55 protein-coding genes (1 of these 55 only partly in view) are annotated in these 56,400 nt (G+C 61.8%); 29 read left to right on the top strand and 26 right to left on the bottom strand.

Annotation, left to right across the window (positions count from 1 at the left end; all coding sequences use genetic code 11):
- Together AACO21_RS01660 and rsmB are read right to left on the bottom strand one after the other, a co-directional pair.
- On the bottom strand, nt 1-200 hold the beginning of the coding sequence (locus AACO21_RS01660) for a DUF4390 domain-containing protein (RefSeq protein WP_346190736.1). The gene continues 445 nt to the left of window position 1, outside the view; the window shows 200 of its 645 coding nt (coding positions 1-200); it begins with the start codon at nt 198-200; its stop codon lies beyond the left edge, outside the window.
- On the bottom strand, nt 163-1,422 hold the full coding sequence (gene rsmB / locus AACO21_RS01655) for a 16S rRNA (cytosine(967)-C(5))-methyltransferase RsmB (RefSeq protein ID WP_346190735.1): 1,260 nt from the start codon (nt 1,420-1,422) through the stop codon (nt 163-165). The genes AACO21_RS01660 and rsmB overlap by 38 nt, the downstream gene beginning before the upstream one ends.
- A gap of 34 nt (nt 1,423-1,456) precedes the next feature.
- Here rsmB and AACO21_RS01650 point away from each other — a divergent pair, with 34 nt between their 5' ends.
- A complete protein-coding gene (locus AACO21_RS01650; protein ID WP_346190734.1) occupies nt 1,457-2,404 on the top strand; it encodes a S1/P1 nuclease in 948 nt (315 codons plus the stop codon).
- A gap of 9 nt (nt 2,405-2,413) precedes the next feature.
- Complete coding sequence (speD, locus tag AACO21_RS01645) at nt 2,414-2,794, top strand: adenosylmethionine decarboxylase (RefSeq protein WP_346190733.1); 381 nt, start codon at nt 2,414-2,416, stop codon at nt 2,792-2,794.
- A gap of 17 nt (nt 2,795-2,811) precedes the next feature.
- On the opposite strand, the gene fmt is transcribed toward speD, so the two are convergent.
- Nucleotides 2,812-3,732: a methionyl-tRNA formyltransferase gene (fmt, locus tag AACO21_RS01640; protein WP_346190732.1), complete on the bottom strand. Its 921-nt coding sequence runs from the start codon at nt 3,730-3,732 to the stop codon at nt 2,812-2,814.
- Nucleotides 3,729-4,232, bottom strand: coding sequence for a peptide deformylase (gene def / locus AACO21_RS01635; protein WP_346190731.1), 504 nt, complete (start codon nt 4,230-4,232; stop codon nt 3,729-3,731). The genes fmt and def overlap by 4 nt, the downstream gene beginning before the upstream one ends.
- A 144-nt stretch (nt 4,233-4,376) precedes the next feature.
- Between def and AACO21_RS01630 the strand changes: the two genes are divergently transcribed.
- The 3 genes from AACO21_RS01630 (at nt 4,377) to AACO21_RS01620 (ending at nt 9,105) form a co-directional block, all read left to right on the top strand.
- Nucleotides 4,377-5,408, top strand: coding sequence for a LysM domain-containing protein (locus AACO21_RS01630; RefSeq protein ID WP_346190730.1), 1,032 nt, complete (start codon nt 4,377-4,379; stop codon nt 5,406-5,408).
- On the top strand, nt 5,405-6,493 hold the full coding sequence (gene dprA / locus AACO21_RS01625) for a DNA-processing protein DprA (RefSeq protein WP_346190729.1): 1,089 nt from the start codon (nt 5,405-5,407) through the stop codon (nt 6,491-6,493). Before AACO21_RS01630 ends, dprA begins: the two co-directional genes overlap by 4 nt.
- Nucleotides 6,494-6,573: 80 nt before the next feature.
- Entirely contained in the window at nt 6,574-9,105 is a 2,532-nt protein-coding gene (locus tag AACO21_RS01620) for a DNA topoisomerase III (RefSeq protein WP_346190728.1), read from the top strand.
- Between the two features lie 309 nt (nt 9,106-9,414).
- Here AACO21_RS01620 and AACO21_RS01615 read toward each other — a convergent pair whose 3' ends face one another.
- Together AACO21_RS01615 and AACO21_RS01610 are read right to left on the bottom strand one after the other, a co-directional pair.
- Nucleotides 9,415-10,329 carry a LysR substrate-binding domain-containing protein gene (locus AACO21_RS01615; protein ID WP_346190727.1) on the bottom strand — a complete coding sequence of 305 codons (915 nt, stop codon included), beginning with the start codon at nt 10,327-10,329 and terminating at the stop codon, nt 9,415-9,417.
- The gene (locus AACO21_RS01610) at nt 10,326-11,033 is read right to left on the bottom strand and encodes a 16S rRNA pseudouridine(516) synthase (protein WP_346190726.1); all 708 of its coding nucleotides are present in this window, start codon (nt 11,031-11,033) and stop codon (nt 10,326-10,328) included. Before AACO21_RS01610 ends, AACO21_RS01615 begins: the two co-directional genes overlap by 4 nt.
- Nucleotides 11,034-11,056: 23 nt before the next feature.
- On the opposite strand from AACO21_RS01610, the gene AACO21_RS01605 reads away from it, so the two are divergent.
- Nucleotides 11,057-11,527 (top strand): SRPBCC family protein, encoded by a 471-nt coding sequence (locus AACO21_RS01605; protein WP_346190725.1) that lies wholly within the window; start codon nt 11,057-11,059, stop codon nt 11,525-11,527.
- A gap of 30 nt (nt 11,528-11,557) precedes the next feature.
- Here AACO21_RS01605 and AACO21_RS01600 read toward each other — a convergent pair whose 3' ends face one another.
- The gene (locus AACO21_RS01600; protein WP_346190724.1) at nt 11,558-12,451 is read right to left on the bottom strand and encodes a LysR substrate-binding domain-containing protein; all 894 of its coding nucleotides are present in this window, start codon (nt 12,449-12,451) and stop codon (nt 11,558-11,560) included.
- 93 nt (nt 12,452-12,544) lie between these two features.
- Between AACO21_RS01600 and AACO21_RS01595 the strand changes: the two genes are divergently transcribed.
- Both AACO21_RS01595 and AACO21_RS01590 read left to right on the top strand, forming a co-directional pair.
- On the top strand, nt 12,545-13,300 hold the full coding sequence (locus tag AACO21_RS01595) for a sulfite exporter TauE/SafE family protein (RefSeq protein WP_346190723.1): 756 nt from the start codon (nt 12,545-12,547) through the stop codon (nt 13,298-13,300).
- A gap of 95 nt (nt 13,301-13,395) precedes the next feature.
- Nucleotides 13,396-13,737: a GlpM family protein gene (locus AACO21_RS01590; RefSeq protein ID WP_346190722.1), complete on the top strand. Its 342-nt coding sequence runs from the start codon at nt 13,396-13,398 to the stop codon at nt 13,735-13,737.
- Between the two features lie 85 nt (nt 13,738-13,822).
- Here the strand turns inward: AACO21_RS01590 and AACO21_RS01585 are convergent, their stop codons facing one another.
- Nucleotides 13,823-15,445, bottom strand: coding sequence for an ABC-F family ATPase (locus tag AACO21_RS01585; RefSeq protein ID WP_346190721.1), 1,623 nt, complete (start codon nt 15,443-15,445; stop codon nt 13,823-13,825).
- Nucleotides 15,446-15,591: 146 nt separating this feature from the next.
- Here AACO21_RS01585 and gshA point away from each other — a divergent pair, with 146 nt between their 5' ends.
- From gshA to AACO21_RS01565, 4 genes are read left to right on the top strand one after another with little or no spacing between them, the layout of a single operon-like run.
- Complete coding sequence (gshA, locus tag AACO21_RS01580; protein ID WP_346190720.1) at nt 15,592-16,878, top strand: glutamate--cysteine ligase; 1,287 nt, start codon at nt 15,592-15,594, stop codon at nt 16,876-16,878.
- A gap of 5 nt (nt 16,879-16,883) precedes the next feature.
- Nucleotides 16,884-17,903 (top strand): glutathione synthase, encoded by a 1,020-nt coding sequence (gshB, locus tag AACO21_RS01575; RefSeq protein ID WP_346190719.1) that lies wholly within the window; start codon nt 16,884-16,886, stop codon nt 17,901-17,903.
- The gene (locus tag AACO21_RS01570; protein ID WP_346190718.1) at nt 17,888-18,928 is read left to right on the top strand and encodes an FAD:protein FMN transferase; all 1,041 of its coding nucleotides are present in this window, start codon (nt 17,888-17,890) and stop codon (nt 18,926-18,928) included. Before gshB ends, AACO21_RS01570 begins: the two co-directional genes overlap by 16 nt.
- The gene (locus AACO21_RS01565; RefSeq protein WP_346190717.1) at nt 18,928-19,749 is read left to right on the top strand and encodes a Sir2 family NAD-dependent protein deacetylase; all 822 of its coding nucleotides are present in this window, start codon (nt 18,928-18,930) and stop codon (nt 19,747-19,749) included. Before AACO21_RS01570 ends, AACO21_RS01565 begins: the two co-directional genes overlap by 1 nt.
- Before the next feature lie 26 nt (nt 19,750-19,775).
- On the opposite strand, the gene dtd is transcribed toward AACO21_RS01565, so the two are convergent.
- Entirely contained in the window at nt 19,776-20,228 is a 453-nt protein-coding gene (dtd, locus tag AACO21_RS01560) for a D-aminoacyl-tRNA deacylase (RefSeq protein WP_346190716.1), read from the bottom strand.
- Between the two features lie 15 nt (nt 20,229-20,243).
- Nucleotides 20,244-22,271, bottom strand: coding sequence for a Cache 3/Cache 2 fusion domain-containing protein (locus AACO21_RS01555; RefSeq protein WP_346190715.1), 2,028 nt, complete (start codon nt 22,269-22,271; stop codon nt 20,244-20,246).
- 236 nt (nt 22,272-22,507) lie between these two features.
- Here AACO21_RS01555 and AACO21_RS01550 point away from each other — a divergent pair, with 236 nt between their 5' ends.
- The gene (locus AACO21_RS01550) at nt 22,508-23,731 is read left to right on the top strand and encodes an ABC transporter substrate-binding protein (RefSeq protein ID WP_346190714.1); all 1,224 of its coding nucleotides are present in this window, start codon (nt 22,508-22,510) and stop codon (nt 23,729-23,731) included.
- Nucleotides 23,732-23,855: 124 nt separating this feature from the next.
- On the opposite strand, the gene AACO21_RS01545 is transcribed toward AACO21_RS01550, so the two are convergent.
- From AACO21_RS01545 to dnaA, 4 genes are all read right to left on the bottom strand, one after another.
- Nucleotides 23,856-24,302, bottom strand: a complete 447-nt coding sequence (locus AACO21_RS01545; RefSeq protein WP_346190713.1) for a YaiI/YqxD family protein — start codon at nt 24,300-24,302, stop codon at nt 23,856-23,858.
- A gap of 108 nt (nt 24,303-24,410) precedes the next feature.
- Entirely contained in the window at nt 24,411-26,888 is a 2,478-nt protein-coding gene (gene gyrB, locus AACO21_RS01540; protein ID WP_346190712.1) for a DNA topoisomerase (ATP-hydrolyzing) subunit B, read from the bottom strand.
- A gap of 71 nt (nt 26,889-26,959) precedes the next feature.
- Complete coding sequence (gene dnaN, locus AACO21_RS01535) at nt 26,960-28,066, bottom strand: DNA polymerase III subunit beta (protein WP_346190711.1); 1,107 nt, start codon at nt 28,064-28,066, stop codon at nt 26,960-26,962.
- Nucleotides 28,067-28,571: 505 nt separating this feature from the next.
- A complete protein-coding gene (gene dnaA / locus AACO21_RS01530) occupies nt 28,572-29,984 on the bottom strand; it encodes a chromosomal replication initiator protein DnaA (RefSeq protein ID WP_346190710.1) in 1,413 nt (470 codons plus the stop codon).
- A 235-nt stretch (nt 29,985-30,219) separates the two neighbouring features.
- Between dnaA and rpmH the strand changes: the two genes are divergently transcribed.
- From rpmH to AACO21_RS01450, 16 genes are all read left to right on the top strand, one after another.
- Nucleotides 30,220-30,354: a 50S ribosomal protein L34 gene (gene rpmH / locus AACO21_RS01525; protein WP_027457001.1), complete on the top strand. Its 135-nt coding sequence runs from the start codon at nt 30,220-30,222 to the stop codon at nt 30,352-30,354.
- 16 nt (nt 30,355-30,370) lie between these two features.
- Nucleotides 30,371-30,742, top strand: coding sequence for a ribonuclease P protein component (gene rnpA, locus AACO21_RS01520; RefSeq protein ID WP_346190709.1), 372 nt, complete (start codon nt 30,371-30,373; stop codon nt 30,740-30,742).
- On the top strand, nt 30,739-30,948 hold the full coding sequence (gene yidD, locus AACO21_RS01515) for a membrane protein insertion efficiency factor YidD (RefSeq protein ID WP_346190708.1): 210 nt from the start codon (nt 30,739-30,741) through the stop codon (nt 30,946-30,948). Before rnpA ends, yidD begins: the two co-directional genes overlap by 4 nt.
- Nucleotides 30,949-30,971: 23 nt before the next feature.
- The gene (gene yidC / locus AACO21_RS01510) at nt 30,972-32,621 is read left to right on the top strand and encodes a membrane protein insertase YidC (RefSeq protein WP_346190707.1); all 1,650 of its coding nucleotides are present in this window, start codon (nt 30,972-30,974) and stop codon (nt 32,619-32,621) included.
- Nucleotides 32,618-33,976: a tRNA uridine-5-carboxymethylaminomethyl(34) synthesis GTPase MnmE gene (mnmE, locus tag AACO21_RS01505; protein WP_346190706.1), complete on the top strand. Its 1,359-nt coding sequence runs from the start codon at nt 32,618-32,620 to the stop codon at nt 33,974-33,976. The genes yidC and mnmE overlap by 4 nt, the downstream gene beginning before the upstream one ends.
- Before the next feature lie 346 nt (nt 33,977-34,322).
- Complete coding sequence (locus AACO21_RS01500; RefSeq protein WP_346190705.1) at nt 34,323-35,639, top strand: tyrosine-type recombinase/integrase; 1,317 nt, start codon at nt 34,323-34,325, stop codon at nt 35,637-35,639.
- Between the two features lie 122 nt (nt 35,640-35,761).
- Nucleotides 35,762-36,142, top strand: a complete 381-nt coding sequence (locus AACO21_RS01495) for a hypothetical protein (RefSeq protein WP_346190704.1) — start codon at nt 35,762-35,764, stop codon at nt 36,140-36,142.
- 2 nt (nt 36,143-36,144) lie between these two features.
- Nucleotides 36,145-36,663, top strand: a complete 519-nt coding sequence (locus AACO21_RS01490; protein WP_346190703.1) for a hypothetical protein — start codon at nt 36,145-36,147, stop codon at nt 36,661-36,663.
- Between the two features lie 69 nt (nt 36,664-36,732).
- The gene (locus tag AACO21_RS01485; RefSeq protein WP_346190702.1) at nt 36,733-36,972 is read left to right on the top strand and encodes an AlpA family transcriptional regulator; all 240 of its coding nucleotides are present in this window, start codon (nt 36,733-36,735) and stop codon (nt 36,970-36,972) included.
- A 10-nt stretch (nt 36,973-36,982) separates the two neighbouring features.
- Nucleotides 36,983-37,171: a hypothetical protein gene (locus AACO21_RS01480; protein ID WP_346190701.1), complete on the top strand. Its 189-nt coding sequence runs from the start codon at nt 36,983-36,985 to the stop codon at nt 37,169-37,171.
- Complete coding sequence (locus AACO21_RS01475; protein ID WP_346190700.1) at nt 37,164-39,866, top strand: DUF927 domain-containing protein; 2,703 nt, start codon at nt 37,164-37,166, stop codon at nt 39,864-39,866. Before AACO21_RS01480 ends, AACO21_RS01475 begins: the two co-directional genes overlap by 8 nt.
- A 281-nt stretch (nt 39,867-40,147) precedes the next feature.
- The gene (locus tag AACO21_RS01470) at nt 40,148-40,270 is read left to right on the top strand and encodes a hypothetical protein (protein ID WP_346190699.1); all 123 of its coding nucleotides are present in this window, start codon (nt 40,148-40,150) and stop codon (nt 40,268-40,270) included.
- Nucleotides 40,263-40,919, top strand: coding sequence for a hypothetical protein (locus AACO21_RS01465; RefSeq protein WP_346190698.1), 657 nt, complete (start codon nt 40,263-40,265; stop codon nt 40,917-40,919). Before AACO21_RS01470 ends, AACO21_RS01465 begins: the two co-directional genes overlap by 8 nt.
- Nucleotides 40,920-41,323: 404 nt before the next feature.
- Complete coding sequence (locus AACO21_RS01460) at nt 41,324-42,028, top strand: transporter substrate-binding domain-containing protein (protein ID WP_346190697.1); 705 nt, start codon at nt 41,324-41,326, stop codon at nt 42,026-42,028.
- Between the two features lie 55 nt (nt 42,029-42,083).
- Nucleotides 42,084-44,798, top strand: coding sequence for an ATP-binding protein (locus AACO21_RS01455; protein WP_346190696.1), 2,715 nt, complete (start codon nt 42,084-42,086; stop codon nt 44,796-44,798).
- Between the two features lie 562 nt (nt 44,799-45,360).
- Nucleotides 45,361-46,014: a hypothetical protein gene (locus tag AACO21_RS01450; RefSeq protein ID WP_346190695.1), complete on the top strand. Its 654-nt coding sequence runs from the start codon at nt 45,361-45,363 to the stop codon at nt 46,012-46,014.
- A 39-nt stretch (nt 46,015-46,053) separates the two neighbouring features.
- Here the strand turns inward: AACO21_RS01450 and AACO21_RS01445 are convergent, their stop codons facing one another.
- From AACO21_RS01445 to AACO21_RS01390, 12 genes are all read right to left on the bottom strand, one after another.
- Entirely contained in the window at nt 46,054-46,302 is a 249-nt protein-coding gene (locus AACO21_RS01445; RefSeq protein ID WP_346190694.1) for a hypothetical protein, read from the bottom strand.
- A 58-nt stretch (nt 46,303-46,360) separates the two neighbouring features.
- Nucleotides 46,361-47,041 carry a hypothetical protein gene (locus tag AACO21_RS01440; RefSeq protein ID WP_346190693.1) on the bottom strand — a complete coding sequence of 227 codons (681 nt, stop codon included), beginning with the start codon at nt 47,039-47,041 and terminating at the stop codon, nt 46,361-46,363.
- Nucleotides 47,042-47,043: 2 nt separating this feature from the next.
- Nucleotides 47,044-48,297 carry a DUF1615 domain-containing protein gene (locus AACO21_RS01435; protein WP_346190692.1) on the bottom strand — a complete coding sequence of 418 codons (1,254 nt, stop codon included), beginning with the start codon at nt 48,295-48,297 and terminating at the stop codon, nt 47,044-47,046.
- Nucleotides 48,297-50,081 (bottom strand): protein-disulfide reductase DsbD, encoded by a 1,785-nt coding sequence (gene dsbD, locus AACO21_RS01430; protein WP_346190691.1) that lies wholly within the window; start codon nt 50,079-50,081, stop codon nt 48,297-48,299. The genes AACO21_RS01435 and dsbD overlap by 1 nt, the downstream gene beginning before the upstream one ends.
- A complete protein-coding gene (gene cutA, locus AACO21_RS01425; RefSeq protein ID WP_346190690.1) occupies nt 50,078-50,395 on the bottom strand; it encodes a divalent-cation tolerance protein CutA in 318 nt (105 codons plus the stop codon). Before cutA ends, dsbD begins: the two co-directional genes overlap by 4 nt.
- A gap of 9 nt (nt 50,396-50,404) precedes the next feature.
- Complete coding sequence (locus AACO21_RS01420) at nt 50,405-51,193, bottom strand: ABC transporter permease (protein WP_346190689.1); 789 nt, start codon at nt 51,191-51,193, stop codon at nt 50,405-50,407.
- Nucleotides 51,190-51,840, bottom strand: a complete 651-nt coding sequence (locus tag AACO21_RS01415; RefSeq protein ID WP_346190688.1) for a hypothetical protein — start codon at nt 51,838-51,840, stop codon at nt 51,190-51,192. Before AACO21_RS01415 ends, AACO21_RS01420 begins: the two co-directional genes overlap by 4 nt.
- 2 nt (nt 51,841-51,842) lie before the next feature.
- Complete coding sequence (locus tag AACO21_RS01410) at nt 51,843-52,787, bottom strand: ATP-binding cassette domain-containing protein (protein ID WP_346190687.1); 945 nt, start codon at nt 52,785-52,787, stop codon at nt 51,843-51,845.
- On the bottom strand, nt 52,775-53,413 hold the full coding sequence (locus tag AACO21_RS01405; protein WP_346190686.1) for an alpha/beta fold hydrolase: 639 nt from the start codon (nt 53,411-53,413) through the stop codon (nt 52,775-52,777). The genes AACO21_RS01410 and AACO21_RS01405 overlap by 13 nt, the downstream gene beginning before the upstream one ends.
- A gap of 3 nt (nt 53,414-53,416) precedes the next feature.
- Nucleotides 53,417-53,725, bottom strand: coding sequence for an NAD(P)H-dependent oxidoreductase subunit E (locus AACO21_RS01400; protein WP_346190685.1), 309 nt, complete (start codon nt 53,723-53,725; stop codon nt 53,417-53,419).
- 76 nt (nt 53,726-53,801) lie between these two features.
- Nucleotides 53,802-54,857 carry a VanZ family protein gene (locus tag AACO21_RS01395; protein WP_346190684.1) on the bottom strand — a complete coding sequence of 352 codons (1,056 nt, stop codon included), beginning with the start codon at nt 54,855-54,857 and terminating at the stop codon, nt 53,802-53,804.
- Nucleotides 54,858-54,902: 45 nt separating this feature from the next.
- Nucleotides 54,903-56,393 (bottom strand): sodium:solute symporter family protein, encoded by a 1,491-nt coding sequence (locus tag AACO21_RS01390; protein ID WP_346190683.1) that lies wholly within the window; start codon nt 56,391-56,393, stop codon nt 54,903-54,905.
- Between the last annotated feature and the right edge of the window lie 7 nt (nt 56,394-56,400).

Genomic DNA, 56,400 nt, shown 5'->3' with positions numbered 1-56,400 from the left:
GTCACGGCCTCTTCGAGGCGGGCATTCAGGTCGAAGGCAAAATCGGCGTTCAGCACGTAGCCGTCGTCGCTGGCCAGCAATTGCGGATTATTGACCTCGATCTCCGCGGCCCAGGCGAGCAGCGGCAGCCAGAGCAGCAGGCATAACAGCCTGCGCCAGCGCTCAGCAATGCTTCTCGAGGAGGCAGTAGAAAAAGCCATCATGGTCGGCGGTGGGCAACAGTTGTTCTTCGTGAACGCGTTGAGCGGCGGGCGTACGGGTCAGGAACTGCTCGATCTGCTGGCTGTTTTCTGCCGGAAAAACCGAACAGGTTGCATAAAGCAGTTTACCGCCCGGGCGGACGACCTGCCACAAGGCATCCAGAATACGCGCCTGGGCTGACGCGAAACTGGCAATATCCTCCGGACGGCGCAACCACTTGGCATCCGGATTGCGGCGCACGACACCGCTCGCCGTACAGGGCACATCCGCCAGCACGGCATCGAAGGGCTGCCCGTCCCACCAGCGGGAAAGCTGGGCACAGTCGGCAGCCTGCACGCGGGCCTGCAAGCCCAGGCGCCCCAGGTTTTCCTCGATGCGGCGGCAACGGGCCGGCTTCAGATCCAGCGCGAGCAAATCGAGGTCCGCACACTCCAGCAAGTGCGCCGTTTTTCCACCGGGCGCTGCGCAGGCATCCAGCACCCGGCTACCCGCCATCGGCGCCAGCAGCGCTGCCGCCCGTTGCGCACCGGGGTCTTGTACGGACACTTCGCCTTGGGCAAAACCCGGCAGTTGTTCGACCGGCACCGGCCAGGCCAGTGCAATGGCCGCATCGGCCAGGGCATGCCCCTGAATCCCCGCCGCCGCCAGGCGTGCCAGATAGGCCGCCGGCTCGGCGCGCCGGACATTGACCCGCAGGCCCATCGGGGGCGGTGCATTACCGGCCTGAACGATGCTTTCCCAATGTTCCGGATACGCGGCCTGCAGTTCGGCCAGCCACCACGCGGGATGCCGGGTTTTGGCCACAGGATCGGTGTCGACCGCCGCCAACAGGGCCTCCTGCTGACGCAGAAAATTCCGCAGGACAGCATTGACCAGCCCCTTGAATTTCCCGCCCACGATCTCGCCGGCGGCCAACACAGCCTGATCGACCACGGTATGTGGCGCATCGGGCCAGGTTTCCAAGCGATACAGCGCGACCAGCAGCAGCGCCCGCACGTCCTCAACCGGCAAAGGACGGTCGAGCAGGCGGGAGAGGAAGAAATCACCCCGGCCATACTGGCGCAGGCTGCCATAGACGAGATCCTGCACAGCGGGACGGGCAACGGCGTCGACGCGGCCGATCAGGCCTTCGGCCAGGCTCTGGCCGGCAAAGACGGCGGCATCGATTCGGGCGGCCTGCAGCAGTGCATAGGCCAGGGAGGTGTAAGGCAGACGGGACATAGGCGTCGATTATCGCACGCGGCATAATGCGGCGATGCGCCTTTCTCTACGCCGCTTTCTCCACTTTCGCCGCTGTCTGACCACGCTGCTCGTACTGGGCCTCAGCCTGCCCGGCACCAGCATGGCCTGGAACGGCGCAGGCCATCGCCTGATTGCCGTGATGGCCTGGCAACACATGCAACCGGCCACGCGCGAGTGGGTCAGCAACCAGCTGGCCCGCCACCCGGATGTCGCACGCTGGCAGGAAAAAGGGCGCCAAAGTGGCCGCGAGAATGCTGCCGTCGATCTTTTTGCCGAAGCAGCCACCTGGCCGGATGACATCCGGCAGGACCCCCGCTTCCATGATGAAACCCGCGAGCGCGCGACACCACCTGTGCCCGGGCTACCCGAGACTGCCCGCCGCAAGCGCTGGCATTACGTCGATCTCGATGCGCAGGGTCGGGTTGTGGCGGGCGAACTCGATACGCGCATCCTCGATTTGACGGCCCGCCTGCGGTCGACCGCCGGAAACACCCCGGAATCCCTCATCCTGCCCTGGGCCCTGCCCTGGCTCGTGCATCTGGTCGGCGACGTGCATCAGCCCCTGCACGTGGGCAAGCACGGCGACGAGGGGGGAAATCTGTATGAAGTGGAATTCGACAATCGCCCACGCAAACCCTTTGGCAACCTCCACCAGTTCTGGGATGACCTGCCCGGACCCAGCGGCTTGCGCGGCCAGCGCCTGCATGAAAAAGCGGCCTGGCTGCTCGCGACCTATCCACGGCCTCGCCCTTCGGCGGCCGCCAGTTGGCGCGATGAGACCCATCAGCTGCTCGCACACGCCTACCCGACACGCCAAGGCAGTCTTTTGCCGTTGATCGACCCGGCCTTTACGGCCGCCAGCCGGCAATTGGCCGAACAGCAGCTGGTCAAGGCAGGCTGGCGCCTGGCGGCCCTGCTGGATCAGATCGTGCACGAGCGCGTTTCACGTGGAACACCTTAGAATATTGGCATGCACGGTCTCCACCTGATTGCCGACCTCCACGACTGCACCTGCCCTGCAGCGCATTTGCTTGACCGCGCGATGCTGGCGCACTTCTGCGCCGACGCCTGTCGCCGTCACGGACTGACGGTGGTCGGCGAACTGTTTCATGCCTTCACCTCGCCGGATGGCGAACCCGCCGGCGTCACCGGCACCGTGGTCCTCGCGGAGTCTCATCTGGCGGTGCATACCTGGCCCGAACTGCGCGCCGTGACCGTCGATCTCTATGTTTGCAACTACAGCGGCGATAACAGCACGGCAGCCCGCCGCCTGTTCGATACCGTCCTGGCCCATTTCGCCCCGGGCAGCGTAGACAAAAAAGAGGTGGCACGCGGCCACCTCCGTATCTGATTCAGCACACCCGTTGATCAGGCGAGGTCGAAGCGATCCCCAACCTTGAGCGGATGGCCGGCCAGAAATGACTGCACCGGCAAGCGCTTGCCCCCGGCCTTCTGCAATTCGCTGACCGCCAGCGCGCCATCACCGCAGGCCACGACGATCCGGTCACGGTCGACGCTCAAAATCGTGCCGATTTCACCCTGCCCGGCCACCGGTTTGGCGGCCCACAGCTTGACGGTCTGTCCGGCAAACCGCGCCTGCGCCCCCGGGAAGGGATTGAACGCGCGCAGGTGACGATCAAGTTCGGCAGCCGAACGCGACCAGTCAATCAGCGCCTCCGCCTTCTCGATCTTGTGGGCATACGTCACCCCCTCGGCCGGCTGGGAAACAGCCGGAAGCGGCAAGCGCGCCAAGGCATCCACGATCAGACGCGCACCGAGCGCCGCCAGCTTGTCATGCAGACTGGCCGTGGTGTCGTCTCCCTCAATCGGAAACGCATCCGAGAGCAGGACCGGGCCGGTATCCAGGCCGGCTTCCATCTGCATGATGCAGACACCGGTTTCCGCGTCGCCGGCCAGCAAGGCCCGCTGGATCGGTGCCGCCCCACGCCAGCGCGGCAGCAGGGAAGCATGGATGTTCAGGCACCCGAAGCGGGGCAGATCCAGCACCGCCTGCGGCAAAATCAAGCCATACGCCGCCACCACCATCACATCGGCCGCGAGGGCAGCCACCTTGGCGTGTGCCTCAGCATCCTTCAGGCTCAAAGGCTGGAACACCTCGATCCCGGCCGCCACGGCCCGCTGTTTCACCGGCGACGGCTGCAAAGCCATGCCACGCCCGGCCGGCCGGTCCGGCTGGGTCAACACCAGCGGTACCTCATGGCCTGCCGCAAGAATCGCATCCAGCGCCTGAGCGGCAAATTCCGGCGTCCCGGCGAAAATCACCTTCATGCCGTCACCCGAGCCTGCTTCGCCAGTTTGGTCTTGATGCGGCCCTGCTTCATTTGGGAGAGGTGGTCGACAAACACCTTGCCGTTCAGGTGATCCAGCTCATGCTGGATGCACACCGCCAGCAGGCCATCCGCCTTCAGCACCCGCTGCTGGCCATCGAGGTCCAGATAACGCACGGCCACCTGCTCGGCCCGCTCGACCTTGTCGTAGATGCCCGGGACGGACAAACAGCCTTCCTCGCCGATCGCCAGGCCATCCATCTCGGTGATTTCCGGGTTGATCAGCACCAGCAGATCATTCTTCTCTTCGGAGATATCGATGACCACCACACGCTGATGGACATCCACCTGGGTCGCCGCCAGGCCGATGCCGGGTGCCTCGTACATGGTCTCAGCCATGTCCGCCGCCAGCTTCTTGATGCCATTGTCAATTTTATTGACCGGGACCGCCACTTTTCTCAAGCGGGGGTCGGGAAAACGCAAAATGGGTAAAAGTGCCATGTTAAATCCGGTATGAAAGCTTGCCCGATCAGGCCATTACGTGCAGAATCCAAAGCAATTCTAGAGATATGGAACGCGTCGGGCCCGTTGTCATGAGACAACAACGACAGCCTTGCGTTCCAACCGGCACGTGAGGTTACGACTATGGTCCGCATTATATCCGCGCTCATCCTGGCCGTGACGGCCGCTTGCGCCAGCGCCGCCGAGCCCCTGCAGCTCGTCGACAATCCGCCGGACCGCCACATTGTCGTTCGCGGCGACACGCTCTGGGCCATCTCCGGCAAGTTCCTGCAACAACCCTGGCGCTGGCCGGAAGTCTGGCAGCTCAACAAGGACGAAATCAAGAACCCGCATCTGATCTATCCGGGCGACATCATCGTCCTCGACCGCTCGGGCGACACGCCACGACTGCGCATTGCCAAGCCGGTGGTCAGCCGTGATGAAAAACTGCAGCCCAAAGTGCACAGCCAGACCATCCGCGAGGCCCTGCCCAGCATTCCCCCCAATGTCATCGAGCCCTTCCTGTCCCGCCCGCTGGTCATTGAACCGGGCGAACACGATACGCTGCCGCGCATCATCGCCGCCCAGGAAGACCGCATGCTGATGGGTGCCGGCGATACCGCCTTTGTCACCAACATCCCTGATGCCACTGTTGAAAACTGGCAGATTTTCCGCCCCGGTAAGCCGCTCGTCGACCCGGAGACCAAACAGGTCATCGGTCATGAAGCCTACTTCCTCGGCAATGCCAAACTGATCCAGCCGGGTGCCCCCGCCGCGATCCGCCTGACCGTTGCCAAGGAAGAAATCGGACGCGGCGATCGCCTGCTGCCGGCGCCCCCCGCCAACATCATGGCCTACGCCCCGCACAAGCCGGAGCAGGCAATCGAAGCCAAGATCATGAGCATTTACGGTGGCCTGCGCGAAGGCGGCGCCGGGTCGGTCGTCAGCCTCAACCGCGGCAGCGACAATGGGCTGGAGGTCGGGCATGTGCTCGCCCTCTTCCGCAAGCGTGCTTCGATCTCCTTCGATGAAAACGTGCGTCGGGTCGAGACCCCGGTACCGGAAGAACGTTATGCCCTGGCCTTCGTCTTCCGCGTCTTTGACCGGGTGGCCTACGCCCTCGTGCTCGAATCCTCCAAGTCGGTCATTATCGGCGACGCTGTCCGCAACCCGTGAGCCACGATGCCGGGCTGGCCGCCTGGCTGCGGCTGACCCTGATCCCCGGCCTGGGCGGCGAATCGCAGCGCAAGCTGCTTGCCGCCTTTGGCCTGCCGGAGGCCATTTTCGAGGCTGATCCGGCAGCCTGTCGCAACCTCATCGGCAAACGCGCCGAACTGCTCACTACAGCCCCACCCACCGCGGCCATCGATGCCGCCCTGCGCTGGGCGGATTTGCCCGACCACCACATCCTGACGCTGGCGGATGCGGCGTATCCACAGGCCTTGCTGGAAATTCCGGACCCGCCCACCGTAGTCTATGCCAGAGGACGTCTGGACACACTCAATGTCCCCACATTGGGCATTGTCGGCAGCCGCAACGCCACCCCGATGGGCGAACGCACCGCCGAGCACTTTGCGCAGGCCCTCGCAGGCCAGGGTTGGTGCATCGCCAGCGGCCTGGCCCTGGGCATCGATGCCGCGGCACACCGGGGCGCACTGGCCGCAGCGGGCATGACCGTCGCGGTCATCGGCACCGGCATCGATCGCCTCTACCCGGCCAGAAACCGCGAGCTGGCCCTGCGCATCGCCGAAGAAGGCACCCTCCTCTCCGAATTCCCCTTGGGCACCCCGGTCCAGGCAGCCAACTTTCCCCGCCGCAACCGCATCATTGCCGGCCTGTCACGGGGGGTACTCGTGGTGGAAGCGGCGCCGGAGAGTGGCTCGCTGATCACCGCACGCCTGGCTGCGGACCAAGGGCGCGAGGTCTTTGCCATCCCCGGCTCCATCCATTCGCCGGTCGCCCGCGGCTGCCACCAGTTGATCAAGCAAGGCGCCAAACTGGTTGAAACGGCGGAAGACATTCTGGAAGAGCTGGCGGCTGATCCCCGACGGTCAACCCTACCCGAGGCCGGTAATTCCGGCGCGCCGCCCCTCGACGAGGGCCCCATCCTGACAGCGCTGGCCCACGGCCCGTTGCTGCTTGATGAGCTGGCCCAGTTGACCGGTCTTGGGGCAGATGAACTGCTGACAAACCTGCTGGATCTTGAACTCGCGGGACACGTCGCCCCCCTGCCCGGCAACCGCTACCAGCGCCTCGATTGAAGCCCGCCCTATAAGTAGACAGCTTGCCAAGCCGCGCAAGCCGCACTTATCATGCCCCGGCACCTCAACAGGCAAGACCCATGACCAAAAAGCTGATCATTGCTGAAAAACCCTCTGTCGCCGCCGACATCGCGAAGGCGCTGGGCGGGTTCACCAAGCACGACGATTATTTCGAAAGCGACGATTACGTCCTCTCGTCCGCCATCGGCCATCTGCTGGAACTGGCCTGCCCGGAAGAATTCGAGGTCAAGCGTGGCAAGTGGTCCTTTGCACACCTCCCGGTGATTCCGCCGCACTTTGCGCTGAAGCCGATCGAGAAGACCGAATCCCGCCTCAAGCTGCTCACCAAGCTGATCAAGCGCAAGGATGTCGAGGGCCTGATCAACGGCTGTGACGCGGGACGTGAAGGTGAATTGATCTTCAACTACATCGCCCAGAGCACCGCCACCAAAAAGCCGGTGCAGCGCCTCTGGCTGCAATCGATGACGCCGCAAGCGATCCGCGATGGCTTTGCCCATCTGCGTGCCGGTCACGAGATGCAGGGCCTGGCCGATGCCGCCGTCTGCCGTTCCGAATCCGACTGGCTGGTCGGCATCAACGGCACGCGCGCCATGACCGCCTTCAACTCGAAGACCGGTGGTTTCCACCTGACCACCGTCGGTCGCGTACAGACGCCGACGCTGGCCATCGTGGTCGAGCGCGAACGCAAGATCCGCGACTTCAAGGCCCGCAGCTACTGGGAAGTCGAAGCAAATTTCGCCGCCCGCGCCGGGGAATACGCCGGTAAGTGGTTCGACGAAAATTTCAAGAAGGACGATGACGAGCACGCCCGTGCCGACCGCCTCTGGGAAGAAAAGCGGGCCGAGGCCATCCGTGCCGCGACCAGCGGCAAGCCGGGGGTCGTGACCGAAGAGGCCAAGCCGGAAACCCGCCTGTCGCCCCTGCTCTTCGACCTGACCAGTCTGCAGCGCGAAGCCAACTCACGCTTCGGTTTCTCGGCCAAGACCACGCTCGGCCTGGCCCAGGCCCTGTATGAAAAGCACAAGGTCCTGACCTATCCGCGTACCGATTCCCGCTGCCTGCCCGAAGACTATCTGGCCACCGTCAAGCAGACGATGACCATGCTCACCGGCGAAGGCGCCGGCAAAGGCAGCGACGAAGTCCTGCTCGCCCGCTACGCCCCGTTCGCGCACCAGATCATTGCCCGCAACTGGGTCATGCCCAACAAGCGGATCTTCAACAACGCCAAGGTCAGCGATCACTTCGCGATCATTCCGACCACTCAGGCACCGAAGAACCTGAACGAGGCCGAGCAGAAACTCTACGACTTCGTCGTCAAGCGCTTCCTCTCCGTCTTCTTCCCGGCGGCCGAATACCTCGTGACCACACGCATCACCCGCGTTGAAGGCCATCCCTTCAAGACCGAAGGCAAGGTGCTGGTCAATCCGGGCTGGCTGGCCGTGCATGGCAAGGAAGGCCAGAGCGGCGACGAAGGCAATCTGGTTGCGGTCGACAAGGACGAAAAGGTCAAAACCGACGCGGTTACCGTCAAGGCCAACGAAACCAAGCCGCCCCCGCGCTACAGCGAAGCCACCCTGCTCTCCGCCATGGAAGGCGCCGGCAAGATGGTCGATGACGAAGAGCTCAAGGCGGCCATGGCCGGCCGAGGCCTCGGCACGCCAGCCACACGCGCCCAGATCATCGAAAACCTGATCGGCGAGCAGTACATGCTGCGCGAAGGTCGCGAACTGATCCCGACCGCCAAGGCCTTCTCGCTGATGACCCTGCTCACCGGCCTGGGCGTCAATGAACTGACCCAGCCCGAACTCACCGGCGATTGGGAATGGAAGCTCGGCCGCATTGAAAAGGGTGACTTCACCCGCGAAGAATTCATGCGCGAAATCGCCGAAATGACCCGCCACATGGTCGAACGTGCCAAGAGCTACGAAGCCGACACCATTCCGGGCGACTTTGGTGTGCTGGAAGCCCCCTGCCCCAAATGCGGCGGCCAGATCCGCGAGACCTACAAGAAATTCCAGTGCGGCGCCTGCGACTACGCGTTGTGGAAAATCGTCGCCGGCCGACAGTACGAACCAGCCGAAATCGAGGCCTTGCTCACCGAAGGCCAGGTCGGTCCGCTGACCGGTTTCCGCAACAAGATGGGCCGCAGCTTTGCCGCCGCCATCAAGCTCAACGCCGATCATCTGCCGGAGTTCGATTTCGGACAGGACAAAGCGGATGACGCGGATGCCGAACCGGTCGACTTTTCCGCCCAGACTGCCCTCGGCAAATGTCCGAAGTGCGCCTCAGGCGTGTTTGACCACGGCACCACCTATGTCTGCGAGAAATCGGTCGGACCGGGTAAATCCTGCGATTTCCGCTCGGGCAAGATCATCCTGCAACAACCGATCGAGCCTGCCCAGATGCAAAAGCTGCTGGCCGAAGGCAAGACCGAGTTGCTGAAGGAATTCGTCTCCAACCGTACGCGCCGGAAGTTCTCGGCCTATCTGGTGCTGGACAAGGGCAAGGTCGGCTTCGAATTCGAGAAGAAGGCCCCCGCTGCAAAGAAAACAGCAGCGAAAAAGAAAGCCGAACCGGAAGCCGCTGAATAAGCGACTGCCCCAAAACAAGAAAGCCGGGAAATTCCCGGCTTTCTTTTTAGTGGTAAGCGGACTTGGAAGCCAGCTTGGCGGCCATCAGGCAGGCCAGACCGATGATCAGGCCAGCAAAGACCAGACCCAGGGAGGACAGTTCGTCCATGGTCAACTCCGGATAATTTATAGTTGGTTGGAGCGCCTTCGACCATCTTCCGGGAAAAAGTTCCCGACAATCTCGCCGCCCGAATCGCAGCGAGATTCAATCCATTTCAATGACATACAGCGCATCCTGCCGGATACGCTGTTTCACGTGAAACTACCGGCTCAGCGGCGGGAGGCCGCACCTGGCAAATCGCAGGACAACAGCGCAGCACGCACCGCATCGATCGCCTGCGGACGCGGGAAGGTCACGCGCCAGACCAGACCGACTGTCCGCAGCGGGGAGGTCCCGGCAAAGGGCAGCACCTTCACCATCGGCTCACGCTCGGTCAGCGGATCGGCCGCCGTACTCGGCATCACGGCCACGCCGGCACCGCTCGCCACCATGTAGCGAATGGTCTCCAGCGAACTGCCTTCGAGCGAATTATCCAGCGCATCCGGTGCCGTCAGGCGTGGACAGGACTCCAGTACCTGATCGCGGAAACAGTTGCCCTGACCGAGCAGGAGCAGATTCTGTCCATCGAGTTCGTCGGCCGGCACCGCATCGCGGCTGGCCCAGGGATGCGCGGCCGGCACCACGACGCGGAAAGGCTCGTCATAGGCCGGCTGGGCGACCAGACCCGGCTCGCTGAATGGCAGGGCGATCACGATGACATCGAGTTCGCCGGCCTTGAGCGCGGGAATCAGGTTGCCGGTGAAGTCTTCCTTAAGGAACAGCGGCATGTTCGGCGCGGCGCGGTTGAGGGCCGGGATGAATTGCGGCAGCAGATAGGGCGCAATGGTGTAGATGATGCCGACGCGCAGCTGGCCGCTCATCGGATCCCCCACGCTGGATGCAATTTCCTCCAGCTTCACCGCCTCATCCAGAACCCGGCGCGCCTGCGCAACGATGCGCTCGCCAAGCGCCGTAATGCGCACATCGCTCACTGTCCGCTCGAACAACGGTGCACCGAGTTGCCCTTCGACTTTCTTGAGGGCCACGGAAAGCGTCGGCTGGCTGACATGACAGGATTCCGCCGCCTTGCCGAAATGACGCTCGCGGGCGAGCGCCACGATGTAGCGCATTTCGGTCAGGGTCATGCGGAGTTCACCAGCTGTTCGAGTTCGGCGGCGGTCAACCAGCGCCATTGGCCCGGTTTCAGGTCCGCCGGCACGCTGAGGCTGCCAATCGACTCGCGATGCAGCGCTTCGACGCGGTTACCGACTGCGGCCACCATGCGCTTCACCTGATGATACTTGCCCTCGGTCAGGGTCAGCCGGATCAGGCATTCATCGGCAATCTCGGCGGCGGCGGCGGCAATCGGCTCGGGCTCGTCGTTCAGGAGCACCCCGGCAAGCAGTTGATCGATCTGCGCCTGATCGACCGGATGCTTGGTCGTGGCGAGATAGACCTTGGGCACTTTACGCTTGCCGGAAGACAGGATGTGGTTGAGTTGGCCGTCGTCGGTGATCAGCAGGAGGCCGGTCGTGTCCTCGTCCAGGCGTCCGATCGGCTGCACGCCCCGCTCACGCAGCTGCGGCGGAATCAGTTCGAGCACGCCCAGGTGGTGCTGGGGCTTGCGCGAGCATTCATAGCCGGCCGGCTTGTTGAGCATCAGCGTGGCCTGCTCCAAATAAGGCCAATCCACACCGTCGACCGTCAGGACCAGGCCATCGGTGTCGATGTCGGCAAACGGGTCATCACACATCTCGCCATTGACCGCGACGCGCTCATGGCGAACCAATGCCCGGCAGCCTTTACGCGTGCCGAAGCCATGTTTCTGGAGAATACGTTCGAGTTGCATGGGCGGGATGCTAACATCGGCCCATGAATTTCGAACACCTCATCCAGATCAACGACCTCAGCAATCCGCTGGTTGAAACCCTGAGCCGCGACCAACTCTGGGCGGGCCTGTGCCATCGCATCGAAGACGCTACGCCCTTCCTGCCGGGCCTGGAGCGTTGCACCATCGTCGAACGTCACGCCGATCACCTGCTGCGCCGCCTTGATTTCGGCGCAGCCGTGATTCATGACCGCGTCACCCAGGCGGAACAACAGTGGGTCTGCTTTGAAGTGCTGCCGAGCGAACACCACGCCGGCGGCAGCCTGACCATCACCATCGAGGAACCGGAACCCGAGGTCCTCTTCCTGCGCTTTGCCTACACGACGACCTTTGCGGCGGCAGCCAATCCGGAAGAACAGGCGTACATCGAGTACATCAAGTCGGCCTACCAGCAGTCGGACCTCGACTGTGTCCGTGTCATCCGCACCCTGGCGGCTGAAGGCACGCTGCAATAAAACCGCCGACGGTCGACGGCTAAAACAAGGCTATTTTGTCCCGACCTCACTGAGCAGCACCTCGACAAAACGCCGGGCCAGCGGCGTGGCGGCTGCGGGCAGCACCACGGCCCGTTCGGCCATGGCGTCCGGATCGGTCAGCGGGCAACGGACGCAGGATGGCGCAGCCATCTCCGCCAGGCCCGCAGGCACAATGGCAATGCCCAATCCCGCTGCCACAAGGTCCAGCATGGCCGTCTTGCGGGAAATCACCGGCGCCAGCCTCGGCACGAAGCCGCGCTGCGCACACAGTTCGCTGACCCGCCGCGCCAAGCCACCGCGCTCGCGATGCACGGCTGACACAAAAGGCTCCTGGGCCAGCGCGGCCAGCGTCGTCCCCGCTTCCGCCGCGAGCCAATGCCCGGATGGCGCAATCACGTACAGCGCTTCCGCGGCCAGGGGAAAGACCTGCAGACTCGGCGCCCGCCGCAAGACGGGTAGCCTGATCAGGCCCAGATCGGCCTGCCCCGCCTCCAGGGCCGCCAGTTGCTGTTCCGAGGACAGGCGGTCCAGGTCGATGCGTAGTCGGGGTATCGCGGCCAACATGTGCTGCAGGGTCGGCAGAAAGGCCGGCACTGGGATCGAGCTCGAGTGCAGGAGGCGCAGCACCCCGCCCGCGCCCAGCGCCACATCCCGCCCCGCCTCGGCGGCGGCGTCGAGCTGATCGAGAATCGCCAACATGCGGGTTCGATAGAGCGCACCGCCCGGCGTCAGACGCACACCTCTCGGCAAGCGCTCGAACAGGGGAAAACCCAGCTCGGACTCCAATTGGGCAATCTGCCGGCTCAGCGCGGGCTGGGCGATGAACAAGGCATCAGCCGCCGGAGTAAAGCCCCCCAACTCGGCTACTTTCAGGAAATAACGAATCTGGCGCAGGCTTGACATACCTTTTATGTATGGCTGTGAGTCTTATTTGGCATTTTATGTATTGATCAGAATAAAGAACACTTCTTTCATCCTGACAAGCGGATGCATCCCATGCCCGACCTTTTGATTCACTTCGATCAACCCGAACACTTTGCCCTGGCGATCGCCGCCCTGATCTTCGCCTACACGGCATTTTCGCTGGTTGGCTTCGGCACGGCCCTGATTGCTTCGGGCCCCCTGGCCATGCTCATGCCGGTCGCCCGCGTCATTTCCCTGCTTGCCCTGCTGGATTGCATCGGCGCCAGCCAACGCGGCTGGCGGGCCTGCCACGCCATTGCCCTCCCCGAGTTGAAACGACTCCTTCCCGGCATGCTGCTCGGCCAAATACTGGGTGTCACCCTGCTCACGCATTTGCCTGCTGCCTGGATGGCCCTGCTGCTGGGCGGCTTCATCCTGAGCCAGGGGATCAAGGGGCTCCGCCAGCCCGCCGCACCGCAACCGGCGCCCAGCGCCATCCGCAATGCGCTGGTTGGCGGGGTGCTGGGCGGACTCTTTGGCAGTGGGGGCTTCATGTATGCAGCCTATCTCGAGCGTGCGCTGGCTGACCGCGATGCCTTCCGAGCCACCCAGGCCGTGCTGATTGCCCTCTCGACCGCCTGGCGCCTGCTTCTCTGCCTGCTGGCCGGCAGCCTCGACACGAGCGTTGCCCTGGCCGCCTTGTGCCTGCTCCCGACGCTGTTCATCGGCCAATGGCTGGGCCAGCATCTCGATCTGCGCCTGACGCGCCCCCAACTCACCCAGGTCCTCAACGCCTTGCTGCTACTTGCCGGGATCAGCTTGATCTGGCGTCACGTGGCCTGGTTTTGAACGCGCCGCCGCCCGGCCCGGGTAAAACGGCGAACCCTGCACCTCGGCAAAGGGCGTAGAGTGCGCCCCTTGTCGTCTTTCTTCCGCCGTTGTTCATGATGCTCTTCGCGAAAAGCCTGCTGGGTGCGCTGGCCGTGCTGGTCATTGCCGTGCTCGCGCGTAGCCGACACTTCTACATTGCCGGCCTGGTACCGCTGTTTCCAACCTTCGCCCTCATTGCGCACGCTCTGGTCGGCCAGGAACGCGGTGCGGCCGCACTCCGCGAAACGGCGCTATTCGGGCTGTTTGCCCTGCTGCCCTATGCGGCCTATCTGGTCGCCGTCTATCTGCTTGCCCCGCGCCTCAGCCTTTTTCAGACCCTGTTGGCGGCCACCCTGATCTGGCTGTTGGCAGCGGCACTCTTGCTGTTCGGCTGGCAACGCCTGCACGGGACGTAAAAAAGCCGAAGGACATGCCTTCGGCTTTCTGACGGTCAACGCCCTGTTGCGGGCGAAAACCGGGGGTGCGACGGGGGGTGCGGGATTACTCGACGCCCTGGGACGCCAGGTAATCTTCGTAGCCGCCCAGGTAATCGACGATGCTGCCGTCGCCGCGTACTTCCAGCACGCGGGTGGCGAGCGAGGAGACGAATTCGCGGTCGTGCGAGACAAAGATCAGGGTGCCCGGGAATTTCTCCAGGCCGCTGTTCAGGGCTTCGATCGATTCCATGTCCAGGTGGTTGGTCGGTTCGTCCATGACCAGCACGTTCGGCTTCTGCAGCATCAGCTTGCCGAACAGCATGCGGCCCTGTTCGCCCCCGGAAATCACATTGACCGGTTTCTTCTGTTCGTCGCCGGAGAAGAGCAGGCGGCCCAGCGTGCCGCGCACCAGGGTTTCCAGATCGCCGCCTTCTTCGACGGAGGCGCGGGCATAACCGATGATCCAGTCGGTCAGGCATTCGGTCCCGGCAAACTCGGCACTGTGATCCTGCGCGTAGTAACCCAGCTTGGCTTTTTCGGCCCACTTCAGAGTGCCGAACTGCGGTTGCAGCTCACCCATCAGCAGCTTCAGGAAGGTCGTCTTACCGACGCCGTTTTCACCGATCACGGCAATGCGCTCGCCGCCGTTGATGGTCAGGGTCAGGTTGTTGAAGATCTTGCGCTCGCTGCCTTCGTAGGCGAAGGAGAGGTTTTCGATCTCGACGGCCTGACGGTGCAGCTTCTGCTTGTCGTCATGCTCGAAGCGGATCCACGGGTACTGACGGGACGACGGCTTCACGTCTTCCGGCTTCAGCTTGTCGATCAGCTTCAGACGGCTGGTCGCCTGCTTGGCCTTGGAGGCGTTGGCCGAGAAGCGGCGGACGAAGGTCTGCAGTTCGGCGATGCGTTCCTTGGCCTTGGCATTGGCCTGCGACTGGCGCTCACGGGCCTGCTGCGCGGCTTCCATGAAGTCGTCGTAGTTGCCGGCGTAAGTGGTGATCTTGCCGTAGTCCAGGTCGGCCATGTGGGTGCAGACCTGGTTCAGGAAGTGACGGTCGTGCGAGATGATGATCATCGTGGAATCACGATTGTTCAGCACGTCTTCCAGCCAGCGGATGGTGTTGATGTCGAGGTTGTTGGTCGGTTCGTCGAGGAGCAGGATGTCCGGATTGGCGAACAGGGCCTGGCAGAGCAGCACGCGCAGCTTCCAGCCGGGGGCGACTTCGCTCATCGGGCCGTTGTGCTGCGAGGTCGGGATGCCGACGCCGAGCAGCAGTTCGCCGGCACGCGCTTCAGCGGTGTAGCCGTCGTATTCGCCGACCTTGCCTTCCAGTTCGGCGGCGCGCATGTAATCGTCTTCGGTCGCTTCCGGGTTGGCGTAGATCGCATCGCGTTCCTGGATCGCGGCCCACAGTTCCTCGTGGCCCATCATCACCACGTCGAGCACGCGCTGGTCTTCATAGGCGAACTGATCCTGGCGCAGGTAGGCCATGCGCTCATGCACATCCTTCGAGACATTGCCGGCAGACGCTTCCAGCGCCCCGCACAGAATCTTCATGAAGGTGGACTTGCCGGCGCCGTTGGCGCCGATCAGGCCGTAACGATAGCCTTCGCCGAACTTGACGTTGACGTTTTCAAACAGGGGCTTGGCCCCGAACTGCATGGTGATGTTGGCGGCGACGAGCACGACGTTTCCGATATCAAAGCAAAGGGCGGAATTTTACCTGTTTTCAAAGGGTTGACCGCATCCAATCCGAACATCACCTCCCCGAGGCTGCCCCCGGGGTGTAAGATTTGCGCCCACAACAACACCCCCGAGCGAAACGAGACAGCATGGTTCCTCACCTGACGACCGCCCTGACCGGCCCCCTCCTCGACCTTGAACGCGCTTTTCTGGAAAACAGCGCCAAGATCGAGCACTGGCTGCGCGGACAGTGGCTGGAACACACGCCGCCCTTCTATTCCTCCTGCGATCTGCGCAATGCCGGCTTCAAGCTGGCCCCGGTCGACACCAACCTCTTTCCGGGCGGTTTCAACAACCTGAATCCGGCCTTCCTGCCGCTCTGCGTTCAGGCGGCCATGAGCGCCATCGAAAAATTCTGCCCGGAAGCGCGCAGCCTGCTGCTGATTCCGGAAAACCACACGCGCAACGCCTTCTACCTGCAAAACGTCGCGCAGATTGCCGCCATCCTCAAACAGACCGGCCTCAATGTCCGCATTGGCTCGCTGATCCCGGACCTCACCGGCCCGACGCCGGTCGACCTCCCGAATGGCCAGCAATTGCTGCTCGAACCGCTGGTCCGCAACGGCAATCGCCTGGGTGTCGCCGGTTTCGAACCCTGCGCCATCCTGCTCAACAACGACCTCTCGGCCGGTATTCCCGCCATCCTGCAAGGCCTGGAAGAACAGTTCGTCCTGCCGCCGGTGCATGCCGGCTGGGCGGTGCGCCGCAAGTCCAACCACTTTGCCGCTTACGACGAAGTCGCCAATGCCTTCGCCCAGGAAATCGGCATTGATCCGTGGCGCATCAACCCGGCCTTCTCGGTCTGCCGCTCGATCAACTTCCATGAGCGTCAGGGCGAGGAATGCCTGGCGGCCAACGTCGCTGCCGTGCTCGACATCGTGCGCGAGAAATACAAGGAATACGGCATCGACGAAACGCCGTACGTGGTGGTCAAGGCTGACGCCGGCACCTATGGCATGGGCGTGATGACCGTGCGCGATGCCGACGAGGTGATTGCCTTGAACCGCAAGCAGCGCAACAAGATGAGCGTCGTCAAGGAAGGCCTGGAAGTCTCCGAGGTGCTGATCCAGGAAGGCGTGCATTCCTTCGAAACCGTCAATGACGCGGTCGCCGAGCCGGTCATCTACATGATTGACCGCTACGTGGTCGGCGGCTTCTATCGCGTGCATACCGGGCGCGGCAAGGACGAAAACCTGAACGCACCGGGCATGCACTTCGAGCCGCTCGCCTTCGAAACCGGCTGCAACCTGCCGGATTACCGCTGCGGCAACCCGGATTCGCCGCCCAACCGCTTCTACGCCTATGGCGTGGTCGGTCGCCTGGCCTGCCTCGCAGCGGCACTCGAACTGGAACGAACTGCGCCGGACGCCGTCTGAGACGCATGGCGCAACAACTCCACTTCGAAAAACACCTGCTCGGCGGCAGCGACCGCTCCCTGAAACTGGCTTTCGTGCTCGATCCGCTGGACAGCCTGAAAGCCTGGAAGGACTCCTCGGTCGCCATGATGCGGGCGGCCGAGCGCCACGGTCACGAGGTCTATGCCATCGAGGCGCACAGCCTCGGCTGGCGGACACCCGATACGAACGGCCATGGCGGGGTTTTTGCCGAAGTCATTCACCTTCACCCGCGCCCCGACGACCACGACTGGTACCGCGAAACCGGCCGCGCCTGGCGTGCCCTGCGCGAGTTCGACGCGGTGATCATGCGCAAGGACCCGCCCTTCGATGCCGAATTCCTCGCGGCCACCTGGCTGCTCGAGCGGGCCGAAGCCGAGGGCGTGAAGGTCTTCAACCGCCCGCGCGCCCTGCGCGAACACTCGGAAAAGCTCTCGATCGCCGAATTTCCGCAATTCACGCCGCCCACGCTGGTCAGCCGGCATCCGGCGCAGTTGCAGCACTTCATCGATGAAGAACGCGACGTCATCGTCAAACCGCTCGATGGCATGGGCGGCACCGGCATCTTCCGCGTCCATCGCAACGACCCGAACCGCAATGTGATTCTGGAAACGCTGACCGCCAACGGCCAGCGCACGATCATGGCGCAACGCTTCCTGCCCGCCATCAGCCAGGGCGACAAGCGCATCCTGCTGATCGGCGGCAAGCCGGTCCCGTGGTGCCTGGCGCGCATTCCCAAGGCCGGTGAAACGCGCGGCAATCTCGCCGTCGGCGGCACCGGCGTCGCGCAGGAACTCTCCGCCCGTGACCACGAAATCGCCGCCACCCTCGGCCCGCTGCTTCTGAAGCGTGGGCTGATCCTGGTCGGTCTCGACGTGATCGGCGACCACCTTACCGAAATCAACGTCACCAGCCCGACCTGCATGGTCGAAATCCGTCAGCAAACCGGGTTCGATGCAGCCGGCGCCTTCATCACGGTCATCGAACACGCATGCGGTCTTGCCTGAAACTGCTTGCGCTCCTGCTCACCGCGCTATGCCTCTGCGCCTGCAGCAAAACCCCAATCCAGGAACAACAGGCCTTTGTCTTCGGCACCCGGGTTGAAGTCCTCGTCGTCAGCGAGCAGCCGGATGCGGCGCGCCACGCCATTGCCGCCGTGCTGCAGGAATTCGACCGCCTGCACCGGGCCTACCACGCCTGGCAACCCTCCGAACTGAGCGCCCTGAATCAGGCCCTGGCCGAGGGTCGACCGTCGGATATCACGCCAGAACTCGCCGATTTCATCCGCGAAGCCCAGGCGCTCTCGGCCCAGGGTGACCACCTCTTCGATCCGGGCATCGGCGAATTGATCCGCCTCTGGGGCTTCCAGGCCGACGAGTTCCAGGCCCGCCTGCCCGACCCGGCGGCCCTCGCCGCCTGGCGCAAGGCCGCGCCCTCGGTGGCTGACCTCAAACTCGATGGCACCCGCGCCAGCAGCCGCAACCGTCACCTTGCCCTCGATTTCGGCGGCTACCTGAAAGGCGTCGCGCTCGACCGTGCGGCCGCCATCCTGCGCGCCCAAGGCATCCAGAACGCGCTGATCAATATTGGCGGCAATGTGATGGCGCTGGGCACCAAGGAAGGCCGCAAATGGCGGGTCGGCATCCAGCATCCGCGCCAGCCCGGCCCGATGGCCACCGTGCAGCTTGAAGACGGCGAAGCCATCGGCACTTCCGGCGATTACCAGCGTTTCTTCGAACTCGACGGCCGGCGCTACAGCCACCTGATCGATCCGCGCACGGCCACGCCGGTCGACCACACCCAGGCCGTCACCGTGCTCATTCCGGCCGGCCCCAAGGCCGGGACCTTGTCCGACGCCACCTCCAAACCGATTTTCGTGGCCGGGCCGCAAGCCTGGCGCGACATGGCACGACGCATGGAAATCGGCCTCGTTTTGCGGGTCGACCGTCAGGGCGAGATTCAGGTCACCCAAGCCTTGAAACAACGTCTGGAACTGATCGGCGAGCCGCCGCCGATCACGGTGCTGCCGTGATGCAGGCGATGCTCAGCACGGCGGCGCGCTGGCTGGCGGAGGCCGATGGCCTGCTCATCACGGCCGGTGCCGGCATGGGCATCGACTCCGGACTGCCCGATTTTCGCGGGCCGGGTGGTTTCTGGGCAGCCTATCCCGCCCTGCGCGGCGCGCGCCTCGATTTCACCGAGATCGCCAATCCCGCCGCTTTCGAACGCGATCCAACGCTGGCCTGGGGCTTCTATGGCCATCGTCTGGACCTCTACCGGCAGACCCCGCCGCATGCCGGCTTTCACCTGCTGCGCGATCTCGCCCAAGGCCTGCCCAAAGGTGCTTTCGTGTTCACCAGCAATGTCGATGGCCAGTTCCAGAAAGCCGGCTTCCCGACAGAACGGGTCTGCGAAATCCATGGTTCCATCCATCACCTGCAATGTCTGAGCGACTGCAAGGGCCGCATCTGGTCGGCCGACGGCTTTGTACCGCAGGTCGATACCGCCCAATGTCGCCTGCGCAATGCCCTGCCGCACTGCCCGGATTGCGGGGGTCTGGCGCGGCCCAATATCCTGATGTTTGGCGACTGGGGCTGGGTCGAGCGGCGCACGGCGCAACAACAACAGGCCCTGGCAGAATGGTTGCCGACGGTCGACCGTCTGGTCTGCATCGAAATCGGTGCCGGGACGCAAATCCCGACCGTCAGGCGTTTTTCCGAACGCTGCGGCGGCCGTCTGATCCGCCTCAATCCGAACGAACCCGATTTGCCCGCCGGGATCGAGGGCGTCGCCCTGCCGCTCGGCGGCCTGGCCGGCCTGATGGCGCTGGCCGGGGCACTGAGTCCGCCCTGACCCTGCCCTCAAGCAGGGGCCGGCACTTATTCCGGGTTTTTGGAGTCGATGGCCAGGGTGACCGGCCCATCGTTGATCAGGGCAACCTGCATGTCGGCTCCAAAGACACCGGTCGGCACCGGTTTGCCGAGTTCCGCCGAGAGCAGTTCGACAAAGCGTGCAAACAGCGGCCCGGACACCTCGCCCCGCGCCGCCCGCCCCCAGGACGGGCGATTGCCTTTCTTGACCGAGGCAAAGAGCGTGAATTGGGAGACGGCGAGAATCTCGCCGCCGACGTCCTGCACGCTCCGGTTCATGACCCCGTTTTCATCGGAAAACACGCGCATGCGCACCAGCTTGCCCGCCATCCAGGCCAGATCGGTCTCGCTGTCCTCGGCTTCGATACCCACCAGCAGCATCAAGCCTTGCCCGATTTTGCCGGTGATCTGACCGTCGACCGTGACCGAGGCTTCACGCACCCGCTGGGCAATCACGCGCATGCTGTTGTCTCCCGGTTAGAGGCGGAAGCGGGCCGTCTCGGCCTGCAAGGTATCCGCCGCCGCCACCAGATCGTTGGCGCGGTCCTGATTGGTGTGCGCGGCCTGACCGGTCTGGTCGGCCATGGCGGCCACCTGCCCGATTTCATGCGCGATGTTCTCGGCGGCCGTCGATTGCTCGCGGGTCACGCCGGCAATGTTGCGGATCGCATCGCCCAGCTCCGTCGAGCGGGTGGACACTTCACCCAGCGCCTTGGCCAGATGACGCGAGGCATCGACGGAGTGACTGACCCGGGTCACCGCCTGGTGAATGGTGTCATTGACCGACCCGACACCGGCCTGAACCTGCGACAGGATGGCCGAAATGTCCTGGGCCGATTTGCCCGACTGCTCAGCCAGCTTGCGCACCTCGTCCGCGACCACGGCAAAACCACGCCCGGCTTCACCGGCACGGGCCGCTTCGATGGCCGCATTGAGCGCGAGCAGATTGGTCTGATCGGCAATGCCCTTGATCGAGCTGAGTGCCTGTTCGATTTCCTGCGAGCGCCGCCCCAGATCGCTCACCTGTTCGGCAGAACGACGCACGGCTGAGGCGGTTTCTTCCATCGCGTCGATGGCTTCGGCGACGGTCGACTGGCTTTCATCGACCACTTTGCGCGCTTCTTCGGTCTGGCCCAGGGCATGACGGGCACTGTCGGCGACCTGCTGGATGCCCACGGTCAGCTGCTCGGCAGAAGAGGCCATCGAGGTCGCGGCCTCGCTCTGGCGTGCCGTTGCGTGCTGCAGGTTGCCGGAGGCATCGGAGAGCGCCCCTGCCGTATCGTGCAGGGTACCGCCCGTGCGCTTGAGGTTGCCAATCAGGGTCCGGATCGAGGCAATGGCCTGGCCCAGGGAGTGCGAGAGCACATCGACCTCGTTACGGCTGTTCGGATTGCCTTTCAATTCGATGCTCAGATCGCCCGCACCGAGGCGATTGCTGGCCAGGACCAGCGCACCGACCGGCTTCAGGCGGTTCTGGGTCAGCCAGGCCAATGCCAGGAGAAGCAGGACACCGAGCACCAGCGACACCGCGATCACCTTGTTGCGCAGGGTCAGCGTGTCTTCGGTGAATTCATCGGTCCAGCTGCCCGAGGCCACCAGCCAGTGCAATTCCGGCAACTCGCGGACGACGACGATCTTGTCGCGCTCCTTGCCTTCACCATCGATCCATTTGTATTCGAAGGTGCCGTTACGCAGCTTGAACATGGTGTCGGTAATCGCCTTGACCCGCTCACCGGCTTCGGAAACCCGCTTACCTTCGAGTTTCGGGTGAACGACGAAGACCCCTTCGGTCTGATCGCCATACGGCTCGGAAATCGCGTATGGATAACCCGTCTTGCCGACCTTGGTTTCCAGCAGCTTTTTCTTCAGCAAAGCGATGTTGTTGCTGACATCCAGCCGCAGGGTAATCGCCCCGACCACCTGGCCTTGGCCATCCTTGATCGGCTTGACGGCGATGGCAAACATCTTGCCGCTGCGCTGGATCGTGCCGGTGTAGGACTCGCCCTTTGCGATAGCGGGGATGTAAGCCTCCTTCTCGGAGAGCGCTTCGCCAGTACGGGATTGGCCCTCCTTGTCCTTCAGCAAGGTGGCCGCACGGTAAAATCGGTCGCCACTGCGGACAATGAAGGACGGCTCACGCCCCGGATAGGTCTTGGCATACTGCTCCAGCAAGGCCAGATTGCCATTCAAGGTCGTGCCATTCAGCACGAGTTCGGGCAGGTTTTCCTTGCCGGTCTGTACCGTGCGGCCACTCAGGTGAATCTTGCCGAGCAAGCCACTCTCGAAGGCGTTGAGATTGCTCAAAGCACGCTCTTTGAGCGATTCCTGCGCAAACTCGAGGGTGCTGACAATCAGCGATGTCTGCTCGTTGAGCGATGCTTCAGTCTGCTTCAGTGCGATCTGCCTGGCGAGATAGGCCACGACAAGGCTTTGCGCCCCGATCATGATCGCCACGGCAATGGCAGCCACCATCAGAATCTGACGGGAAAGCGGGAAATTCTTCATTGTTATAACTCCCTGAAAGCCCGGTCATCAGGAGGTTTCCGGGCACTGTCTCCTTGAAAGATTGATAAATATCATATTCGATCAGGATTTAGAACACGCCATACCGTTTTCTGACAATTTACATCGCATGCAGTGCGTACCGAGCATGGCTTGGAAGAACAGGGTATTCCCCGGCTGGCATGATCGTCTCAAATTGCTATCGTGATCGACATCGTCCTTTGAACGAGCCTTGTCCGATGCGCCGTCCCCTCTCCCCTGCCCGCCTCCCCCTCGCCATCCTGTGTGCCGTTCTCGTGAGCCCGGCCCAGAGTGCAGACAGCATCCGGATCGGGGTCATTGCCCCGCTCAGCAGCCCGGCCTCGGTCGACATGGGCAAAAGCATCGTCGGTGGCGCCCGTGTTTTCGTGCAGGACATCAATGCCACCGGCGGTGTGCTCGGGCGCACGGTCGAACTCGTGATCCGCGATGACCAGGCCAATCCCGATACCGGCGCGAGTGCTGCCCGCGAGTTGGTCGAGAAGGAAAAAGTGGCGGCTGTCGTCGGCATCGCCAATACCGGGGTCGTCATGCAGGCCGCCAAGGTGATGCAGGGCGCGCGGATTCCGCTGATCATTTCGGCCTCGACCGGCGCGGTGATCGGTCGCAGCTTCATGCCGCCGGCCATCGCAGACAGCTACGTTTTCCGCACCTCGGCCAGCGATGAACTGCAGGCCGCCGCCCTCCTCGACGAAGCCGTCAAACGGCGCCAGTTCAACCGGATTGCCCTGCTGCATGACGACAGCCCCTACGGCGTCTCGGGCCGGGAGAGCATTCAGAAAGCGTTTTCAAAATACGCGCTGGAGCCTGTGCTGATCGGCAGCTTCAAGGTTGGCGGCAACGATCACGAAGCACTGCTCGGCAAGTTGAAGACCAGCGGTGCACAGGCCGTGATCCTCTACGGCCTGGCCACCGATGCGGGCGAAATCGTCAAACGCATGGACAAACAGGGTATCCGGATGGCCATCATCGGTCCCTGGCCCCTGACGCAGCAGAGTTTTCTCAATACGGCAGGCAAGAGCGCCGATGGGGTGCGTGCCGTTGCCACCTTTGTCGAAAACGAGCTCAGCTCAAGCAAGGGCCAGTTCGCCCTCAGTTATCGCCGCCTGAACGACACCGCCACCATTCCCTCTGCGGTGGCTGCCGCACAAACCTACGATGCGCTGCGCCTGCTTTCCCTGGCCATGACCCAGGCTGCCTCCACCGACGGGCCCAAGGTCCGCGATGCACTGGAAAATCTGAAATACCCGACCACCTCGACCGTCACGGCCCGCTACGCCCGTCCCTTCACCCCGCAGGATCACGAAGCGATTTCACAGGAGATGGTGGTCATGACCGAAATCCGCCATGGCAAGCTGGAGTACGCATACAAGGAAGATGCCGCCAACGCCACCCTGCTCCGGACGAAAACCGGCGGGCGCTGAGATTTGCCTGTCACAAGGCATGACCGGATAAGGTCGTCGATACGGGCTGCCCCCGCACCCATAAAACCTGCAAGCCGACGGTCAACACCGTTTCACCGGCCCAATTCAGGATGGCACGCCGTATTCAGCAGCACTTGGCCAGCAAGCGATCCAGCTGATTGGCAAAGGCTTGCCTGTCCGCCGCCGACATCGCCGCCGGCCCGCCCGTCTCCACCCCGCTATTGCGCAGGGTTTCCATGAAATTGCGCATGCTCAGGCGTTCCTGAATGTTGCCTGCATCGAGCAGCTCACCACGGGGATCGATCACCCACGCCCCTTTGGCGATCACCGCCGCCGCCAAAGGAATATCCGCCGTCACCACAATGTCACCCGCCACAGCCGACTGGGCAATACGCTGATCCGCCACATCAAACCCGGACGGCACCTGCACCGCCTTGATCCACGGCGAGGGCGGCACGCGCAGCATCTGGTTGGCCACCAGCGTCAGCGGTCGCTCAACGCGGTTTGCCGCCCGATACAGAATTTCCTTGATGGCCACGGGACAAGCGTCGGCATCGACCCAGATGTGCATGATTCAGCTTTCCGAAGCAATGAAAGCCACCCGCAGGATGGCTTTCATGCTGTAGCGGTGGCTGAATGAAAAAACACATCCAGCCCCTTGAAATGACCTGAAAACCCGTCAGATATCGATCCGCGCGTTCAGGGCGTTGGTTTCGATGAAGGCACGGCGGGGTTCGACGTCTTCGCCCATCAGGGTGGTGAAGATTTCGTCGGCCGCGATGGCATCGTCGATCTGGACGCGCAACAGGCGACGGACATTCGGGTCCATCGTGGTTTCCCAGAGCTGTTCCGGGTTCATTTCGCCCAGCCCTTTGTAGCGCTGCTTGCTGATACCGCGCTCGACTTCGTTGAGCAGCCACTTCATCGCATCGCCAAAGTTGGTGATGGCGAATTTTTTCTCGCCGCGGGCAATGACAGCCCCCGCACCAAAGAGATCACCGAGGGTTTCAGCCATCCGCTTGATCTGGAGGTAATCGCCCGAGAGGAGCAGATCCTCGTCGATCAGGCCAACCTTGAGGTTGCCGTGGTGCATGCGCTCGACGCGCAGGGTCCAGCGTTCCTGAATGTCGTCAAACTTGGCGATGACCTGCGTTCCCCGGGCCATGAACTGGCCGAGGCGTTCTGCACTGGCACGGGCGGTCGACTCGCTGCCGAGGTCGATTTCCAGGTTGTGGCGGACGATGGACTGGAGCACATCCGGATTGATCAGATGCGCCAGGCGTTCGATCACGGCTTCCGTGGCCAGCCAGTTGCGGGCCAAGTTTTCCAGCGCCGGGCCGGTGATGCCGTCCGCACCGGTACGCGGCGTCAGAACCGCCTCATCCAGGGCCATGTTGAGCAGGAACTGGTTGTATTCCTGGTCGTCCTTCAGGTAGCGCTCGGTCTTGCCGTGCTTGACCTTGTAGAGCGGCGGCTGGGCGATATAGATGTAACCGCGTTCGACCAGCTCTGGCATCTGACGGTAGAGCAGCGTCAGCAGCAGCGTGCGGATGTGCGCGCCGTCGACGTCCGCGTCAGTCATGATGATGATGCGGTGGTAACGCAGCTTCTCGACGTTGAAATCGTCCTTGCCGATCCCGGTACCGAGTGCCGTGATCAGGGTCACGATCTGCTCGGACGAAATCAGCTTGTCGAAGCGGGCCTTCTCGACGTTCAGCACCTTGCCGCGCAGCGGCAGAATGGCCTGGAACTTCCGGTCGCGACCCTGCTTGGCGGAGCCGCCTGCGGAGTCACCCTCAACGATGTAGATTTCGCAGAGCGCCGGATCTTTTTCCTGGCAATCCGCCAGCTTGCCGGGCAGGCCAACGCCGTCCAGCACGCCTTTGCGGCGCGTCATTTCACGCGCACGGCGGGCGGCTTCGCGGGCACGCGAGGCTTCGACGATCTTGCCGCAGATGGTCTTGGCGTCGATCGGGTTTTCCAGCAGGAAGTCAGCCAGCTTCTGGGCCACCACTTCTTCGACCGCCGGACGGGCTTCCGAGGAAACCAGCTTCATCTTGGTCTGCGAGGCAAACTTCGGATCGGGCATCTTCACCGACAGCACACAGGCCAGACCTTCACGCATGTCATCGCCGGAAATGTCGACCTTGGCCTTCTTGGCAATATCGTTTTCCTCGATGTACTTGTTCATCACGCGGGTCATGGCCGCGCGCAGACCGGTCAGGTGCGTACCGCCGTCCGACTGCGGAATGTTGTTGGTGAAGCAGAGCACCTGTTCCTGATAGGAATCGTTCCACTGCATCGCCACTTCAACGCCGATGGTGACCCCATCACCGCCCACCTTGGCTTCACCGGCCGAGTAGAAAATCTTCGGGTGCAGGACCGACTTGGTGCGGTTGATGTACTCGACAAAGCTCTGCACACCACCGGCAAAGGCGAACAGTTCTTCCTTGCCGGAACGCTGATCGACCAGCTTGATGCTGACGCCGTTGTTCAGGAAGGAGAGTTCGCGCAGACGCTTGGCGAGGATTTCGTAGTGGAATTCGACGTGGCCGAAAATTTCCTCGTCGGCCAGGAAGTGCACTTCGGTCCCGCGCTTTTCGGTATCGCCGAGAATTTTGAGCGGGGAGATTTCAAAGCCATCGCGGGTCTCGATCACGCGGTCAACCGGCACCCCACGGCAAAATTCCATGAAGTGCTTTTTGCCGTCGCGACGGATGGTCAGGCGCAGGAACTTGGACAGTGCGTTCACGCAGGAAACGCCCACACCGTGCAAACCGCCGGACACCTTGTAGGAGTTCTGGTTGAACTTGCCCCCGGCGTGCAGCTCGGTCAGTGCGATTTCAGCGGCAGAACGCTTCGGCTCGTGCTTGTCGTCCATTTTGACGCCGGTCGGAATACCCCGGCCGTTGTCGAGCACCGAAATCGAATTGTCGGTGTGAATGGTGACGATGATGTCGTCGCAATGACCTGCCAAGGCTTCGTCGATGGAGTTATCGACCACCTCGAAGACCAGGTGATGCAGGCCAGTACCATCGGAGGTATCACCGATGTACATACCCGGGCGCTTGCGCACCGCTTCCAGGCCCTCGAGGATCTGGATGCTGGACTCACCGTAAGCCGGCGCGGCAGTTTGCGGGACGTTCTCTTCACTCATTATTTTGGTTCCACGTGAAACGATGAAGGCCCATCCGGCGGATGGGCCTTGGACTACTCATAGATTCCGGATCAGATGCGCATCGGCATGACAACGTACTTGAAGCGGTCGTTGCCCGGCACCGTCACCAGTGCGCTGGAATTCGCATCATTGAAACTCCACTGGATTTCATCGGACTGAACATTGTTCAGCACATCCAGCAGGTAACTGACGTTGAAGCCGACATCGATGGCCTCACCCGGATAATTCACTTCGATTTCTTCCTGGGCTTCTTCCTGCTCGGCGTTGGCTGCAATCAGCTTCAGGCTGTTCTCACCCAGCACGACACGCACGCCACGGAATTTCTCGTTGGTCAGAATGGCGGCACGCTGCATCGCCTGCATCAGCGTCTGACGGCCCACCGTCATGTGATTGCGCAGGCTCTGCGGGATCACGCGCTCGTAATCCGGGAACTTGCCGTCGATCAGCTTGGAAACCAGCACGATGGACCCGAAAGCAAAACGGACCTGATTGGACGCCAGGGTGATTTCGAGGATGTCCTCGTTGTCGACCAGCAAACGGTTCAATTCAAGCACCGTCTTGCGCGGCAGGATCATTTCCTGACGCGGCAGTTCGGCTTCAATCTCGACACTCGCGTAAGCCAGACGATGGCCATCCGTGGCCACTGCACGCAGTTCCTTGCCATCCACCAGCAACAGGAGACCATTCAGGTAGTAGCGCACATCCTGCGCTGCCATTGCGTACTGGGTCTTGCCCAGCAACTGGCGGAAAGCTTTCTGGGTAATGCGGAATTGCTTGGTATCGCCCTCGGCCAGCGTCATGCGCGGGAAATCATCGGCCGGCAGGGTCTGCAGATTGAAACGGCTCTTTCCCCCCTTTACCTGAAGACGCTTGTCTTCCAGGCTCAGCGAGATCTCGGTGCTGTCCGGCAAGGAACGCAGGATGTCCTGCAGTTTGCGGGCACCGACGGTCACTGCACCGTCGCCCTCACCGGCTGCTACTTCAGTCGACGTCGTGATCTGAATTTCAATATCGGTGGCCAGCAAGGTCAGACGATCGCCTTTCTTTTCCAGCAGCACGTTGGACAAGATGGGCAGCGTATGACGACGCTCGACGATTCCCGACACAGACTGCAGCGGGGCAAGAAGCGTGTCTCTTTGGGTTTTTATAAGAACCATATATGAAATTCCTTTAAAGACTATATCGGGAACAATCCTGTGGACAACTTAAATTTTTATTTATTTTTCAATCAGTTGAACGTCAATTTTGGATCTTGGAAAGTCTCTGAATTGGCTGTGGATGAAAACTGGACAATTTTCGCATAAACCGGACTAAACAAGATCATCCCCATATCAATGACAGCTTGTTCACAGACTTGTCGACATCCTGACGACAGTCCAACCGGTTCACCTTGAAGACCTGCATGCTGTTTTCAGTGCGATGTGTTTCTATCTAATTCTTTTCTCTATAAAGAGATAACTACTGTTAACTGAACAACAAGTCTGTTGATAACTTGGATTAATGCTTATTTTTCAGTTGTTTAGCGTTGAAAAACTGGCCATGTTAACCCTCTGAATTGCCTGTGGATGGATTGGGGAGCATTTTGCCAATCCCCTGCCTGATGCCGATGCTCCCCATCAACTGGACAGCTTTTCCACAGACTTATCCCGTCAACAGGCTTTTTTAGCCCTTCAGGACCTGCAGCAGGACGTGCAGATCGTGATTCAGTTCGTTTTCCTTGGCCTTCAGCGAATCGATTGTCTTGACGGCATGAATCACGGTCGTGTGATCGCGTCCGCCAAAGGCATCGCCGATCTCCGGAAAGCTGTGGGAGGTCACTTCGCGGCACAACCACATGGCAACCTGGCGCGGGCGGGCAATGGCGCGGGTGCGCTTTTTCGAGAACAGATCGGCCACTTTGATCTTGTAGTAGTCGGAAACCGTTTTCTGGATGTAGTCGATACCGACATTGCGGACGGAGCCAATCACGTCCTTCAGCGCTTCCTTGGCCAGATCGAGTGCAATCGGACGACCATGGAAGGAGGAATAGGCCAATACCTTCTTCAGGGCGCCTTCCAGTTCGCGCACGTTGGAACGCAGATGCTTGGCAATGAAGAAAGCCACTTCATCGTTGAGCTGCAGTCCTTCGGCTTCGGCTTTCTTCTTCAGGATCGCCACGCGCATCTCGAGTTCGGGCGGTTCGATCTGAACGGTCAGGCCCCAGTCAAAACGCGTCACCAGACGGTCGTCGAGACCATTGATATCCTTCGGATAGGTATCGCAGGTCAGGATGATCTGCTTGCGGGCTTCAATCAGGGCGTTGAACAGGAAGAAGAATTCCTCCTGTGAACGGTTCTTGCCGTTGAAGAACTGCACGTCGTCGAGCAGCAGCACATCCAGGGAACGATAGGTGCGCTTGAAAGCATCGAAAGATTTTTGCTGATAGGCCCGTACCACGTCCGAGTAGTAGTCCTCGGCGTGCACGTAACGCACAACCTTGTCCGGATTTTCCTTGAGGATGGCGTTGCCGATGGCGTGAATCAGGTGAGTCTTGCCCAGACCGGCGCCGCCATAGATGAACAAGGGGTTGTAGGCGCCGCCCGGATTATTGGCGACCTGCACAGCGGCAGCCCGGGCGAGGTCGTTTGCCTTGCCGACCACCAGGTTGTCGAAGGTGAAGGACGGGAACAGGCGGGATTTTTCGTAATTGTTCTGACGACCGCGCGGTTTTTCGGGGGAGACCGAACTGGCCGCGAGTGCGCCGGTCCGGCTGGCGGCAGCGCCCGTCGGGGCGGCTTCGGTTTTGGTGGCGGGGCTGCTGACTGTGCTGGCACTGACGGTCGCGGGCTTGCCGCTGCCGATGATCAGGGCAATGCTGACCGGCTCGTTGAAGAAATTGCGGCTGTAGTCTTCGATCCGACCCAGATAGCGGTCACGGACCCACTTCAGGATGAAGGTGTTCGGCGCGATCAGGCGCAAGCCGTCCTGCGGTGTCTGCTCCCCTTCAAGCCGGAGCGGCTTGATCCAGGTATTGAACTGCTGCGTGGGCAGTTCTTCTTCAAAACGTTGCAGACAAGATTCCCAAAAGCCAGCCATTGTTACACCCCATACCCACAGCCCCGTGCGTCGTCAGGGCAAATGGGCTTAAAACCATGTTTTAATTATAGAAATACCAAGAAATTAGGCGGCCGTTCGGCCGCCTTGATGGGGGCTTATTCTACCCGCCATCCACAAAGTTATCCACAGCTTGATAAAATTATTGGTCTTGACAAACTGCGGTGAAACAGGGTGTAATCACGCGTTTTTCTTAGCTTACTCAAGGGATTACGACATGAAACGCACGTATCAACCGTCCGTCGTGCGCCGCAAGCGCACCCATGGCTTCCTGGTTCGTTCGCGTACCAAGGGCGGCCGTGCTGTTCTGGCTGCGCGTCGCGCCAAGGGCCGCAAGCGTCTGGCCGTCTAAATCGGCTTCGGGCGAGGTGGATCAAACCTTCGCCAGACGATATCGCCTGACCAAAACGGATGAGTTTTCATCCGTTTTTGGTTTCAGGAGGGCCATTCGTGGCCAGTGGCTGATGTTGCACTATCAGCCGCGTTCAGAAGGAAGCGCCCGTTTGGGCCTCGTCGTCGGCAAGAAGTTGTTGAAACGGGCCGTCGACCGTAACCGGGTCAAGCGCATCGTGCGCGAGCAATTCCGGTCTCGGCGCGCGGACTTGCCGATGGTCGACATCGTTGTCCGACTGGCGGCAAAGCCGGTTCGGCCGCTCGATGGCAAAGCCTTGGCGGGTGACTTGCTCGTGCTCTTCGATAAATTGAAGCGGCCGGCAAAACCCCGACCTGTGGCAGCATGAAGCGCATCTTGATCGGGCTCGTCCGAGTCTATCAATATGCGATCAGCCCGTTACTTGGGCGCAATTGCCGCTATTTTCCGACCTGTTCGGACTATACGGTGGAAGCAGTACAGAAGTACGGCGCCATGCGCGGTGGCTGGCTGGGTGCAAAGCGCATCTGCCGCTGTCACCCGTGGCATCCCGGCGGGTATGATCCCGTACCCTGACGAACATTTTTTGTAGGCAGTTCATGGACACTCGACGCCTGATTCTGGTTCTGATCTTCACCTTCTCCAGCTTCATGCTGTGGGAAAACTGGCAGAAGCATAACCAGCCCACCCCGGTTGCAAATGCCAATCCGGCCACGGCTGCCGCTGCTGGTGCAGCACCCAAGCCTTCTGCGAGCCTGCAGGCTGGCGCCACCACGGCTGCCCCGACACCGGCGGCTGTCGCACCGGCTGGCGAAACCTTCACGGTGACGACCGATCTGGTCAAGGCCACGCTGTCGACCGTCGGCGGCGATCTGGTCAAGCTGGAACTCCTGAAATACAAGGAACATGACGACAAGGCCAAGACCTTCGATCTGTTCGATGCCAAGCATCAATATGTCGCCCAGAGCGGCCTGATTGGTGAAGGTCTGCCGACCCATCGCACGCTGTTCAAGCGTCTGGCCGGTCCGACTGAGCTGGCCGATGGCGCCAACGAGCTGAAGATTCGCCTGGAAGCGGATGCCGGCAACGGCATCAAGGCCACCAAGGTGCTGACCTTCAAGCGCGGTTCCTACGCCGTCGATGTGGCTTGGGAAGTGACTAACGGCAGCGACAAGGCCATTGCACCGCATGCCTATTTCCAGTTGCAGCGCGACGACAAGGCACCGGCTGGCGAAACCAAGATGGTGTCGACCTTTACCGGCCCGGCGGTATACACCGAGGGCGACAAGTATCAGAAGGTTGAATTCAGTGCTGTGGCCGAAAACAAGGCCAAGTTCACCAAGACGGCGGACAACGGCTGGCTGGCGATGGTTCAGCACTACTTCGTGTCGGCCTGGGTGCCGAAGGAGAAGACCCAGCGCGAGTTCTACATGCGCAAGCTGGATGGCAGCAATGTCTTCCAGGCCGGCGTGATCGTGCCGGTGGGCGACGTGGCTGCGGGTGGCAAGGCCGATACCAGCGTGACCCTGTTCGCCGGTCCGCAGGAACAGGCTTCCCTGAAGAACATTGCTCCGGGACTCGATCTGGTGGTCGATTACGGCTGGCTGACCGTGGTCGCTGCACCGATCTTCTGGTTGCTCGAAGCCATCCACAAGCTGGTCGGTAACTGGGGCTGGGCCATCGTCATCCTGACCATCGGCATCAAGGCCGTGTTCTACCCGCTGTCTGCCGCGTCCTACAAGTCGATGGCCAAGATGCGTACGCTGAGCCCGCGTCTGATGCACCTGAAGGAGCGCTTCGGTGACGACAAGCAGCGCCTGAACCAGGAAATGATGAAGCTGTACCAGACCGAGAAGATCAACCCGCTCGGCGGCTGCCTGCCGATTCTGGTCCAGATTCCGGTCTTCATTGCCCTCTACTGGGTGCTGCTGGGTGCAGTCGAAATGCGCGATGCGCCGTGGATCGGCTGGATTACCGATCTGGCTGCCGCCGACCCGTACTACATCCTGCCGGTGATCATGATTGCTTCCATGATCATCCAGACCAAGCTGAACCCGACGCCGCCGGACCCGATCCAGGCCAAGGTCATGATGGCCATGCCCTTCATCTTCGGCATCATGTTCCTCTGGTTCCCGTCCGGTCTGGTGCTCTACTGGGTCGTGAACAACGTGCTGTCCATCGCCCAGCAGTGGCAGATCACCAAAATGATCGAAGCCGGCGGCAAGGCAGCCAACGACGCCAAGGCATGAAGAACGACTGCATCGCCGCCATCGCCACCGCCCCCGGGCGGGGCGGTGTCGGCGTGATTCGCGTCTCGGGCAGCAATTTGCTGCCCTTTGCTTTTGCGCTGACCGGCAAGACGCCCAAACCGCGCTACGCGACGCTGGCCGACTTCAAGGCGGCGGATGGCTCGACGGTCGACACCGGTTTGCTGCTCTATTTCCCGGGACCGAATTCCTTTACCGGCGAAGATGTCCTGGAACTGCAAGGCCATGGCGGCCCGGTCGTCATGCAGCTTCTGCTGGCCCGCTGTCTTGATCTGGGTGCCCGCCTGGCCGAACCCGGCGAGTTTTCGCGCCGCGCCTTCCTGAATGGCAAGATGGATCTGGCCCAGGCCGAAGCCGTGGCCGATCTGATCGATGCGGCGACCGCCAGTGCCGCCCGTTCCGCCGTGCGCTCGCTGCAGGGTGAATTCTCGCGCGCCATTGGCGCGCTCAATGAAGAACTGATCAACCTGCGCATGCTGGTTGAAGCCACCCTCGATTTTCCCGAGGAAGACATCGACTTCCTCAAGGCCGCCGATGCCTTTGGCCGTCTGCGCCGTCTCGACGAACAACTGGCCCGCACTTTCGACCGGGCCGGTCAGGGCAAGCTGTTGCAATCCGGTCTGCACGTCGTGCTCGCCGGGCAGCCCAATGTCGGCAAGTCTTCCCTGCTTAACCGTCTGGCCGGCGACGATCTGGCCATCGTGACGCCGATTGCCGGCACCACGCGCGATGCCCTGCGGTCGACCATCCAGATCGAGGGCATTCCGCTGCACATCATCGACACGGCCGGCCTGCGCGAGACGGACGATGTTGTCGAACAGATCGGCATCGAGCGCAGCTGGCAGGAAATCGAGCGCTCGGATGTCGTGTTGCTGCTGGTCGATGCGCGGACCGGCATCACCGAAGCGGATCGCGAGATTCTCGCCAAACTGCCCGGCCGCCTGCAGCGCATCACCGTCTATAACAAGATCGACCTGGCCGACCGCAGTCCGGAACGTCACGACGAACACGATGCCCATGGCGATGCCGTGGCCATTTCGCTGTCTGCGCGCGAGGGCGCCGGGATCGATCTGCTGCGTGCCGAACTGCTGCGTATTGCCGGCTGGCACCAGACCGAGGATGTCTTCATCGCCCGCGAGCGCCATCTGCGCGCCCTGGCCCTGGCGCGTGAACATTTGGGAACGGCGCGTGCGGTGGTTGAAAGCCCCTTCCCTGCCCTCGAACTCTTTGCCGAAGAGCTGCGCCTGACGCAGCAGGCCCTCGGCGAGATTACCGGGGAATTCACGGCGGATGACCTGCTTGGGGTGATCTTCAGCCGTTTTTGTATCGGAAAATAGCAAGCATTCCGGCATAGTCCGATTTGTTCCGAAAATACCCTTGAAACCCGCTTAAATGCGGGTTTTTCGTTATGCAGAAGGCTTGTATGTTCCGCAGCAATCCGCATAAAATTGTTCCCACATTTGTTCCCACAGTAGCTAGTAAAACCCCATCGTGGGAACAAATTTGTTACCACTACCCCATTTTCGGAGGCAGTGAATTCAGGAAATCATGGGAACAGATATGGACTTAATAAGCTGGAAAGCCTTGCTGTATATGGCTTTTAGCCTGTGTTCCCACGATTCAATGGTGTTCCCACAGTAGAGGCTAGATCGTGGGAACACAGAGGCGAAAGGATGGCGAGTCATGGCACTGTCGGATACCAAACTGCGGACACTGAAATCTGCTGAGAAGGTTTTCAGCGAATCGGATGGGGGCGGGCTGTATATCGAAGTCATGCCCACCGGGAAAAAGCGGTGGGGCTTGAAGTATCGAACCCTGACCGGCAAGCAGGAAACAATCCGCCTTGGTGACTACCCAGCTTATTCCCTTGCCGATGCCCGCACCTGGCGGGACGACTGCAAGGCACTGGCTGGGCGTGGCCTGTCGCCAATGGCCTTGAAGCGTGGCGACCCAATTCCCGACGATGCCGCCCCCGCTACCAAGGAACTTGCCCAATTCTTCATCCGCAATTGGTGCTTGAAAACCGTTGAGAAGGCAAAGACCAAGGAAGCCGAAACGAAAGCATCTGAAACCGTGGAAGCCTTTGCACGGCGCTGGTATGCCGAGATTGTGGAGCCTGCCAACAGTAGCCCCCGCAACATCAAACGGGTACTGGATAAGGACGTGATTCCGGCCATTGGCAGCAAGCAGATTGCCGACGTGACCGTAACCGACATTCTGGCGATTACCGACAAGATCAAGAATCGCGGCGCTGACCAGATGGCGCTGCAAACCCGCAACGTGCTGAAACGGCTGTTTGCCTATGCCATTGCACGGGAGAAAACCACCTTCAACCCGGCGGCGGCAATCGAGGCCAAATTCATTGCCAGTGCCAGAAGCCGGGATGTGGCCCTATCGCCGGAGGAAGTGGGAAAGCTGCTACGGGCGATCTATCAATCCAGCATCAAGCGGGCGCACAAGCTGGCGCTGCATCTGCTGATTCTGTGCATGGTGCGGAAGGGCGAGCTTATCGGCGCGAAATGGGACGAACTAGACCTTGAGAAAGGCGAATGGGCGATCCCCGGCGAACGCATGAAGAAGGACAAGCCGCACCTTGTCCATTTGTCCCGGCAGGCCGTGGCGATGTTCGAGGAATTGAAGGGGCTGGCGAGCGGTTCAGAGTGGGTATTCCCCAGCCGTGGCGATCTGCATCAACCGATTGCCCATAGCACTTTGAATCAAGCGGTACGCTCGCTGGAAATCGACGTGCGGGATTTCGTTATTCATGACTTCCGGCGCACGGCTTCCACGCATCTGCATGAAGCTGGCTTTAACTCTGACTGGATCGAGAAATGCCTAGCCCATGAAACCAAGGGTATCCGGGGCGTCTATAACCGGGCGCAGTATGCCGACCAAAGGCGGGAAATGTTGCAATGGTGGGCGGACTTCGTGGATAGCCAAATCGAGGAAGGCCGAAAGGTAGTTATCGGCAATTTCGGAAAGGCGTTTCAGGCAATTTGAGTAGAGGAATCTGCCGCGTAATGGTTGGGTTTGAAATTTGGACAGACTGGTTAGTTGCCCGAGACAAAAGGGCCTGACGAAAGAATGCTGGGAAACGTAATCAAGACAGAGATAACGGAAAAATGATGAACGAGAAGACGGCGAAGTGGTGGGGTGCAGTTATTACGATGCAAAACGTAAGTGACCCGGAGTGGATGATGAAAAGGCCCGCCGCTTTCCTATTCGACAAGCCGGGGGGCTTTGCTTGGCTCGAGCCTTCCTATGCTGACGAATACCCACCGTCTTCGCCAGCATGGCACGAGATCGAAGCTGAGCTAAAAGCAGAGGGTGAAGGATTCACCTTTGTAGGCCGACAGTGGACTGGACGTATTGACCGATACGATGACCCGGAGCAAGAGGACGGCGAAGCGCTTTATTGGTGGATCACGGAATACATGAAGGAAAAGGGACGTACTCCAGAGCAGGAGCGAGCCGCGGTTATTCAAAGCTTAGAGCTAAACTGACAATGATTACGCGGTCCATTCCTATTGATGATGCGGTGGCGTTTGCCAAACGATTTTTGAGCGGCCCGGTTCTTTCAGAGGACATAAAGGCTTCCACTGCCCAAGAGCATGAGAACGTAGTCAAGGCATTGCAGCTTGCCGCTATCAACCCGGACACCAATGACTTCGACACATTGGTAATGCTTGCCGCTGACGGCCTGTCACGAAACGAAAGATTGCCAGATTGGCTTGCGGTCTTTGCCGCTGATGTCCTTTTGGGTAAACGAAAGCGCCCCACCAAGCGGGGGCAGGATGAATACGGCAACTGGGTGCGGGATTACAAACTCTGGCAGGCGACACAAGAGGTATCAAAAGCCTTTAACTTACAGCACTACACAAACAACGAGCTATCCGCGCAAATCACGGCGGCGGAAATTGTCTGCCGGGCGGCAGGTTGCAGTGTTGACGTGGTAATCACGGCCTACAAAAAATTCACACGCATCAAGGGGCGGAATAATCCGCAAAATTCCACCCCAAGATGACGGGGAAGGATGTGCATATTGTTCGTGTCCATGCCGGTATGTTCCGGTAAGTGCTACGGAGTTACGAGCATGGCCGCACAATTCAATTCCGCGCTGACGATTCTTCGGCGCAAGCAAGTAGAGGCCCGCACCGGCCTTTCCCGTTCCACCATTTACGCCAAGCTGCGGTGCAATCCGAAGCGCCCCAGCGATTACGATCCGACCTTCCCGAAGCCGGTATCTGTCGGCGCAAAGGCTGTGGGGTGGATTGAAGCCGAAATCGACGCCTGGCTAACTGCCCAAATCGAGAAAAGCCGTAAGGCAGCGTAAGGGGGCGACCATGACCCCCAACAAGAAAAAAGCCGCTGCGGGCTTCGGCACCCGTGCGGCTTCAAAGAATCAATCTGGCCGAAATCATAGCATCCGCCCCCGCCTCAAAGCGGCAATCGTGCGGCTGGACCTGTGGGGTGTGCTGCCGGTCAAGCTGGCGCAATGGCTGATCCAACGTGGAGGGCTGCGTCATGTCTGACGCCTTCCAACAATTCCGGGATGCGCTGGCCGGGCGCGGCATCATTCCCCCGGCTGACCTGCTGGCCGATGGCATCATTCACCGCTGCGATGCCGAAGGCCGGGGCGGCAAGGGCGATGCGGCCTATCTGCTGCACTTGGACGGCATCCCCGCCGGAGGCTTCGAGAATTGGCGCGATGGGCTGGGCTGGGAGAACTGGCGGGCGGACATGGGGCGCACCCTGACCCCAGCCGAGGAAGCGGCGCACCGGGCGAAGATCGAGGCGGCACGGCGGGAACGTGAAGCCGAAGAAGCCAAGCGCAAGACAGAAGCACGGGAGCGTGCCTGCCTGCTGTGGGCGGAAGCCTATCCCAGCACCGGCCATGCCTACCTGAGCCGCAAGGGCATTGCCGCCAATGGCGCACGGATGCACCGGGAAAGCCTTGTGCTGCCGATCCGGGACGCGGCGGGAGCGCTGCACTCGCTGCAATTCATCGGCGCGGATGGTGCAAAACGCTACCTGACCGGCGGGCGCATTCGCGGCTGCTACTTCGGCATCGGCAAGCCGGATGGGGTGCTGTGCATTGCCGAGGGCTTCGCTACCGGCGCAAGCATCCATGAGGCGACGGGCTACGCGGTGGCGGTGGCCTTCGATGCGGGCAATCTGCAACCGGCGGCAAAGGCGCTGCGGGAGAAGTTCCCCGACCTGCGGCTGATCCTGTGCGCGGATGACGATTACCGCACCGAAGGCAATCCCGGCCAGAGCAAGGCCAAGGAAACGGCGCAAGCCGTGGGCGGGCTGTTGGCCGTTCCCGACTTCGGCCCGGATCGTCCCGAAGGTGCAACTGACTTCAACGACCTGCACCAAGCGCAAGGGCTGGAAGCGGTGGCCCGCTGCATTGATGCTGCGCTGAATGGGGTAACGGCTGCACAGGAAGCGACACAGGGCGACGAAACCACCCCCGCCGTGCCGTCCCCTGCGGAAAAAGGAAACAACCCCATGAGCGGGGATTCCGTGGCCCATGACTACGGCGGCGGGCGCTTCGAGATTTCCCCGCATGGCGTGTTCTTCATCGGCACAGACAAGGACGGCAACGAACTATCCCCACGCTGGATTTGTTCGCCCTTGTCCGTGGTGGCTATGACGCGGGACGCTAAGAGCGGCGAATGGGGGCGGCTGCTGGAATGGCGCGATGATGACCAAGTGCGGCACCAATGGGCAATGCCCTTGGAACTGCTGCAAGGCGATGGCTCCGACGTTCGGCGCGAACTAGCCCGGCTGGGCTTGTCGATTGCTCCAAGCAAGGCGGCGCGTGATCTGCTGGCTTCCTTCCTGCAAGTCTGGCCGGTACAGGCGCGGGCGCGATGCGTGGAGCGGCTGGGCTGGCACGGGGCGGTGTATGTGACCCCGGCGGAATCCATCGGGCAGGAGGATGAAATCGTGGTGTTCCAGAATGCCCACGCGCTTGAACCCGCCTTTGCCGTATCAGGCACGGCGGAGGAATGGCGCGATTCGGTGGCGGCGCTGGCATCGGGTAATTCCCGGCTGGTGTTCGCCCTGTCCGTGGCCTTCGCCGGGGCACTGGCTGATGTGGTGGGAGAGGATTCCGGCGGCTTCCATCTGCGGGGCGGATCATCTTCCGGCAAAAGCACGGCCTTGAAGGCGGCGGCTTCAGTGTGGGGTGATCCTTCCACTTATCCCCGGCTGTGGCGAGCGACGGCAAACGGCTTGGAAGGGCTGGCGGCGCTGCATAACGATGGCCTGCTGATTCTGGACGAACTGAGCCAGATAGACCCCAAGGAAGCCGGGGAAGCGGCTTACTTGCTGGCGAACGGGCAAGGCAAGGCGCGGGCATCCCGTACCGGCGCGGCCCGACAATCGGCACGCTGGCGGCTGCTGGTTCTGTCCGCCGGGGAGGAATCGCTTACTGCCCTGATGGCACGGGCTGGCCGGAAGGCGAACGCCGGGCAGGAAATCCGCCTTGCCGACATTGAAGCCGATGCGGGGGCGGGCATGGGCGCATTCGAGGTGCTGCACGATCAACCCAGCCCGGCGGCGCTGGCCTTGGCCGTGAAGGATGCGGCGATCCGTTATCACGGGGCGGCGGGTTTGACCTGGCTGCGCTGCATCGTGGCAGATCGTTCCAAGCTGGCGGACTTCATCGCGGATGGCATCCGGCAATTCGTCGATGAATGCGCCCCCAGCGATGCTGCCGGGCAGGTGCTACGGGTAGCGCGGCGCTTTGCCTTGGTGGCGGTGGCGGGAGAACTTGCAACCCACTACGGCCTGACCGGCTGGCCGAAAGGCGAGGCAATCAACGCGGCCCGAAAATGCTTTGCCGTGTGGCTGGAATCCTTCGGCGGCACTGGCAACCGGGAAGAACGCGCCATGCTGGCACAGGTGCGGGCTTTCTTCGAGGCGCACGGGGCAAGCCGCTTCGAGGATGTGACGGCAACCACGGATCAACGCATCCCAAACCGGGCGGGCTTCTATCGCACCGATGCCAACGGGGCGCGGGAATTCATGGTGCTGCCGGAAGCCTTCAAGCGGGACGTATGCCAAGGATTCGACGTTAAGACGGTAACGGCGGCGCTGCTCAAGGCCGGATGGCTGGCACCGGGAGAAGGAAGCCGGGCGACGCAGAAACCACGCATTCCCGGTATCGGCCCGACACGCTGCTATGTGCTGACCGGGCGCATGTGGGAGGGCGAGTAATGCGGCTGAATTTCGCCACGCTATCCGAACCCATGCAAAAAAGCGGGGGACAAGGTGGGACACCGGGGACAGCCTGCAACCACGCGGCTTTGACCCGTCCCCACTTTCCCGAAAATGCCGGGGACACGCGGGGACAGTCACCCGCCACCGTGACCGAGAGGAAGGACGAAAGGCCAGATTTGTCCCCAATGTCCCCAAACCATCCCCGGCCTTGGGGACAAGGGAAGCCCTGTATTCATGCGGCTGTCCCCGTTGTCCCCAATGTCCCCACAGAAAAACACATGAACGATATTGGCCGCGAAGCCTTCGATGAACGGGCGGCAATCATGGAATTTGATGGTGGCCTGACCCGCGAAGAGGCCGAATGGCTGGCGGCTGAATGCCGGGGCTTTAACTATGAATAAAGGAGCGAACGTGACTGCTAGATCAAAGAAGCCTGAAGCCGTAGCGAACGAGAAGAAACAACCGGCAGCGGAACTGGTAGCAAAATTTACCCTGATGCCCCAGTCAAACGCGGCGGCTGTCATTGAGATGTATGGCAAGCCATTTGGCGAGCAAGGCGTAGTTGAATTGTGTTCAGGTTTGAAGGCATCTATCAAAAAGGTGCAGGGCGGGGATATGGGCGAGTGTGAGGCCATGCTTGTGGCCCAAGCCAACGCGCTGCAATCCATCTTCATGAACTTTTCACGGCGGGCGCTAAATCAGGAGTACCAGAAAAATTTGGAATCCTTCTTTCGTATGGCGATGAAGGCACAGAACCAATGCCGGATGACCTTAGAAACGCTGGCCGCGATCAAAAATCCGCCCGTGGTCTTTGCCAAGCAGGCGAACATCGCCAACGGCCCCCAGCAAGTGAATAACGGGATACACGCCCCCGCGCACGCGGAGAAAACAATCAATCAGTCAAACGAACTATTGGAGGTGCAACATGGGGAACGGCTGGACACCGGAACGGCGGGCGAGGCAGCGAGCCTTGATCCAGGAATTACGACCGTGGGAGAAATCGACCGGGCCGCGAACCGTCGAGGGAAAGGCCAACAGCGCAGCCAATAGCTTGAAGCACGGCGGACGCTCCCAAGAATGGCGCGATAGCCTGAAACGGATTCATGCCTTATTGCGCGAACAACGGGAAGCATTACAGCGGGTGCGCTGATCTGTAGAAATCGCGACTTGATCTGACAGCGACAGTCAGTTGGCAATGTCTTACTTCGGCCAACTGCTGACTGTCGGTCTCTCCAAATAGCCGCCCTCTGAACGACCGGAGTACATCGGAACCTGCCAGATACACGATTCGAGCTCCTCGGCTAAAACGGCCGCCTCCGCCTGACCTACTCTGGATGGTCGACCATTCAGCTCTATGAAATCTTTGGCCCGAGGTTTCTAGCGGTGTGGTTGACGAATTGCAGATCGAGTAAAATAAAAAATATAAGAACAGGAACATAGCAGGGAGGTAAGCCATGCAAGGGTTTCGTCTGTTTGGGGTCATTCTGTTTTTTGTTGCGCTCTGCGCCACGGCTGAACAACCGACGTTGGTCATCAGTACCAACAACACCCCGCTCGACAGGAAAGCGCTAGAGCTTTTGTCGCGCGAGGCATTCCACAGGGCCGGCCTCCAACTCAAATTGGTCAGCAACCCTTCCGAGCGCTCGCTGTTTATGGCCAATCAGGGTGAGGTCGATGGCGAAGGGCTGCGAGTTGCCGGATTGGGCACCCAGTATCCCAATCTAATTCAAGTTCCCGAGCGCTTCATTGGAATCAGCTTCGTGGCCTTTTCCAAAGATGCCATGATCAACCTTGACCAGAGTTGGGACAGCCTGAAACCCTATCGTGTTGCCTTCATTACCGGCTGGAAAATGTTCGAGGCAAATGCCTCCGGCGCGAGAAGCGTCACCAAGGTTGATAAACCAGAGCAGATGTTCAGGATGCTAGATGGCGGCAGGGTAGATCTCGCCTTATATACGCGAGCAGATGGTATCTCTCTTCTACGCAGCCTGGCACTTTCGAGCATCGCCCCGATTTCCCCGTCGCTCAAAGATGTTGACATGTACCTTTACTTGAACAAGAAGCATGAGGCTTTGGCGCCGCGCATCGCCAAGACATTGCGCGAAATGAAGGGGGATGGCACCTACAACAAGATCATGTTTGAAGTCATGACAGAGTAAAGGAATCGTTTTGACTCAGTCCACTTACCCGAGAAATCCTTTCGAATTTCTCGGGATGCACAGCAAGCTCACTCGACACCTGATCAAGCGCGGCTTCCTGGTCGGATTGATCGCGGCAATCCTTATTTCCTTTGTGGAAGCATTTCTCGGCTATCAGAATCGCCTCGAAGCGCTTGACAGTCATTACACATCGATCGGTAGCTACATTTCGCCGCCGATGATACGTAGCCTGTGGTCTTTCGATACTGACCAGACCGAGATCCAGCTCAAGGGCATTGTGAGCATGCTGGATGTTTCGGCAGTCCGTCTGGAGCAGGCCGGTCGCCCTGCCTTGCATTATGGAAGCCAAAACGCTTCGGATACCTTCGAGCGTTCCTTTCCCCTGGTACATATCGAAGAGGGCAAGCAACATCATCTCGGAACGCTGACGCTGATCAAGGACATGCGGCAAGTGCGCTGGTCCATGATCCGGGAACTCAGCGCGAACTTCATCGGCAACACGCTGGTCATCGTGATCGTTATCCTGATCGTGCTGTATGCCTATCACTCGATGGTTCGGCGCCGGTTGGAGCAGGTTGCCGCCGAGTTGGCAGCAACTGACTCGGATGACTTGCGCAACTACGCTAACGCAGCGCTGGATCAGAAACCCAGCGTCGATGAAATCGACGCCTTGGTAGCAGCGATCGTCAGGCTGAAATCCGTGGGCGGGCACGCGCTGGTGACCATTGACACACGCAATAGGGAACTCGAAAGGTTGCTGGCCGAACTGGCCGAGTCCAAGTCCCTGTTGCAGTCGGTCATCGACAATGCGCCGGTAAGGGTATTCTGGAAAAACAAGGATCTCATGTACCTTGGTTGCAACCCTGCTTTTGCCAGAGATGCCGGCAAGGAACGCCCAGATGAACTAATTGGCCGGGATGATTATCAGATGGGCTGGGCCACCCAAGCTGATCTCTATCGTGCCGACGACCAACAGGTGATGGCGTCAGGCAGTCCACGTCTCGGGTATGAAGAGCCGCAGACCACCCCCGATGGCCGGACAATCTGGTTGCGCACCTCGAAAGTCCCACTGAAAAACAGCGACAGCGAGGTGGTGGGGGTACTGGGTTTGTACGAAGACATCACCGAGCGCAAGCTTGCCGACGAGCGCCTGCAGGAAAGCGAGTCCCGCTTCCGGGAACTGGTCGAGAGCATTCCGGGATTCGCCTATCGCTGCAAGCTCGACGCCGACTGGACCATGGAGTATTTCAGCCCAGGTTTCACAGAACTGACTGGTTACGTGATCGATGACTTTCTTGCCAACAAAGTTCGCAGCTTTGCCAGCATCATTCATCCGGATGATCTTGCAATGGTGGATCAGGCGGTTCGGTCTGGTGTGGCTGATAAACGTCCCTATGAGATCGAATACCGAATCTTCGATGCGCAGGGTCGCATGCTCTGGGTGGGAGAACGTGGTTGTGGCCACTTTAACCAGGATGGACAACCCGGCTACCTGATTGGAGTGATCTTCGATATCTCCAGTCGCAAGGAGAACGAATTCGACTTGGAGCGTCATAGACTCTTTCTGCAAGAGTTGGTAGACGAGCAAACTCAGGATTTGCGCGATGCCAAGGAAGCTGCTGAAACCGCCAGCGTGGCCAAGAGCGCCTTTCTGGCCAACATGAGCCATGAAATTCGTACTCCCCTCAACGCCATCACCGGCATGGCTCACATCCTGCGTCGCAGCGGCGTGACACCACAACAGGCCGACAGGATCGACAAGATCGATAATGCGGGCAATCACCTCCTCAATATCATCAACAACGTTCTCGATTTGTCCAAGATCGAAGCAGCAAAATTCACACTCGAGGATGCCCCGGTGCATATCGAGGCCATTCTCGGCAACATCGCCGCGATGCTGGGCCAAAAGGCGCGGGAAAAGGGATTGTCCTTCAACATCGAGACCAGCTCATTGCCCCGTAATCTCCACGGCGATCCGACCCGTTTGCAACAGGCCATGCTCAACTATGCGGCCAACGCCCTCAAATTCACCGAGACTGGCTCCATCACCCTAAGGGTGAAAGAAGACGCTCAAACGGATGCTACTGCCACCCTGCGCTTTGAAGTTGAGGATACGGGGATTGGTATTGCACCCGAGGTGCTCCCCAAACTCTTTAACGCCTTCGAACAGGCCGACAACTCGACTACCCGCCAGTACGGTGGAACCGGCTTGGGTCTGGCCATTACCAAGAAAATTGCGGAACTCATGGGTGGCACTGCCGGGGTCATCTCCTCATCGGGCCAAGGCAGCACCTTCTGGTTCACAGCCATACTCCGGAAGTCCACAAGGAGCACAGCGCAATTCATCAGCACCAGGCTCGAAATCGCCGAACAGGCGATCCGGCGAGACCATGCTGGTAAGCATATCCTGCTGGCGGAAGACGAGCCGATCAACCGCGAAATTGCCCAGATGTTGCTGGAAGATGTCGACCTTAAGGTCGACTTGGCCGAGGATGGTCAGCAGGCGGTAGAGAAAGCCCGTTCAGGCCTCTACGCCATTATCCTGATGGACATGCAGATGCCGGTCCTGGACGGTCTGGGTGCGACAAGGCAGATCCGGCAATTGCCTGGCTGCGCGGAGTTGCCCATCCTGGCGATGACGGCGAACGCGTTTGCCGAAAATAAAGATCAGTGCCTTGATGCGGGGATGGACGACTTCATTACCAAGCCTGCCAAACCGGAATTGCTTTATGAGAAGTTGCTGAAATGGCTTGAAAAGGGCCGAGGCTGAGCATTTAGTTTGCAGACGATCTTCGCTGTTGGCCAACTGTTACATCGAATTACGGCAAAGCTGCCGTTCGACGCCATGAGTGATTGACCGGCAGCTTAACGCTAGGTTACTGCACGTGTCAGCACATTCATCGACGGCTCGTTAAAGCGAGCGGTTTGTATTCAAATGTGCCCTAAACGACAACTGCAATCGTAAACCGTCCCTTCAAACGCCTGAACAGTGAAAGTCCGGTCAGGGTCGAAAGGAGACAAGTCTTGATCTGATCAGACACTAGCTGTCAGATCAAGTCTGAATTTCTACAGCTGATCGTCCCCATAAATGAACCCCATAAGCAACCAGACCCGGCCTTATGCCGGGTTTCGCTTTTCGGGTGGAAGGCTGGAAAAATCAGGGGACAACTCCGAAAAGTGTTCCCATATTTGTTCCCATGATGAAAATCTGAAATTCACAAACCACGCAACGGTGCGGGTTTGCGCCTATTCGCTAGATTCTGTATCGGAAAGTAAGGGCCGGTCGCCGTATAATTTTTCTTTTCCCGCACGCCGCGCGGGATTGGAAAACCATGACCGCCTCCCCCAAATTTCACCGTTTTTCCCGGTTGACCGTCGCCCTGCTCGCCTGCAGCCTGCTTGGTGCGTGCAGTGAGCTGGATCAGTTCCTGCGTCCGGATGCAAAGCCGGAGACCGATCAGCCAAAGGCGACGCGGACTGCCAAGACCCTGCTGCGCCAGGGCCATGCCTGTTGCAACCTGCGCTATGCCGGCGATCTGATCAGCGAAACGGCCTATGGCCAGCAATCCTTCATTGCTGCCGGGACGCCGGTGCTGATTCGCCGTCTGGACGGGCGTCAGGCCGAGGTGGAAATTGACGGAAAGCCGATGCGCATTGCCGGTGACGGCAGCCGCAGCCCGGCGGCCTTCGAGCAGTGGCTTACCCGGCTGATCGTGGCCGAGGATCCCCGGTCCAAGTTGCAGGCTTATCCCCCCGCCGTGCGCATGGCGATCACCAAGGGGCAGGTTTTCAAAGGCATGACGCGGGAACAGGTCAGCATGGCGCTCGGTCCCCCGCCTGGCGATGCCGCGGACAATGCCGCGCAGTCGCGCTACTGGTGGGCGAATTACGTGCCGGTCTATGTGCATTGGGACAAGGTGGGGAATCTCGTCCGCCTGACCGGCGCGGCGGAAGCCGTGGCGGCGCTCAGCTACAAGTCGCGTTGAGGCACGGCTGAGCGCAGCATGCCGATGCTGCGCCGCGATTCAGCCTTCACCGTGGCTGGCCTGCCAACTGGCCAGTGCTGCCGGATCAATCCAGGTTTCCAGACGATGCAGGTTGCCCGGCAATTGCGGGCCTTCCCACTGTTCCGTCGCCCAGCGCTTGATGTTGGCTGCCAGTTCGCCGTGTTCGATGGCGTGGGCCAGACGGATTTCCAGGGCGGTGACCTGATCGGGGCTGCGGGCGAGCCGTTGTGCCGCCTGATGCAGGTTGAGGGCATGAGGGTCATGCATGGCCGTCTCCTTCGAAGGCTGCGGGTCCCTTCAATCTAGCAGAAACAGCGGGTGATGGTCAGCGGTTGCCTGCGTTGAGTGCACGGCAGCGCGCGATGTCGCAGGCGGTGGGCAGGCTGGCGCGGAACTCGCCCTTGCCGGCAATGCCGCCCGGTTCGCGGGTCAGGCATTGGCCGCCTTTGCCGTCGTGGTAATAGGAGAGCACATCGACGCAGCGCCGCGAGTGGGCCATCAGGCCGAGAAAATGACCGAGTTCGTGTGCGAGCACCATTTGCAGGGTTTGCCGGGCATCGTGGGCCGGATTGCGTTCGCGGAGCAGGGCAAAGGCGGCCGGGCTGAGGGAGAGCCGGCGCCGTCCCAGATCGGCCAGACCGAAATTACCGCGACTGCCCGCCTCGTCCCAATCCAGATGAATCAGGTCAGCGCTCTCCGCAGGCGGCCCTTCCTCCTGGGCCATGGGAATGCCACAGGGCGACCAGGCCTCCAGGGCTGTGGCGATCAGGCCGCGCACCGTGCGCTCGGGCAACCAGGCAGGCGCGCCGGTATGGGTGTAGGCGATGCGCCAGCGCGGCTGGCTGCTCGGGCGGTCGATGCCATCCTGCCAGGTGACGATGTCGCCATGAGGACACTGGGCGATCTCGGCAGCCCGGATACTGTTGCCAGCCGGGGTTTGTGCGATGACCGGCCAGGAGAGGCAGCACAGCAGGCCAGCGAGCGCGGCGAGCAGGCTGGCCGGCATGTTCAGTTGCCTTGCCCTTCGCGGGCCAGGCAGGTGCGGAAGCGTCCTTCGACACGCCGGGCAAACCATTCGGTGGTCAGCTTGCGCACGATCTTCGGGCTTTTCAGGTCGATGCGGGGCATGGTCTGGCGCGGCAGCACCTGGCCTGCCTGGGCATCGGCCAGGGAGAACACACGCTGCCAGAGCGGACTTTGGCTGAAGGCGGGCGATTTTTCCAGGAGCAGATCGCGGCGGATTTCGCCGGGGCTCAGGCGCAGACGGTCGACCTGTCGGCGCAGGGCAATTTCCACGCTGCTCGGTTCGGGGACGGCCTGTCCCTTGGCGTAGCGCAGGAGATCGCCATCAAGGCTCAGATCCGCCCCGGTCAGCCGCACGACGGCGGCCTGAAACGCGGCATTCCGGCTGCTGTAACGACCGGCGTTGAAGTCGGCGAAGCGGTATACCACCTCGGTGTAAGGCGCCGGATAATCGAGCAGGATGGCGCTGCCGAAATACACGCCGCCGCGCCGGGTGAACACCTCGTCGCGAATGCTCCGGATCGGGCTGTACGGATAGCTGCGCTCGCGGGCGTGCTGCTCGGCAAAGGCAATGCTGACCTGCATCGGGCCGCCGGTGCGTACCGGGTTGTAGTCGGCAAACAACTGCTTGCCGGCGGGTAACTCGGAAATCATGTCTTCGAACAGGCCGTTGAGCTGCTTTTCGGTTTTCAGGGTATCGATGCGCTGCTTGTAGCTGCGACCGTCCGGCGAGGTTTTCAGCATGGCCGCCTCGATGACCAGACGCGGGATGCCGAAGCGTTTGCCGCGTGCTTCCAGTTCGTTCCAGACAATCGTGTTCAGGCCCGGCACGACGGGATCGGCCTGGAAGGAGGATTCCTGCTCGATGACCGCGATCACCGTGCAATAGACCGGTGCCGCATGCGGCAGGCCGAGGCTTTGGAAAGCGCTATAGAGATCGTTGGTCCAGCCGCTGCGATCGCGGATGCCGCCGGGCAGCAGGCGGTTGATCAGGGTTTTGACGTCGCGCTCACTCAGCGTTGGGGTGCCGGGGATGATCGTTTCGCCGGTGGCCGGTGACGAGGGGACGGATGGCGGGCTCCCCGGTCGCGCAGGGGATGTTTCCGGTGGCCGACGCAGATCCGGCGGCAGCCGTTCATCGGGACGGACGACCGGCGCGTCGGGGCCGATGCTGGCGCAGCCGGCAAGGACGAGGGCGGCGGCCCAGCCGGTCAGGAAAAGGCGGGTCGCCTGTCGCATCAGCCGCGCGCCGCGACCGCCTCAAGGCGCTTCAGGAAAACGCCGGCCTCTTGATAGCCGACCACGCGCTGACCGAGGATCTCCTTGCCTTTCGGGTCAAAGAAGATGATCCCGGGCGGGCCAAAGAGGCCAAAGCGGGCGAGCAAGGCTTTGTCGTCCGCCGAATTGGCGGTGACATCCGCCTTGAGCAGCGTAAAGCCGGCCAGTTTGGCGCGCACGGCATTGTCCGAGAAGGTGAACTTTTCCATCTCCTTGCAGGAGACGCACCAGTCCGCGTAGAAATCGAGCATCACCGGGCGGTCGACCGTCGCCAGACGGGCATCGAGCTCGGCGACCGAACGCACGGGCTCGAACGGCAGCTTGGCGGATTCGGCCGCCACCGCATTGCCGCGCAGGCCGGCCAGCGGCTGTAAGGGATCGCGATTGCCGGCCAGGGCGCCGATCAGGAGGGCGGCACCGGTGAGCAGCATGATCAGGCCGATGCCTTTCCAGAAGCGTTGCCCGCCCTTGGCGTGCGGCGGCAGCGGATCGAGCGCATGCAGGTAGATGGCCGGGATGATCAGGAGCACCGCCCAGGCCAGCATGGGTACGACCGGCGGCAGGACCGGCGAAACCAGCCAGACGGCGGTGGCGAGCAGGAGCACGCCAAAGGCCTTCTTGACGCCGTCCATCCACGGACCGGTTTTGGGCAGCAGCGAGCCGCCGGCGGTGCCGACGATGAGCAGCGGCACGCCCATGCCGAGCGCCATGGTGAACAAGGCGGCGCCGCCAAGGACGGCATCGCCGGTCTGGCCGATGTAGAGCAGCGCACCGGCCAGCGGGGCAGCCACGCACGGGCCGACGATCAGCGCGGAGAGTGCGCCCATCAAAAAGACACCGAGACCGCGTCCGCCCTGCAGGTGGCCGGACTCTTCCGAGAGCTTGCTTTGCAGGGCTGTCGGCAGTTGCAGCTCGTAGAAGCCGAACATCGAGCCGGAAAGCACCACGAAAACCAGGGCAAAACCGCCCAGCACCCAGGGGTTCTGCAAGGCGGCGGAGAGCAGCGTGCCGGTCAGTCCGGCGGCGACCCCGGCGGCGGCGTAGGTGAGCGCCATGCCCAGCACGTAGGCGAGCGAGAGCGCGAACCCGCCTGCATGCGACGCCTTGTGGCCCTGCCCGGCGATGATGCCGGAGAGGATGGGGATCATCGGGAAAACGCAGGGTGTGAGCGAGAGGCCCAGGCCGGCCAGGAAGAAGAGGCCGAGGCTGGTCCAGAAGCCGGCGGCCTTGAGCGTGCTGGCAATTTGACCGCTTTCATCGCCGTCGACCGTCGGATTGTCGGCCGGCGCGCTGCCCGGATCGGGCAGGCTGAGACTGACGCGCTGGGTCTGCGGCGGGTAGCAGACACCGGCATCGGCACAGCCCTGGCTGGTCAGATTGAGGGTCAGCGGCAGTTCGCCCGAGGCGTTGCGTTCAACCGGCAGACGGATGCTGACACGGTCGTAATACACCTCGACCTTGCCGAAATTGTCGTCCTGCTTCTCCTTGCCCTTGGGCAACTGCGGTGTGCCGAGCGGTGCGGCATCATCGGCCACGGCAAAGCGGAATTTGTCGCGGTACAGGTAGTAGCCCTTGGCGATCTCGTAGCGCACCTCGATGGTCTGCCCATCGAGCGCCTTGGCCGTGGGCTTGAAGGCGACGGCCGGATCGAGGAACTCCTGTGCCTGGGCGAGCGGCAGCAGGCAGACGAAGAGGCAGAGCAGGTGCAGCAGGCGCTGCACGATGCGGTGAGACAGGATGGTCATGCAGCAGTCTCCGTGGCGATCCAGTTCAGGTAGGCCGGCAGGCCCTGCGTGATCGGCAGGGCAATGATTTCCGGCACATCGTAAGGATGCCGGGCGCGGATCGCGGCTTCGAGTTCGGCGTAGCATCCGACGGTCGACTTGATCAGCAGGGGGATTTCGCTCGCCGACTCAACGGCACCCTGCCAGCGATAGACGGACTGGACGCGCGGCAGGATGTTCACGCAGGCGGCGAACTTTTCTTCGACGAGGGCCAGGGCAATGGCATTGGCCGTGGCTTCATCGGGGCAATTGGTCAGGACGAGCAAGGTTTCCATCGGATGATTTTACTTGAGCAGGCGGCGCCGGGTCAGGTGCAGCGCCAGCGCGTAGGCTAAGGCTGTCGTGGCGAGCAGCGCCATGATGTGGATCAGCGCGTCGGACGGGATTTCGCCGGCAAGCAGCGGACGCACCAGGGCGACGCCCTGGGCCAGCGGCAGGGCCTGCCCGACGGCGGCAAGCCAGGCGGGCAATTGATCGGTCGGAAAGAACACCCCGGAAATCAGCGTCATCGGCGTGATGAACAGGGTGAAGTAGTACATGAAGAAATCGTAGGACGGGGCCAGCGCGTTCCAGATCAGCCCGAGCGCGGCAAAGGCCAGCCCGGTGAGCACGATGGCCGGCAGCGCCCAGAGCGCGAGCGGACCCTGCACCAGGCCGAGCCCGGCGATGACGACGAGAATGGCGGTACCGGAAAACAGCAATTTGGTGGCCGCCCAGACCAATTCGCCGGCCACCACGTCACCGAGTCCGAGCGGCGTGTTGAGGATGGCCTCCCAGGTTTTCTGCACATGCATGCGCGAGAAGGCCGAGTACAGCGCCTCGAAGGTGGCGGCATTCATCGTCGAGGCGCACACCGTGCCGGCCGCGAGGAAGGCGACGTAAGGCCGGCCATCGATGCTCGGCAGCATGGCCCCCAGGCCGTAGCCGAGGCCCAGCATGTAGATCAGCGGGTCGGCCAGATTGCCGAGAATGGACGGCAAGGCGAGTTTTTTCCAGACGAGGAAATTACGCTGCCAGACGGGAAACCAGCCGGGCCGGCGCCATGAGGATGCGGAGCGAGGGGCGGAAATCATGCCGATTCCTTGAAATGTGCCGCAGCCTGGGCTTCGAGTTGAGCCGCCTGCTCGGCACGCAGGCTGCGTCCGGGCCAGGGGAGCAGACCCGGCACAGCGGCGCGGTAGCGGGCATAGGCTTCGCCGAATTCGGCCAGCAGCTTGTGCTCTTCCAGCCGGCTGCCGATGATCAGATACAGACTCAGGAGGGCCGCCGTCAGCAGGTTGGCTGTATCGGGCGGGCGGGTCCAGAGCAGGACCAGCGCGAGCGCATACCAGGGATGGCGAACGTGCCGGTGCCAGGGCGAAATCCGCAGTCCGCCGACGGTCGACCGTCGGGACAGGCCCAAAAAGCCGGCCATGTCGTAATGGCGGGCCGAACGCATCAGCCCGAGCAGGGCGAGGATGGCCAGACCGTTGAGGAGGCCGCGCAGCCAGGCCGGCTCGGCCCAGAGCAGCGTCCAGTCCCGGCCATGGAGGAGCCAGAGGGCGGGCGCCAGGGTGATCACGGCGATGCTGTTGAAAGCCAGACGATAGCGTGCGCCGAGGGCCGGCCAGCGGCGGCCGAGCGCGCTGCGCACCGAGGTTGCCGCCAGCCCGGAATGCAGCAGGCCATAGCCCAGCCAGCAGAGGCCGAGCCAGACCAGGGCCAGGGTCTCGTCCGCCACGTTCAGTCCCGCAGCTCGCGGCCGGTCAGCTTGATGAACACGTCTTCCAGATTGGACGCGCGATGCACATAGCGCAGCCCGGGCGCCTCGGCCAGTTGGGCGAGCAGCGGGCGCGGCTCATGGCAGTAGAAGAAGGCGGTTTCACCGGCGACTTCAACGCGGGCAGCCAGGCTGCCGTGGTTTTGGGCAAATGCAGCCAGTTGACCGCCGGCCTCGTCGAACACCTCGATGACCTGCGGCTCGATATGTTCGGCAATCAGGTCGCGCGGGCTGCCTTCGGCAATCTTGCGGCCATGGTCGATGACGATCAGCGTATCGGCCAGGCGTTCCGCTTCGTCCATGAAATGCGTGGTCAAAATGAGCGTTTTGCCGGCTGATTTAAGCTGTTTCAGGCGCTCCCAGATCAGATGGCGGGCCTGAGGATCGAGGCCGGTGGTCGGTTCGTCGAGAAAGACGATGTCCGGGTCGTTGACCAGTGCGCGGGCCAGCGTGAGGCGCCGCTTCATGCCGCCGGAGAGCGTGCTGATGCGGGCATCAGCCTTGCCGGTAAGGCCGCCGAATTCGAGCAGCTGCGGGATGCGGGCCCGGATGGCGCTGTCGCTCAGGCCGAAATAGCGGCCAAAGACGAGCAGGTTTTCGGCACAGGTGAAATCGGGATCGAGGTTGTCGAACTGCGGCACCACGCCGACCCGCGCCCGCGCCGCCTGGGCCAGCTCCGGAACGGGATGGCCGCCAAGCTGGATCGTGCCGCTATCAGGGGCGGTCAGGCCCAGACAGAGGCGCAGAGTGGTCGTTTTGCCGGCGCCGTTCGGGCCGAGCAGGCCAAAGCAGCGCCCGGCGGGCACGCTGAAGGAAAGCCCGGCCACCACCTCGGTGCCGGCGTAGGCTTTCCGCAAGGCATCGACGCGCAGCGCATCCATGCCGGTGTGGGCGTTCAGTGCCGCCACGCGCGGGTGATGATGTCGCGAATGACGTGCAGACGGCGGTGGAAGAAGTGATCAGCCCCCGGCACGACGACGACCGGCAGGTCATTCGGCAGCGCCCATTCGAAGACGTTGGACAGCGGGACCAGGGTGTCGTCGGCGCCGTGGATGACGATGGTATCGTGCGGCACGGCCTCGGTATCGTAGTGCCGCGTGCTTTCCACGTAGCCGGCGGCGGTGCCGACCAGTACCAGGCGCTGGGCCGGATGCCCGGCTTCCTGCAGGCGCTTGGCGACGCGGGTCTGGCAATAGGCACCGAACGAGAAGCCGGCCAAGGCCACCGGCAGGTCGCCGCAGCGGCGCTTGGCTTCTTCCAGGACGACGAGCAGGTCCTCTGTCTCGCCCCGGCCCTCGTCATGCACGCCTTCGCTGCCGCCCACGCCACGGAAATTCGGGCGGAAAGCGGCGTAGCCGAGGCTGACGAAGGTACGGGCCAGGGTATAGGCCACCTTGTTGGTGTTGGCGCCGCCGCCCAGCGGGTGCGGATGGGCGATCAGGGCGATGCCCTTGGGCGCATCCGGGCGCTCCATGATGACGTCGATCTTGCCGGCCGGGCCGTCGATCAGGAATTTTTCTTCCGGTGCTTTCATGGCTCAAATCTTCAGACGGTCGACGACTTCGCCGCCAATCAGGTGCTGCTGGATGATTTCTTCGACATCGTCGTTATCGACGAAGTTGTACCAGATTTCTTCCGGGTACACGACCATGACCGGGCCCTGGTCGCAGCGGCCCAGGCAACCGGCCTTGTTGATGCGGACGGCGCCGACGCCGTTCTTCTTCAGTGCGCCAATCCGATCCTTGGCGTAGGCGAAGGCATCCGAGCCGCCGACGTTGTTGCAGCACTGCTCGCCGTTTTCGCGCTGATTGGTGCAGATGAAGACGTGATGTTTGAAGTAGCTCATCGGAAATATCCTGGGCAAAGGTGACGTTGGACCGGATTATACCGGGGCGGTTTCATGTGCTCGCGCGCCGCCTGCTTCAGCGGCGTGCCGTGAGGAAGAGGAACGGCAGGGTCAGGAAAGGCCAGAGGGTGGCGACCAGACGGGTCAGCCCGTTGAAATTCAGGAAGTGTCCCTGGCGCCAGGTGGCCAGGGCCGCGATCGAGTAGGGATTGGGCGGGGCCAGATTGACCAGCACCGTCCCGGCCATCAAGGAGAGGGCGGCCAGCATCAAGCGGGGCGTGGGCGGGAGCAGCATGGCGAAGGCCAGCCCGCCGCCGCCGACCAGCAGGCCCAGACGGGCGCCGGGCGTGAGCCAGGCGAGGGCCTCGGCCGGCGCGATGAGAATGGCAGCGGCCAGCGTGGCCACGATGAGGGCACACAGGATGAAGAGCGGGACCACGGCGTAGGCGATGCTGGCGCGCGCGCACAGCTGACGGGCAATCAGTCCGACCGCCAGCAGGTTGAAGGCGGTCACGCTGGCTTCGATGAGCATGAAACTCTCGGCCGCAAAGGGCACGGCGCCGGTCAACCCGAAAATCTGCCGGACATCGCCCGCGCCGAACAGCAGGGTTTCCGGCGAGAGCGGCACGAGCAGCCAGAGGCCGAGCAAGGTCAGCCCCAGTTCGGCATGCGGCACCGGGGCGATCAGCCGGTGTTCGAGTGCGGTGATGCGGGCGAATACCCGCGGTCCGACCGCATGTGCCCAGAGCGCGCCGAGCAGCCCGCCCAGCGTATTGCAGGCGAGATCGAGATTGGACGGCACGCGGCTGGGCAGCCAGGTCTGGATGGCTTCGAGGCCGCCGCTGACGCCGGCGGAGAGCAGACAGGCCAGGATGGGGGCGGTGAAGCGCCAGGGCAGACGATGCAGGGCCAGGGTCAGGAAGAAACCCAGCGGGACATAAACCGCGACATTGGCGAGCAGGTCAAAGACCGTCCAGTAGCGCGGCCAGCCGCCTTCAAGAAAGGCCCAGGGTGAAATGCCGGTATCGCGCCAGCCGGAAAACGGATGCAGGCTGCCATACACGACCAGCCCGCACCACGCGAGGGCGAGGTAGCGGGCAAGCAGGATGGGGGCGTGTCCGGATCGGGTCATTCCCGGATTTTAGGCGCTTGACGCCGTGGCGTCAGCCGCCAGCGCTCAGTGATGATGCTGGCCGGTGTGGTGCGTTTCGGCGGCCGCCCGATGATGCAGGGCATCGTGGATGTCTTCGACGGGGGTTGGCCGACCGACCCATTGCGGCAGCAGCGAGCCCAGGAACATGCCGATGAAGGACACGCCCAGGCCGATCAATTGCGGCGGCACCAGACTTTCCTCACCGATCAGCAATTCGACCAGCAGCCAGGCGCTCAGCCCGCCCAGGATGGACGCCAGTGCGCCCTGCGTGGTGGCGCGCGACCAGTAGGCACCGACGACGAGCGGGACGAAAGCGCCGGCCAGGGTGATCTTGTAGGCGTTTTCCACCATCTTGAAGATGCTGGCATTGGAATACAGCGCGAACCCGAGCACGATCAGCGCAAAGCCGACGATGGAGGCTCGCATGACCAGCAGGAAGCGGTGATCGCTGATGCCGGGCATGAAGCCGCGCACAATGTTCTCGGAAAAGGCCACGGACGGTGCGAGCAGGGTGGCCGAGGAGCAGCTCATGACCGCCGAGAGCACGGCACCGAAAAAGATGGCCTGGGCGAAGACCGGGGTCTGTTGCAGCACGAGCAGCGGCAAGATCAGTTGAGAGTCGGTCTGCAGCAGGCCGTTGAATTGTTCCGGATCGATCAGCGTGGCCGAATAGGCGATGAACATCGGCACGAAGGCGAAGCAGAAATAGGTTACGCCGCCCAGCACCGAGCCCCAGACCGCGATCTTGGCGGTCTTGGCCGAGGTGACGCGCTGGAAGACGTCCTGCTGCGGAATCGAGCCGAGCATCATGGTGATCCAGGCACCGAGAAAGGCGGTCCATTGCACCGGATCCGCCTCCGGGAAGAAATCGAGTTTTCCGGCCATATCGGCATGCTGGATCACGGCGGCCACGCCGCCTGCATTCCCGGCGACAAACCAGGCGATGAAGAGCATGCCGCCCATGATGATGCCCATCTGGACGAAATCCAGGATGGCCACCGAGAGCATGCCGCCGAAGGTGGTGTAGGTGAGCACGATGGCGGCGCCGAGGATCATGCCGGCGGTCGGGCTGATGGCACCGTCGGTGACGACGCTGAAAACCAGGCCGAGCGCCTTGATCTGGGCGGCGACCCAACCGAGGTAGGAGACGACGATGCAGAGCGTGGTCAGCACTTCAACCGTACGGTTGTAGCGCAGGCGGAAAAAGTCGCCCAGCGTCAGCACATTCATCTTGTACAGCTTGGTGGCGAAGAAGATGCCGCCCAGAATCAGGCAGAGCGAGGAGCCGAAGGGGTCGGCCACGACACCGCGAAGGCCTTCCTTGACGAAGGTGGCCGAGACGCCGAAAACGGCTTCGGCCCCGAACCAGGTGGCGAAGACGGTGGCGGTCACCACGGGCAGCGGCAGATGACGGCCTGCCACGGCGAAATCCTTGGCGCTATGAACGCGGGTGGCAGCGAGCAGGCCGATGCCGATGGAAACGAGCAGGTAAAGGACGACGAACCAGATCAGCATGATGTCG

Source organism: Dechloromonas sp. ZS-1, from assembly GCF_039649255.1.
Classification (GTDB): domain Bacteria; phylum Pseudomonadota; class Gammaproteobacteria; order Burkholderiales; family Rhodocyclaceae; genus Azonexus.
Note: the sequence above shows the minus strand (reverse complement) of the source record. Positions and strands in the feature narration are given on the sequence as shown.

Coding starts and splice junctions, on each gene's coding strand:
- AACO21_RS01395 (WP_346190684.1), bottom strand. CDS start 54,857: ATGACCCGATCCGGACACGCCCCCATCCTGCTTGCCCGCTACCTCGCC.
- AACO21_RS01590 (WP_346190722.1), top strand. CDS start 13,396: ATGATGCTCTTCGCGAAAAGCCTGCTGGGTGCGCTGGCCGTGCTGGTC.
- yidC (WP_346190707.1), top strand. CDS start 30,972: ATGGACACTCGACGCCTGATTCTGGTTCTGATCTTCACCTTCTCCAGC.
- AACO21_RS01440 (WP_346190693.1), bottom strand. CDS start 47,041: ATGCCGGCCAGCCTGCTCGCCGCGCTCGCTGGCCTGCTGTGCTGCCTC.
- AACO21_RS01470 (WP_346190699.1), top strand. CDS start 40,148: ATGAACGATATTGGCCGCGAAGCCTTCGATGAACGGGCGGCAATCATG.
- AACO21_RS01405 (WP_346190686.1), bottom strand. CDS start 53,413: ATGAAAGCACCGGAAGAAAAATTCCTGATCGACGGCCCGGCCGGCAAG.
- fmt (WP_346190732.1), bottom strand. CDS start 3,732: ATGAAGGTGATTTTCGCCGGGACGCCGGAATTTGCCGCTCAGGCGCTG.
- speD (WP_346190733.1), top strand. CDS start 2,414: ATGCACGGTCTCCACCTGATTGCCGACCTCCACGACTGCACCTGCCCT.
- dnaN (WP_346190711.1), bottom strand. CDS start 28,066: ATGGTTCTTATAAAAACCCAAAGAGACACGCTTCTTGCCCCGCTGCAG.
- AACO21_RS01620 (WP_346190728.1), top strand. CDS start 6,574: ATGACCAAAAAGCTGATCATTGCTGAAAAACCCTCTGTCGCCGCCGAC.
- AACO21_RS01610 (WP_346190726.1), bottom strand. CDS start 11,033: ATGCAACTCGAACGTATTCTCCAGAAACATGGCTTCGGCACGCGTAAA.
- AACO21_RS01550 (WP_346190714.1), top strand. CDS start 22,508: ATGCGCCGTCCCCTCTCCCCTGCCCGCCTCCCCCTCGCCATCCTGTGT.
- dtd (WP_346190716.1), bottom strand. CDS start 20,228: ATGCGCGTGATTGCCCAGCGGGTGCGTGAAGCCTCGGTCACGGTCGAC.
- AACO21_RS01400 (WP_346190685.1), bottom strand. CDS start 53,725: ATGAGCTACTTCAAACATCACGTCTTCATCTGCACCAATCAGCGCGAA.
- AACO21_RS01435 (WP_346190692.1), bottom strand. CDS start 48,297: ATGCGACAGGCGACCCGCCTTTTCCTGACCGGCTGGGCCGCCGCCCTC.
- AACO21_RS01630 (WP_346190730.1), top strand. CDS start 4,377: ATGGTCCGCATTATATCCGCGCTCATCCTGGCCGTGACGGCCGCTTGC.
- AACO21_RS01595 (WP_346190723.1), top strand. CDS start 12,545: ATGCCCGACCTTTTGATTCACTTCGATCAACCCGAACACTTTGCCCTG.
- rsmB (WP_346190735.1), bottom strand. CDS start 1,422: ATGTCCCGTCTGCCTTACACCTCCCTGGCCTATGCACTGCTGCAGGCC.
- cutA (WP_346190690.1), bottom strand. CDS start 50,395: ATGGAAACCTTGCTCGTCCTGACCAATTGCCCCGATGAAGCCACGGCC.
- dsbD (WP_346190691.1), bottom strand. CDS start 50,081: ATGACCATCCTGTCTCACCGCATCGTGCAGCGCCTGCTGCACCTGCTC.
- yidD (WP_346190708.1), top strand. CDS start 30,739: ATGAAGCGCATCTTGATCGGGCTCGTCCGAGTCTATCAATATGCGATC.
- AACO21_RS01475 (WP_346190700.1), top strand. CDS start 37,164: ATGTCTGACGCCTTCCAACAATTCCGGGATGCGCTGGCCGGGCGCGGC.
- AACO21_RS01495 (WP_346190704.1), top strand. CDS start 35,762: ATGATGAACGAGAAGACGGCGAAGTGGTGGGGTGCAGTTATTACGATG.
- def (WP_346190731.1), bottom strand. CDS start 4,232: ATGGCACTTTTACCCATTTTGCGTTTTCCCGACCCCCGCTTGAGAAAA.
- AACO21_RS01445 (WP_346190694.1), bottom strand. CDS start 46,302: ATGCATGACCCTCATGCCCTCAACCTGCATCAGGCGGCACAACGGCTC.
- AACO21_RS01490 (WP_346190703.1), top strand. CDS start 36,145: ATGATTACGCGGTCCATTCCTATTGATGATGCGGTGGCGTTTGCCAAA.
- AACO21_RS01480 (WP_346190701.1), top strand. CDS start 36,983: ATGACCCCCAACAAGAAAAAAGCCGCTGCGGGCTTCGGCACCCGTGCG.
- AACO21_RS01460 (WP_346190697.1), top strand. CDS start 41,324: ATGCAAGGGTTTCGTCTGTTTGGGGTCATTCTGTTTTTTGTTGCGCTC.
- AACO21_RS01390 (WP_346190683.1), bottom strand. CDS start 56,393: ATGCTGATCTGGTTCGTCGTCCTTTACCTGCTCGTTTCCATCGGCATC.
- dnaA (WP_346190710.1), bottom strand. CDS start 29,984: ATGGCTGGCTTTTGGGAATCTTGTCTGCAACGTTTTGAAGAAGAACTG.
- AACO21_RS01615 (WP_346190727.1), bottom strand. CDS start 10,329: ATGACCCTGACCGAAATGCGCTACATCGTGGCGCTCGCCCGCGAGCGT.
- gshB (WP_346190719.1), top strand. CDS start 16,884: ATGGCGCAACAACTCCACTTCGAAAAACACCTGCTCGGCGGCAGCGAC.
- AACO21_RS01420 (WP_346190689.1), bottom strand. CDS start 51,193: ATGATTTCCGCCCCTCGCTCCGCATCCTCATGGCGCCGGCCCGGCTGG.
- AACO21_RS01555 (WP_346190715.1), bottom strand. CDS start 22,271: ATGAAGAATTTCCCGCTTTCCCGTCAGATTCTGATGGTGGCTGCCATT.
- AACO21_RS01545 (WP_346190713.1), bottom strand. CDS start 24,302: ATGCACATCTGGGTCGATGCCGACGCTTGTCCCGTGGCCATCAAGGAA.
- AACO21_RS01605 (WP_346190725.1), top strand. CDS start 11,057: ATGAATTTCGAACACCTCATCCAGATCAACGACCTCAGCAATCCGCTG.
- AACO21_RS01565 (WP_346190717.1), top strand. CDS start 18,928: ATGCAGGCGATGCTCAGCACGGCGGCGCGCTGGCTGGCGGAGGCCGAT.
- AACO21_RS01500 (WP_346190705.1), top strand. CDS start 34,323: ATGGCACTGTCGGATACCAAACTGCGGACACTGAAATCTGCTGAGAAG.
- AACO21_RS01600 (WP_346190724.1), bottom strand. CDS start 12,451: ATGTCAAGCCTGCGCCAGATTCGTTATTTCCTGAAAGTAGCCGAGTTG.
- AACO21_RS01570 (WP_346190718.1), top strand. CDS start 17,888: ATGCGGTCTTGCCTGAAACTGCTTGCGCTCCTGCTCACCGCGCTATGC.
- rpmH (WP_027457001.1), top strand. CDS start 30,220: ATGAAACGCACGTATCAACCGTCCGTCGTGCGCCGCAAGCGCACCCAT.
- AACO21_RS01650 (WP_346190734.1), top strand. CDS start 1,457: ATGCGCCTTTCTCTACGCCGCTTTCTCCACTTTCGCCGCTGTCTGACC.
- gyrB (WP_346190712.1), bottom strand. CDS start 26,888: ATGAGTGAAGAGAACGTCCCGCAAACTGCCGCGCCGGCTTACGGTGAG.
- AACO21_RS01465 (WP_346190698.1), top strand. CDS start 40,263: ATGAATAAAGGAGCGAACGTGACTGCTAGATCAAAGAAGCCTGAAGCC.
- gshA (WP_346190720.1), top strand. CDS start 15,592: ATGGTTCCTCACCTGACGACCGCCCTGACCGGCCCCCTCCTCGACCTT.
- AACO21_RS01485 (WP_346190702.1), top strand. CDS start 36,733: ATGGCCGCACAATTCAATTCCGCGCTGACGATTCTTCGGCGCAAGCAA.
- mnmE (WP_346190706.1), top strand. CDS start 32,618: ATGAAGAACGACTGCATCGCCGCCATCGCCACCGCCCCCGGGCGGGGC.
- AACO21_RS01450 (WP_346190695.1), top strand. CDS start 45,361: ATGACCGCCTCCCCCAAATTTCACCGTTTTTCCCGGTTGACCGTCGCC.
- AACO21_RS01455 (WP_346190696.1), top strand. CDS start 42,084: ATGCACAGCAAGCTCACTCGACACCTGATCAAGCGCGGCTTCCTGGTC.